Source organism: Christiangramia crocea (assembly GCF_022410465.1).
Taxonomy (GTDB): Bacteria; Bacteroidota; Bacteroidia; order Flavobacteriales; family Flavobacteriaceae; genus Christiangramia; species Christiangramia crocea.
Map to the genome: position 1 here is coordinate 1 of NZ_JAJSON010000001.1, position 57,671 is coordinate 57,671.

General features: G+C 38.9%; 34 protein-coding genes (1 of these 34 running past the window's edge). 24 read left to right on the forward strand and 10 right to left on the reverse strand.

The annotated features are described in order from the left end of the window. The 4 genes from LU635_RS00005 to LU635_RS00020 form a co-directional block, all read left to right on the forward strand. On the forward strand, window positions 1-2,051 hold a 2,051-nt coding region (locus LU635_RS00005), incomplete at its 5' end, for a thrombospondin type 3 repeat-containing protein (RefSeq protein ID WP_240095135.1). Further along, window positions 2,048-3,901 (forward strand): right-handed parallel beta-helix repeat-containing protein, encoded by a 1,854-nt coding sequence (locus LU635_RS00010; RefSeq protein WP_240095136.1) that lies wholly within the window; start codon window positions 2,048-2,050, stop codon window positions 3,899-3,901. The genes LU635_RS00005 and LU635_RS00010, both read left to right, overlap by 4 nt. 215 nt (window positions 3,902-4,116) lie before the next feature. Next, on the forward strand, window positions 4,117-4,761 hold the full coding sequence (locus LU635_RS00015; protein WP_341482101.1) for a pectinesterase family protein: 645 nt from the start codon (window positions 4,117-4,119) through the stop codon (window positions 4,759-4,761). A 124-nt stretch (window positions 4,762-4,885) separates the two neighbouring features. Continuing rightward, window positions 4,886-5,815 carry a DUF6807 family protein gene (locus tag LU635_RS00020; protein WP_240095137.1) on the forward strand — a complete coding sequence of 310 codons (930 nt, stop codon included), beginning with the start codon at window positions 4,886-4,888 and terminating at the stop codon, window positions 5,813-5,815. A gap of 8 nt (window positions 5,816-5,823) precedes the next feature. Here the strand turns inward: LU635_RS00020 and LU635_RS00025 are convergent, their stop codons facing one another. From LU635_RS00025 to LU635_RS00035, 3 genes are read right to left on the reverse strand one after another with little or no spacing between them, the layout of a single operon-like run. Then, window positions 5,824-7,605, reverse strand: a complete 1,782-nt coding sequence (locus tag LU635_RS00025) for a family 43 glycosylhydrolase (RefSeq protein WP_240095138.1) — start codon at window positions 7,603-7,605, stop codon at window positions 5,824-5,826. A 5-nt stretch (window positions 7,606-7,610) separates the two neighbouring features. Further along, complete coding sequence (locus LU635_RS00030; RefSeq protein WP_240095139.1) at window positions 7,611-8,750, reverse strand: glycoside hydrolase family 88/105 protein; 1,140 nt, start codon at window positions 8,748-8,750, stop codon at window positions 7,611-7,613. 9 nt (window positions 8,751-8,759) lie between these two features. Beyond that, window positions 8,760-11,510, reverse strand: a complete 2,751-nt coding sequence (locus LU635_RS00035; protein WP_240095140.1) for a glycosyl hydrolase — start codon at window positions 11,508-11,510, stop codon at window positions 8,760-8,762. A 353-nt stretch (window positions 11,511-11,863) separates the two neighbouring features. Here LU635_RS00035 and LU635_RS00040 point away from each other — a divergent pair, with 353 nt between their 5' ends. The 15 genes from LU635_RS00040 (at window position 11,864) to LU635_RS00110 (ending at window position 34,896) form a co-directional block, all read left to right on the forward strand. After that, complete coding sequence (locus LU635_RS00040) at window positions 11,864-13,255, forward strand: sulfatase-like hydrolase/transferase (protein WP_240095141.1); 1,392 nt, start codon at window positions 11,864-11,866, stop codon at window positions 13,253-13,255. 281 nt (window positions 13,256-13,536) lie between these two features. Then, window positions 13,537-16,518 carry a SusC/RagA family TonB-linked outer membrane protein gene (locus LU635_RS00045; RefSeq protein WP_240095142.1) on the forward strand — a complete coding sequence of 994 codons (2,982 nt, stop codon included), beginning with the start codon at window positions 13,537-13,539 and terminating at the stop codon, window positions 16,516-16,518. Between the two features lie 18 nt (window positions 16,519-16,536). Then, window positions 16,537-18,105, forward strand: coding sequence for a RagB/SusD family nutrient uptake outer membrane protein (locus LU635_RS00050; RefSeq protein WP_240095143.1), 1,569 nt, complete (start codon window positions 16,537-16,539; stop codon window positions 18,103-18,105). 158 nt (window positions 18,106-18,263) lie between these two features. Continuing rightward, window positions 18,264-19,499 carry a TolB-like translocation protein gene (locus tag LU635_RS00055; RefSeq protein WP_240095144.1) on the forward strand — a complete coding sequence of 412 codons (1,236 nt, stop codon included), beginning with the start codon at window positions 18,264-18,266 and terminating at the stop codon, window positions 19,497-19,499. A gap of 21 nt (window positions 19,500-19,520) precedes the next feature. Continuing rightward, the gene (locus LU635_RS00060) at window positions 19,521-22,226 is read left to right on the forward strand and encodes an exo-rhamnogalacturonan lyase family protein (protein ID WP_240095145.1); all 2,706 of its coding nucleotides are present in this window, start codon (window positions 19,521-19,523) and stop codon (window positions 22,224-22,226) included. A gap of 36 nt (window positions 22,227-22,262) precedes the next feature. Further along, complete coding sequence (locus tag LU635_RS00065) at window positions 22,263-23,558, forward strand: DUF4861 domain-containing protein (protein ID WP_240095146.1); 1,296 nt, start codon at window positions 22,263-22,265, stop codon at window positions 23,556-23,558. 10 nt (window positions 23,559-23,568) lie between these two features. Beyond that, the gene (locus tag LU635_RS00070) at window positions 23,569-24,288 is read left to right on the forward strand and encodes a DUF6250 domain-containing protein (protein ID WP_240095147.1); all 720 of its coding nucleotides are present in this window, start codon (window positions 23,569-23,571) and stop codon (window positions 24,286-24,288) included. Between the two features lie 10 nt (window positions 24,289-24,298). Continuing rightward, on the forward strand, window positions 24,299-25,405 hold the full coding sequence (locus LU635_RS00075) for a PKD domain-containing protein (protein WP_240095148.1): 1,107 nt from the start codon (window positions 24,299-24,301) through the stop codon (window positions 25,403-25,405). Window positions 25,406-25,480: 75 nt separating this feature from the next. Then, a complete protein-coding gene (locus LU635_RS00080) occupies window positions 25,481-26,821 on the forward strand; it encodes a glycoside hydrolase family 88/105 protein (RefSeq protein WP_240095149.1) in 1,341 nt (446 codons plus the stop codon). 130 nt (window positions 26,822-26,951) lie between these two features. Beyond that, window positions 26,952-28,334, forward strand: coding sequence for a TolB-like translocation protein (locus LU635_RS00085; protein ID WP_240095150.1), 1,383 nt, complete (start codon window positions 26,952-26,954; stop codon window positions 28,332-28,334). Window positions 28,335-28,343: 9 nt separating this feature from the next. Then, window positions 28,344-28,658, forward strand: a complete 315-nt coding sequence (gene rhaM, locus LU635_RS00090) for an L-rhamnose mutarotase (protein ID WP_240095151.1) — start codon at window positions 28,344-28,346, stop codon at window positions 28,656-28,658. Window positions 28,659-28,739: 81 nt separating this feature from the next. Next, window positions 28,740-30,314 carry a rhamnogalacturonidase gene (locus tag LU635_RS00095; RefSeq protein WP_279343840.1) on the forward strand — a complete coding sequence of 525 codons (1,575 nt, stop codon included), beginning with the start codon at window positions 28,740-28,742 and terminating at the stop codon, window positions 30,312-30,314. Beyond that, on the forward strand, window positions 30,304-31,365 hold the full coding sequence (locus LU635_RS00100) for a family 43 glycosylhydrolase (protein WP_240095152.1): 1,062 nt from the start codon (window positions 30,304-30,306) through the stop codon (window positions 31,363-31,365). Before LU635_RS00095 ends, LU635_RS00100 begins: the two co-directional genes overlap by 11 nt. 43 nt (window positions 31,366-31,408) lie before the next feature. Beyond that, the gene (locus tag LU635_RS00105) at window positions 31,409-34,099 is read left to right on the forward strand and encodes a hypothetical protein (protein ID WP_240095153.1); all 2,691 of its coding nucleotides are present in this window, start codon (window positions 31,409-31,411) and stop codon (window positions 34,097-34,099) included. 35 nt (window positions 34,100-34,134) lie between these two features. Next, on the forward strand, window positions 34,135-34,896 hold the full coding sequence (locus LU635_RS00110; protein ID WP_240095154.1) for a GDSL-type esterase/lipase family protein: 762 nt from the start codon (window positions 34,135-34,137) through the stop codon (window positions 34,894-34,896). Window positions 34,897-34,909: 13 nt separating this feature from the next. Here LU635_RS00110 and galB read toward each other — a convergent pair whose 3' ends face one another. From galB to LU635_RS00145, 7 genes are all read right to left on the reverse strand, one after another. Further along, window positions 34,910-37,348 (reverse strand): beta-galactosidase GalB, encoded by a 2,439-nt coding sequence (gene galB, locus LU635_RS00115; protein WP_240095155.1) that lies wholly within the window; start codon window positions 37,346-37,348, stop codon window positions 34,910-34,912. 13 nt (window positions 37,349-37,361) lie between these two features. Next, window positions 37,362-40,229, reverse strand: coding sequence for a glycosyl hydrolase 115 family protein (locus LU635_RS00120; RefSeq protein ID WP_240095156.1), 2,868 nt, complete (start codon window positions 40,227-40,229; stop codon window positions 37,362-37,364). Continuing rightward, window positions 40,222-43,206, reverse strand: coding sequence for a glycoside hydrolase family 2 protein (locus tag LU635_RS00125; RefSeq protein ID WP_240095157.1), 2,985 nt, complete (start codon window positions 43,204-43,206; stop codon window positions 40,222-40,224). Before LU635_RS00125 ends, LU635_RS00120 begins: the two co-directional genes overlap by 8 nt. After that, a complete protein-coding gene (locus LU635_RS00130) occupies window positions 43,206-44,750 on the reverse strand; it encodes a rhamnogalacturonan acetylesterase (protein WP_240095158.1) in 1,545 nt (514 codons plus the stop codon). The genes LU635_RS00125 and LU635_RS00130 overlap by 1 nt, the downstream gene beginning before the upstream one ends. 7 nt (window positions 44,751-44,757) lie before the next feature. Further along, a complete protein-coding gene (locus tag LU635_RS00135; protein WP_240095159.1) occupies window positions 44,758-47,628 on the reverse strand; it encodes a glycoside hydrolase family 2 TIM barrel-domain containing protein in 2,871 nt (956 codons plus the stop codon). 4 nt (window positions 47,629-47,632) lie between these two features. Beyond that, on the reverse strand, window positions 47,633-49,006 hold the full coding sequence (locus tag LU635_RS00140) for a rhamnogalacturonan acetylesterase (RefSeq protein WP_240095160.1): 1,374 nt from the start codon (window positions 49,004-49,006) through the stop codon (window positions 47,633-47,635). Between the two features lie 84 nt (window positions 49,007-49,090). After that, window positions 49,091-50,143 (reverse strand): GntR family transcriptional regulator, encoded by a 1,053-nt coding sequence (locus tag LU635_RS00145; protein WP_240095161.1) that lies wholly within the window; start codon window positions 50,141-50,143, stop codon window positions 49,091-49,093. 156 nt (window positions 50,144-50,299) lie between these two features. Between LU635_RS00145 and LU635_RS00150 the strand changes: the two genes are divergently transcribed. The 5 genes from LU635_RS00150 to LU635_RS00170 all read left to right on the forward strand — a co-directional run. After that, on the forward strand, window positions 50,300-52,396 hold the full coding sequence (locus tag LU635_RS00150; RefSeq protein WP_240095162.1) for a bifunctional aldolase/short-chain dehydrogenase: 2,097 nt from the start codon (window positions 50,300-50,302) through the stop codon (window positions 52,394-52,396). Window positions 52,397-52,470: 74 nt separating this feature from the next. Then, a complete protein-coding gene (locus LU635_RS00155; protein ID WP_240095163.1) occupies window positions 52,471-53,751 on the forward strand; it encodes a sugar isomerase in 1,281 nt (426 codons plus the stop codon). 10 nt (window positions 53,752-53,761) lie between these two features. Continuing rightward, window positions 53,762-55,138 carry an FGGY-family carbohydrate kinase gene (locus tag LU635_RS00160; protein WP_240095164.1) on the forward strand — a complete coding sequence of 459 codons (1,377 nt, stop codon included), beginning with the start codon at window positions 53,762-53,764 and terminating at the stop codon, window positions 55,136-55,138. Window positions 55,139-55,140: 2 nt separating this feature from the next. Continuing rightward, entirely contained in the window at window positions 55,141-56,286 is a 1,146-nt protein-coding gene (locus LU635_RS00165; protein ID WP_240095165.1) for an alpha-hydroxy acid oxidase, read from the forward strand. 12 nt (window positions 56,287-56,298) lie between these two features. Beyond that, window positions 56,299-57,671, forward strand: the 5' portion of a protein-coding gene (locus LU635_RS00170) for a purine-cytosine permease family protein (RefSeq protein WP_240095166.1). The gene runs 46 nt beyond the window's last position; the window shows 1,373 of its 1,419 coding nt (coding positions 1-1,373); it begins with the start codon at window positions 56,299-56,301; the stop codon falls past the right edge of the window.

Here is a 57,671-nt window from a genome sequence, read left to right on the forward strand (position 1 = left end):
ATACCGGGAAACCTAGTTATTTCAGAATTGTTCGCGAAAGTAAGCCAACGGAACCGGAGCCAACTGATAATCCCGGAGATGTATGGGATTTTGGTGCTGCACAGCTTGACAATTCCCAGTATAATAATCAATTAACTGTAGAAGTTATCAATTCCTGGTATGACGAATCTATTACTCCAGGAAGTTCCGGAAATGTTCTTCCAGATTTTACTGCCGGTGACCTAAGCTGGACAGGTGGTGGAAATGATCGGTTACGAACTGTAAACACCGACCTCACCCGTTATGATGATAATATCAATGATTATGAAGATTTTAAGGGAAGGATCTATGTGAATTCGAGAGGTGCTACAGACAGATACTTCAGCATCGAACTTAATGAAGATGATAGGGTTACCCTTTGGGCTTCTGGCCAGGATGGAAACGGCGAGATACATTTTGAGTACGCTGCAGATCCTGAACTACAGAATGATGTAGTTGAAACCAGTGGGGAACTAAAGGAATTGAACTTTGTGGCTAAGACCAGTGGTACTTATCATATCTATGATGGGGTTGATAAACCAAGTTACTTTAGGATCGTCCGTCAACCGGCATCTTATGTAACTCTTTCTGGAAATGTGGATATAACTGAAGCCCCCGGAATACCTGAAGATTATGCTATAGTATTTTCTATAGAGGAAGGCAAAACCTGGAGTGTGACGCCTACAGATGGGAGCTACTCGCTTGAGTTACCTACAGGTTTTGAATATAGCTTATCCCTGGAAGGAGCCGATGAGTATGTTATTTCCAACGGAACCTCATTAAGTTTAACTGAAAGTACAACCACTCGCGATATAACAATTGAAAAGGTTGAGCTTTATAATGTTACCGGCTCAATCCTTGGGCTTGATGATAAGATTTCTGAACTGGACCTGGATTTTACTTCCAATGCTGCTGAGGCAGTTTATGTGCCGGAAGCTGTTGTGGATACTGAAGCTGGAACATATACAGTTAAACTGGAGCCTAACGTCAATTATACTATAAGTGGAGGCGTTGAAGGTTATTACATTCCAGATAATCAAATTGAAATAACCGGTGAGACAAGCCAGGATATCGTATTTGAAGCCGTACCTGATGGACCATTTGGTGATCTTGACGAGGACGGAATTTTAAATGCTGATGATAATTGTGTGTATACACCTAATCCAGATCAGGCCGATTCAGATGAAAATGGAATTGGGGATGTTTGTGAGGATGATGATGGAGATGGAGTTATCAATTTTGATGATAATTGTCCTGATACTCCTGAAGGAGTGGTAGTTGATGTATTTGGTTGTGAGGTGTTTGATCTTGCAGCAAATAATTACAGTATTATCGCAAATGAAGTGAGCTGTAACGGTTCAGGCGATGGTTCCATAAGTATTACTGCAGCAGATACCAACTATACTTATAATGTAGTGGTTTCCGGACCTTCTGAAGCTTCCGCAAGCCTTTCATCATCTAACGGTTTCTCTTCAGATATTGAAGGTTTGGATGCAGGGACTTATGATGTTTGTATTACTGTTGATGGTCGAGAAGATTATGAACAATGCTTTAGGGTAACAATTGAAGGTCCTACCCCACTTGCAGCCTATTCATCTGTAGATTATGGAAATAATACCGTAGCCTTCACACTTTCAGGAGGAGATCAGTATACCATTGAACATAATGGAAAAATCACCACAACAACCCAATCCAGAATATTTTTGGATCTTGAAAAAGGGAAGAATAAAATAAGTATCAAAGGTGATTCTGAATGCCAGGGTACTGTTTATAAGGAAGTGTTACTTTCTGAAGAGGTAGTGGTATTCCCAAATCCAACCCAGGGTGATCTAAAGGTTTATATCAACGGGGAGGATAGAAATATAGATGTTTCACTTCATGGATTTAATGGTCAGACCTATATCTCAAAGGATATGGAAGTTCCTGAAGATCGAGTAATTAGACTGGATCTAACCACTTATCGAAACGGAGTTTATTTCCTCAATTTGAAATCGGCCCATGTAAGTAAATCTATTAAAGTTATTAAGTCATGAGAAAATACAATCATACATTTTATATAAAGCTACTCCTCATTTTCCTTATTGGAGGCATAACTTTATCATGTTCAGAAGACGATGATGCGGCTATTGCTGTACCGGAAGCACCTGGTGTTGCCAGTCTGGTTCTACCCGCAGACAATACACAATGTGAAGTAGGAGAAGTCGTGGCCAATATGGCTGAAGTCTTTTTCGAATGGGATGAGGCAGCCAATGCTGAAACATACGACCTGGTGATCACCAATTTGGAAACGCAGGAAGTGAAGCAAAGACCTAATCTCAATACCACGGAGATTATGGTTAGACTGGAACGAGGGAATGCTTATTCCTGGAAAGTAATTTCTAAAAATTCCGGTGAAGATGTTGCTGAGTCTGAAGCTTACAGGTTTTATGTGGCAGGACCACCGGGATCGAACAATGTTCCGTTTCCGGCAACCTTAACCACGCCATCTTCGGGAGCAGAGGTTTCACCTGTAGATGGGAAAATCACTCTTGAATGGGAGGCAACCCTGACCGATACAGATGGAGAACCGCTTACATTTACTTTATTTGCCGATACCGTTGACGGTGAACAGGAGCCGCTGGAAGAATGGAAAGGGCTTACCGTGAATTCCATGGAAATAGAAGTTGAGCCAAACAGTATTTATTACTGGCATGTAGAGACCAGTGACGGTCAAAACACTGCTATAAGTAATACTTACTCATTCAGAACCGGTGAAAATACCTCTTCAATTGATGGTAAGATCGTAAGTTCAGAACAGGAAATTCTGGATGCCATTGCTTCCGCCACTGCTGGGGAGAATATTTATATACGTGGAGGAGACTACGTTTTTGATTCAACTATAAAAATTAATGCCAATGGAAGTGATGGCAACATGATTTCCCTGCTGGCTCATCCCGGTGACGACACCAGGCCAAAATTTGATTTCTCATCTATGAGTGAGAATTCTTCAAACAGGGGAATTGAACTAAATGCAAGTTACTGGCATATTAAGGGGATCGATGTGTTCAAGGCCGGCGATAATGGGATGTATATAAGCGGTAATGGAAACCTGATTGAATTCTGTACTTTTTCTGAATGTTCAGATACAGGACTTCAGTTAGGAAGCGGGGCTTCAGAAAATACCATCCTTAACTGCGATTCTTATTTCAATGCCGATTCAACTTTAGAGAATGCTGATGGATTTGCAGCTAAACTGGATGTGGGAACCGGTAATAAGTTCGTAGGCTGTAGAGCCTGGAACAACCTTGATGATGGTTGGGACGGTTACCTGAGAAGTGCCGATAATGTTACTACTACTCATGAAGACTGCTGGTCCATTCAAAACGGATATTTACAGGATGGATCTGTAAGTGGCGGAGACGGAAATGGCTTTAAGACTGGAGGTAGTGATGATAAGGACCTGAAGCATAATGCTATCTATATCAGGTCTATTTCGGTTGGTAACAGGTATGATGGTTTTGATCATAACAGTAACAGAGGGGAAGTGACCCTGTACAATTGTTCTGCATATGATAATGGAACTAATTATGGTTTTGGAAGTACCAACCCGCTTGGCGCGTTGACCATTAAAAATTCTAATGTTCTTGGGGACGTGGGAAGTATCAATGCGACTACACTAGATGTTACCAACAATAGCTGGACCATGGAAGGAGTAGAAGCTACGGTAGATGATTTTGTAAGTATAGATTATTCCGAATTAACCGGACCACGGAAACCTGACGGAAGTCTTCCTGAAGTAAGTTTTTTACATCTGGAAGCAGACAGCGATTTAATAGACAAGGGAGTTGATGTTGGTCTGCCGTATAATGGGTCTGCACCAGACCTGGGGGCATTTGAATATTAATCCTGAAAAAAGAAATTAATCTTAACTAGTCATTTAAAAAAATGCACCATTGAGCTGATCTATAAACGTTTGATGGTGCATTTTGGCTATTTTCTAAAAAGGTATATAAATGCATTATAAACAGAGTCAAAACTGAATCCAGAAACCGGATGGGAATATGGTACTAGTGGATCCTCAGGCACTTATATTTATGGAGACGAATTCTACGCACATACATAACTTTTGAAAACTCGGCGGGACCGGTTGGTCAGGCTCTAGCTATCTATATAGGTGGTGACAAGGCTGTTTTTAATAAATGCCACTTTCTTGGCTGGCAGGATACCATGTATGGAGGTAGGAGTAGGCAATATTTTAAGGATTGCTATATAGAAGGCTCTACCGATTTCATATTTGGACCTTCTACGGCTTTTTTCGATAGTTGCGAACTATTTACTAAAGGCGGGAGTGCTATTACGGCCGCTTCTACCGAAGAATATGTGACCTATGGCTATGTGTTCAAAAATTGTAATATAACCGGGACAGGACCTAATATCACAACCCTTGGAAGACCCTGGAGACCCTATGCAGCGGTTGCTTTTATTAATACTGAAATGTCATCAAGCATAAAACCCGAAGGATGGAATAACTGGGGTAATCCGGACAATGAAGCTACAGCAAGGTATGCTGAATATAGATCTTCTGGTGAAGGAGGTGCCACTTCACAACGTGTGGAATGGGTTGATATACTAACAAAGGAGGAGGCCGATTTGTACACGATTCAGAATGTTTTAGGTACTAAATATAATAATCCCCCAGTTGCTGATGACTGGAATCCTCTTGAGGTTATAGAAGAAACCTCTCAATATGGTAATGATAATTAATCTTTCTATTTTATTTAAAACTGCTAATAGCTTTATTCCAGTGAAATTTTTTATTTAAGGAAATTATATCTTGCCTTCAGAAAATATATTGCTTAAAAAACCGTAGAATTAATAAAAAGGAAAAATGGGTATCATCAAACCAAAAATATTAGTTATAATTTTCCTCTTTTTATCTCATTTACTCGCTATGGCCCAGGAGATGGAATTTGAAGAAAACTCTGATGGAATTGTACTTCTGGAAAACGGGGAACCAAGATATTTTTATCGTACTTCTCCAGTAGATACTGTTAGTCCTTTTGCACGCACAAATTATATACATCCGCTATATGGTTTGGGCGGAGAAATTCTTACAGAAGACTTTCCTATGGACCATCCTCATCACCATGGAATTTTCTGGGCCTGGCACCAGCTTTACGCAAAGGGAAAAAGAATAGCCGATCCATGGCTAAATCAGGGTATTAAGTGGAAGATCCGGGAAACGGAAACTGAAGTAAATAATAGTGAAGCTATACTTTCTTCTCAGGTGCTCTGGCTTCTCGAAGCCACTTCAGAAGCGGTGATAAGAGAAGACCTGCAGATATCATTTGATCGAATCGGGGAAAATATTTTTAGTCTGAATTTCAGAATCAAATTAACCGCATTGGTTGAGGGGATTGCTATAGGAGGTTCTGAGGATGCCAAAGGCTATGGCGGATTTTCGGCCAGGCTTAAATTGCCCGAAGATGTGATGTTCAGTTCGGTAAAAGGTGAAGTTGAACCAATGAATTTACCAGTTCAGGCAGGACCCTGGGTAAATATTTCAGGCCATTTTGATCCGTCTTCCAATGAATCTTCAGCAATTGTAATTATGGGCGACCCCGAAAACTTACCTTCCTATCAGGGATGGATTTTAAGGAGCGCCAGTAGTATGCAAAATCTGGCTTTTCCAGGGAAAAATCCGGTCCCTATTGAAAAAGGTGAGAGCCTAAGCTTTAGAAATCAACTTTTAATCCATCGAAGCTTGTCCAAGACAGAAATAGCCCAATTCTACAGGCAATTCAAAAAAGTTCAATAGAAACCAAACTACTCATTAAGCCTGTCCAGGGTTTCTTCAGAAACTTTAAGAATGCTTCCATGCCTTATTCCGTTTGGAAAACTAATAGTTTTAGAAACATCTTCCCATGTTTTTAGATCTGATGACCTTACGGCTCCGTATTTTTTTTCAGTGTATTTATCAAAAAACACATACCAGTAGTCGCCTATTTTGGCTGCTGTAGGTCCTTCGGCCCAGTAATCCCCTGTAATAGGTTTGCTTACATTTTTATATGGGCCTGCAATTTTTTGTGCGGTCGCTGTGCGGATATTTTTTTGTTCCGGCTCTCTGGTTTCATCTTTCAGAAACATGTAATATTGCCCATTTGCCTTGATGAGACTAGCATCTATGATATTGAAGCCTGGATCGAAAAGAAGCTTTGTAGGACTAAAATTTTTAAAATCTTTTGTGGTTGTATAATACATCCTGTGGTTATAACCGTCATCAGCCTCAATTTGAGTTTCAGGAAATTCACCTCTAATGGTAGTGGCCCAGTAAATCATATATTCATCATTAACATGGTCATAAGTAAGTTCAGGTGCCCAGCAATTCCTTGCCTTTTCTTCATGTTCCATTACAGGGATATATTGTTGCTCAGACCAATTAATTAAATCTTCAGAGGACGCATAGCCAATGCCTTTTTCGGTCCAGCCTACGGTCCATACCATATGATACCTGCCATCACCGCCTTTAATGATGCATGGGTCCCGCATGAGTTTCTCGTTTCCAAGTTGAGGTTTAAGGTAAGATTTATCATTATTAAGGGCTTTCCAATTCAGACCATTTTTACTGTAGGCAAGGTGAAGCCCATCCTCTCCATTTCCTTTAAAATATGAAAAAACAAAGACAGAATCCTGTTCTACAAGCTTATGAACCTGCATCCAGCTTTTAAACGTTTGCGGCCACTCATCGTTTGGCGCCATGGTACCAAGACCGAAACCATGACCTCCTTTTTCATAAATATGTAATTCAGCAGGAACCTTATTATCTTTTGCCGAAAGGAAATATTGAATACTGTTTTCTACAGGCACGGCTTGGTCATCGGTTGCATGTGCCAGAAAAACAGGAGGAGTTTCAGATGAAACATTTAGCTCATTTGAGAATGTATTAATTTGCTCATCAGATGCTTTTTCTCCCAGGAGATTATTTCTGGAGCCCATATGAGTGATATCTTTATTCATAGAAATCACCGGGTAAATAAGAGCGGAAAAAGCCGGTCGGGCACTTATTTTATCAGCTTCATAAGTTTCCAGGTCGAATTTTGTAGAAAGCGTTGCAGCAAGATGGCCTCCTGCTGAGAACCCCATCACGCCAATTTTTTCCTTGTCGAGGTTCCATTTTTCGGCATTTCCCCGGATTATTCTCATAGCTTCCTGTGCATCTTGTAAAGGCCCGATCGCTTTATTTTCCATAATTTCATCACTGGGCATTCGATACTTTAAAACAAAGCCGGTTACTCCAAGAGACTTTAGCCACCTGGCCACTTTGAAACCTTCTTTTTCAATAGCCAAATGTCCATATCCGCCGCCAGGCAATATGAGAACAGCTGTTCCATTGGGATTTTCAGGAGAAAAAACACTTATTTCAGGTTGGGTCACCTTACTGGTGCCAGTAAGCACTCCGTTTCTCATCACCGGTTGCTCCTGGTAATTTTTAGCTGATATAGCACCCGGGATTTTATCTGGCCATACTGGAAGAACTTCCTCCTGGGAAAAAAACAAATTACATTGAAACAGAATAATTACTATAACTAGAAGTCTTTTATAATCCATATCTTTTAATAAAAGCCGTTTTCAAGTTTATAAACTTCACTTCCTGCTAACAGGAAACATCCTAAACCATAATCTTCAAAATCAGGTACTTTATCGTAAGATAGTGGCTGTCCATCTTTTGGCTCTTTTCCTGTTGATTGCAGATAGCCTAAAAAACCGTTGTCATGAAGACCCTTTTCTGTCATTGCCCTCCAGCCTTTTTCAATAACCGGTAAATATTTCCCTTTGTCCAGGAGATCATTATTAACACCGTAAGCCATAGCATAAACGAATAATGCGGTTCCTGATAACTCCGGTCCGCCAAAATGATTTTCATCGTGTAGACTAACATTCCAAAATCCATCTTCACGCTGAACTTCAGTAAGGGCCTCAGCCATTGTTCTCAGATCATCGATATACTGGTCTCTGTGAGGTGCATCTTCAGGGATGATTGAAAGTACTCTGGCCAGAGCGCCGGCTACCCAGCCATTTCCACGGCTCCAATAACTATCTTCACCATTAGGTTCGGTATAGGGAGGGTCAAAATCGGCATCACGCCACCATAATCCGTCTTCTTCATTGAACAATCCTTTTTCGCCTTCCTTATTACGAGTGTACATATACATTTCATACATCTTCTGGAAGTAACGAGGATCCTTTTCCAGAACTCCCATTTTAGAAAAAACTGGCATTCCCATCTGGATGGCATCTATCCAGTCCCAGTCGCCATTTTGTGGGGTATGCAGGAATTTCTGCATACAAGCCCTGGTATTTTTCAGCTTTTCTGAATCAGGTTCCAGATTATAAAGATCAATATAGGTTTGCGCCGCACAGTAGTCATCCGCATTTCTGGTTTCGTTACCACTGCGGAAGCCCCAGTCATGAAAATTTGCCCAATCTAATGCATACTGGTAATACTCCTTTTTGGGATAAATTTCATGAAGCGCCATTAAGCCTTCGTAGTAAACAGCGCGTGTCCAGATGTTGCTGGGACGCTCTTTATTGGTAATGATTGTTTTGCCTACATCAGGCCATTTTTGCATAAAGTAATTATTGGCCAGTTGCATTTGTTTTAAAACTTGTGTACGGTCAAAACTTTCCTGTGCAATAATAATGCTGGAAAAACTCAGTAAAAAGGTAAAAACTATAAATGATTTTGCTTTCATGTTTAAATATTAATTCTGTTTAATGAGAGGGGTTAAGGTTACTGGTCCTAATAATCCTGAAGGAGTAGGAGACCATTTAGTTGCATCAAATTTTTTATAATCCTTATCTACCATATTTATTTCATAAAAAATCTTCCATTCTTCACCTCTTTGCTCCAGGTTTCTGAGGCGGTTTGCAGCAAGATTAGTGACCTCAACGCGAATGCTGTTCTCTCCCGGTTTTAATTCATCTATTCTAAGCTGAAAGGGATTAGACCAGGCCGTTCCTATAAATTTTTCATTAATCCATACTTTAGCACTTTCCCGCACATCCCCAAGCTCAAGAAGCCATGCATCTGCATTTGAGTCCGGTTTTTCAAATTTTGAAGTGTAGGCTGCTGTTCCTGAAAAGGCTTCTGCTGTTTCGCTCATTTCAACCCAGGATTCAGGTTTCTCTATTGTAGTATTTTCTGGTAAATTTGGTCCGCCTTTTAAAAATTCTATATTCCAGGAATTATCAATCTCATATTTTACTGCCGATGTTTCATAATATGGCCATTCTACCAGATCTTCCGCAGGATCTGTTATAAAAAATATAGATTCGCCAGGCAAGATTTTTGCTTTTACACTAATTCCGTTTTTCAGGTCCTGTAATTCAGCCAGGCCCTTTTCGCCGGTTTCTGGATTAAAAATTGCAACCACTTCTGAATTTACATTTAGGGGAAGGTATCCGTTAAAGGCTTTTGAAGTATGATTAACAACAAAATAGATTGTCTGGCTGTCTTTTTTTCTTCTAATAAATTTTAAGCCGGTCTCTACAAGGGTTTCAGGATAAATATTTATTTTTTTCAGGGCTGAAACAACATCTGTATCAGGTCTCGTCAGGTTTTGATTGGAGTTGATAAGTTGTTTAAGTTCTTTGTTTTTTGATTCGAACTGAAAAAGTCCAGGCACAGACTCCGGAATGCCTTTAAAAATGATACTTCCTCCTTTTTTTTTTAACTGAAGCAGTTTTTGTAGAGTTTCCAGAGGCATCTTATCTGAGGCCGGAACTACAATACTTTTATAACTACCTCCCGGAAGTTGAATTTTACCATTTTGCACGGTGGCCTTTTCTATAAAATCATCAGAAATAAAATCCAGGCTATAACCCTTTTTCATCAGATCTGTGGCGGTGGTATAGAAGTCCCTTCCATGTAACCATTCATTTAGGGAATGGATTTTAAACTGGAAAAAGAGCGAACCGTCTAAATAATCATCCCAAACATCATAAATCGGCCAGTAAAGCAGTAAATCGTTATCCGGTTTTCCAGATTGAAGCAGGGTCTGGCAATTAGTTAGATAAGAAAACATTGCCGGTGCATCTTCCCATATGGTATTTATGGGAGAAAAATTAACGGAGGCATAAAACTTCCATCCCGGCCATTCGGCCCTTTCGGGAGAATAAGTGGTGCCGTGAAAGAAGATATGGTTTATCCCGTTTAATAGTAATTCTTCCGCTTCAGGTTTGGTTTGCGATAGGGCGGTTTTAAAATGGTCACGTAACCAGGTGAAACTCTCGGAGGATGTTAATGGTTTGCCTGATATATTTGCTGCAGAGGATGAGAATTTTAGCATTACCGGGTCGGCATCCCCCTCCCGGATATTGTTCGCTTCTCTCCGAAGTCCTGGAATATCAAAAGGCATGGATCCAAAAGTTTCACACTCGGGAATATCTGCCCCGGCATAAAGGTCAATGAGGTTGCCGGGTGAACCGTGAGCCTGCAGCCTGGTTTTTAGATTTTTTTTGTTTGCCCATTCTGTCCAATCTTCTTCAAAATTGTAAAGCAGCAATTCTGATATGGTCTGGCGGTAATCACTCCTTACCCGGCTTGCTTTTTCATTATTTTTTTCTTTACTAATTAGCAAAGGCAAGAATGGCTTAAGATCATATCCACGCCTATTTTTAAATTCCTCAAAGAATTGGGGCGTGAAATCTGTATCATATACTTCGTAACTGTCATTAAATACTGCCCTGGGCTTATTATCCAAATGCTTAAAAGCCTCATTATAAGGCTCAATATAATCCCGAAAAGCCTCGCTGGAATAGTGGTCTAATGTAAAACCCTGACCACCAGGAGCCGCTCTTTTTACTTTTTGTCCGGTTTTACCTGCAAACACGGCGTATATAACGTAATTATCTTTTTTTGCTTTCCAGTTAAGATGATTATCTTTAGTTAATATAGAAGAGAGGTCTTTATATGAGCCTTCATTGCCGTAGGCCAGTACATACAAAAGATCTGCAGGTTGTTTCTCTTTAGTGGTATCGGGAATAATTTTTTGTTTTAAACGCCTACCTTTTTGCAATTCATATTTTCTCACCACAAGTTTTGTAGCAGCATATTCTCTTTCTACCTGTGGCCCGCCATATGGCCAGCCAGTTCCAAGGACCATGTCCACTCCCATTTCAAGACTGTCTGCCACATGAATCGTATGGTCTACAATATCCAGCCATTCCGGGGATAAATGGTCTAAAAAATTTTCTTCTTCTCCTTTCACACCATAGATGGGTGTGATCTCAACCCCACCAATCCCTGCGCTATCTAGAGCAATAAGATTCGTTCTTATGTTTTCCTTATCTACGGCATTACCCATCCACCACCAGCGGGTCCAGGGCTTTTTTATATGGGTTATTTCAGAAAGTTTTTTATTAGGAGGTTCCTGACAATTATAATTTTGAAAACACAAAATACTTAAAGCTAAAAAGGAAATAAACTTTTTATGAAAAGTTCGAAGTTTCATACTGGCTTGAAATTTTTACGGGATTTAATCAAAAGGACTAATTTTGGCTTCTTAAAACTATAGCATTTTTCTAATCTTTTCAGAGATTCCTGATCTAAACATCTTGAATTAGGAGAGAAAATTATCAGAAATATGGATATTTTGTATCCTGTGCCGTCCTGTTAACCCTTCATATTTACATTCTTTTACGTAGCCGGCTAAACAGTTCTCACAGTAAAGTACAGGATGCTAACCAAAAGATGCCACTGTAAATTTAGATGTGAAAACTGAAATCCAGGATATTTCCTTAATGATATAGTAATTAAAATGCTTTTACCTTTTGAGAAAAGCATAAAGATGAAATTAAGAGACTCATGAAAAATTCACAATTTTACCTTAAGTTCATAATTTTCTTAATTCTCCTGGCAGGTGTGGGGTGTGAAGGTTCCAGTAAGGAGGAGAGTAAAGTTAGGAGTGATTCCAAGCCAAACGTAATTTTAATCATTGCCGATGACGCAGGCTGGAATGATGTCGGCTATCACGGTTCAGAGATTAAGACACCAAATATTGATAATCTTGCAAAAAACGGAGTTCAGCTTAACCGGTTTTATGTTTATCCCACCTGTTCTCCTACCAGGGCAAGTCTTATAACCGGTTTGCCAGCCAGCCGACTGGGAATTGTTGCGCCTATAAGTGGGAGAAGTGAAATGACTCTCCCTGATAGTATCAGGACGCTGCCCCAAATTTTACAAAGGGGAGGTTATTCTACAGCTCTATTAGGGAAATGGCATTTAGGTTTAAAAGCGAAGAGCGGTCCAAGTGCCTATGGTTTTGATTATTCCTATGGGTTTTTACATGGTCAGATTGATCAATACGAACATACTTATAAAAACGGTGATTCCAGTTGGCATAGGAATGGTAGTTTTATAACAGAAGAAGGCCATGTGACTGATTTATTAGGTGCGGAAGCAATTGAATGGATTGACCGGAAAAGTTCGGATTCCTCGCCTTTCTTTTTGCAATTGGCTTATAGTGCTCCTCATGTTCCATTGCAAGAACCTAAAAAGTGGAGAGAGATATATCGACAGATAGTTACAGATAGTTCACGTCTAGATTATGCGGCGGCAATGACCCATATGGATCAATCAATCGGCAATGTACTTCAAAAAATTCAGGAGGAAAATCTGGAAGATGATACCATCATAATTTTTATAAGTGATAATGGTGCTCAGAAAAACTGGTATCCGGATACACAGTATAATGGAAGGTTTGGTCCTAATCCAACTTTGGGAAGTAATTATCCATTTAGAGATTATAAAACTTCAAATTATGAAGGAGGCATAAGAGTACCTGCACTAATCTACTGGAAGAATCACTTATCCAGCGGGATTAACAATAACTATATCTCTGTAATTGATTTAATGCCTACAATATTATATATGACGGGTATTCAATCCTCGGTTCCATATGGAGAGGGTACAAATATGTGGAATTCTATTGCTGACAAAAAAAACATACCGAATACTATATACACTCGTGGCCATCTTCAGGAAAGTATAATAAAGAATCCCTGGAAACTTATCAGGACCAGACACCTTGAAGGACCTTCAGATTTTGAATTATACAATATTGAAAAAGATCCGGAAGAACAAAAAAACAGGATCAGTGAAAATCCTGAAATATTTAGTAAGCTTAAAGATCTGATGCAAAAGCAATTCACTTTGGATCCTCAAGAGGTAAATGTAGGATTGGGAATTACCAATTAACAAGTAGTTGCCGCCTTCACTTAAAAACTAAATTTATCTTAATTAAGGCGATCAAAATTAATCAAAAACTTAAAATATTAAGACTTATCCAGTACAGTACAGGATACTTAAAATGACATTCCTGAATATATTTGATTGAAATTCTTATTAGCGCAATCGATTGAAATTTCAGGGTTACAAACTTTCGATTAGAATAGACTTCACATCGTATATAAGGACCTGGCTAAAAAAGTGTTAATAGAGAATTAATAAAATTGGAAAGGCTAACTAAAAATTAAATTATGAATCAAAACAAGATTTCTTTTAAGACTTTGGCGTGTTTTCTCACCATGGTCTTTTTCTTAAGCGGATATGCTCAGGAGAGCACAGTGACTGGAACAGTCATTTCTGCTGATGGAGTTCCTTTACCTGGAGTGAACGTTATTCAAAAAGGGACTTCCAACGGTGTGGTTACCGATTTTGATGGAAATTATTCAATTAATCTCGAAGCAGATGCAACACAGGTTCTGGTTTTTTCTTTTATCGGATTTCAAACCCTTGAAGAACCTGTGAATAACCGATCAACTGTTAACGTGACCTTGCAAGATGGTAGTGAATTGGATGAAGTGGTGGTGATAGGTTATGGTACGCAAAGAAGGAGTGATGTAACGGGTGCTATATCTTCTATTGGTGCTGAAAGTATTCAGGATGCACCACCCGTTGCACCAGAACAAATTTTACAAGGTAAAGTAACAGGGGTCAATATCGTTCAGAATAGTGGGCAGCCTGGATCTGGTTCAACAGTGAGAATTAGAGGTATTAGTTCTATTTCTGCTGGTAATAATCCTTTATACGTAGTAGATGGGGTTCCTTTGCAGTTCGGGAGTGCCAATAACACGGTGCAATTGGGTCCTCAGGGCGGAACTACTGCATTCTCTAATGAAGTTGCAAACCCGTTAAATATTATAAACCCTGCAGATATTCAAAGTATAGATGTTTTGAAAGATGCTTCTGCAACTGCAATTTACGGTTCAAGGGGTGCAAATGGAGTTATTATTATAACTACAAAAAATAAGGAGGGACTTGATGAAACACTTTCCTATGATAACTATTTCGGGGTGGCAAATGTGAGGGAAACCTTACCATTCTTATCTGCAGAGCAGTATAGGAATTATGCCGAAAGTATTAATGAACCATATCCTGACCTTGGAGCTAATACAAACTGGCAGGAAGAAATATTCAGGTCGGCTTTTACGCAGAATCATAATCTTTCTTTCTCTGGCGGGTCGCAGACTACAAAATTCAGGGCTTCTTTTGGATATACTTCTCAAGAAGGTGTCATTCTTTCGAATGAACTGGAAAAATATACTGGAAGATTTAACGGTACTCATAGGGCTTTAGACGGAAGACTTCGAATAGGGGTTAACATGACTTATGCTAATCTTATTGATGATAAGGTTGCCATTTCATCAAGTATAAATAATGAAGGTGGGAATATTTTAAAAGATGCCTTAAGATGGGCGCCAACCCTACCGGTATACAATGACGACGGTAGTTTTTATCAGGTAGGGGAATTGAGGATTAACCCGGTTTCCTGGGTAGAAGTGGAAGACCTTAACAAGACTGATTATTTTATAGGTAATACAGATGTGAAATTTGATATAATCGAAGACCTGACATTTGGGTTAAATCTAGGATACTCTAATGAAAGAGTAGATAGATATACTCTTGCACCTGAAACTCATCCTTCTGCAGAATCTGAAGGAGGTCGGGCCTCAATCAGTAAATTTAAAAATACCACTGCATTAATTGAGACTACACTTAATTATGACAAACAAATCAATGAGGATAATTATCTAAGTATGTTGGTGGGTTATTCCTTTCAAAGGTTTCAGAATGAAAACACATTTACTCAGGCGAATCAGTTTGTTTCCACAGCAACAAAATGGAATTTAATTCAATCAGGAAACACACTGGCGAATACATCTTTTAAAGACGCAAACAGATTGGCATCTTATTATGGGAGGGTTAACTATAAACTAAAAGATAGATACCTTCTTACTTTTACTTTAAGGAGAGATGGTTCAAGCAGGTTTGGACCAAATAACCGTTGGGGTACATTTCCTTCTGGAGCCTTTGCATATAATATTTCAAATGAAGAATTTATGGAGGACAGTAAAGTTAGTAATCTTAAATTCAGATTGGGTTATGGTATAACTGGTAACCAGGAGATACCTAATAATTTATATAGAGAGCAACTTTCTATTGCTGGATCCAGCGTGTATGTTTTTGGAGGTCAAGCTATTCCTAGTGTATTGCCTACTAATTATGCAAACCCCAATTTACAATGGGAAGAAACCAGTCAATTAAATGTCGGTGTTGATTTCGGATTTTTCGATCAGAGGCTAACAGGTACTATGGATTATTATCAAAAGAAAACAGATAATTTATTACTGAACTTTTCTACAGCTGCTCCATCTGTGGTTTCTTCTCAATGGGCGAACGTTGGTGAAGTAGAAAATAAAGGTTTTGAATTTGGAGTAACCGGAGACATTGTTGAATCAGATAATTTTTCTTGGACTTCTAATTTGAACTTTTCAACCAACGAAAATGAGGTAATTAGTCTTTCTAATGAAAACTTTCAAAGAGATGAAATCAGAACAGTAGATGGTTCTGGTGTAGTTGGTTTTCAAACTGGGATCCAGATTATTAGACCAGGATTACCTATCGGATCATTTTACGGAAGAAAGTTTACTGGATTGGATAGTGAGGGAATGGAAACCTTTCTTGACGAAGACGGAGATGGTGAAGCAGATCTTCTTGTTATAGGAAATGCAAACCCCGATCTCGTTTATGGATTTAATAATAATTTCAGATATAAACAATTTGATGCCGCTGTAAATATTCGTGGGGTATTAGGAAATGATATTTATAATAATACGGCTGCAGAATTTTCATATCCAGTTTCAGCACCCGGCCTTAATGTACTTGAATCGGCCCTTACGAATGGATTAAGCAGAGACGAACAGGCAGAGTTTTCTTCCAGATGGTTAGAGGATGGAAGCTATCTAAGACTGGATAATCTGAGTGTGGGATATACTTTTAAAACTGAGAATATCTCTCTGTTGAAAAAAGCTAGAATTTATGTTACCGGTAAAAACCTTTTTGTGATAACCGATTATTCCGGGTATGATCCTGAGGTTAATACAAGAGCGGTTGGAGTAGATTATCTGGCTTATCCAAGACCTACCACATATTTAATTGGAGGTAGTGTAACATTTTAATAAAATATTGAAGAGATTATGAAAGCAATTAAAACTAAATTTAGAATAAAGGTGATCGCGGCCCTGAGTATGGCCATGCTCGTTCTAGGTTCTTGTTCTCTTGAGGAGGAAACCTATTCAATCTACACACCAGAAAGTTTTTACTCTAATGATTTTCAAGTATTATCATCTCTTTCTGGAATATATCGAAATTTTGCGGGTATTACCGGAATGGGAGTGGAATACCGTACCCTCGAATTGTCAGCAGATCAGGTTGTTGTGCAGGCAAAGATCCAAGGCTGGTGGGGAGGTGATAATTTCTGGCAGCTTATGGAACATGACTGGAACCCCGATCACGCATATATATCAGGTACCTGGGATACCTTTTTTGAAACAGTGGGGCAAACAAATGCGCTTCTAAGCTCTTTAGAGGATTCTTCTTTAGACGTTACAGGGCCTATAGGGGAACTAAGAGCTTTAAGAGCATATGCCTACTTTTTTCTAATGGATCTTTTTGGGAACGTACCAATATTTACAGAACCAAAAGTTGACCCTCTAAATTTACCAACACAAAACTCCCGTACTGAAGTTTTTGAATTCGTAACTTCAGAACTCAAGGCAGCTGCCGAAGCACTTCCTTCAAAATCTGAAGCCGGAAGTGATTATTATGGAAGATTAACTAAAGAAGCAGCCTGGTCTTTATTGGCGACAATTTACCTGAATGCTGAAGTATATACCGGTACTCCAATGTACGCCGAGGCAGAAGAATATGCCGATAAAGTTATAAACTCAGGTTCCTACAGTCTTTTACCTAACTTCTTTGATAATTTTGTACCTGATAATCAAAATAATGCTGAATTCATTTTCGGTGCAGTTTATACTCCGGAAGTGGCTGGAGGGATTGGACACCCGCTGGTTCAAAAAGTACTTCCGGGAATTTCTGGAGGTCTATTTGGATTGCCTTATACACCGCAAAACGGATTTGCTACAAGACCATCTATCTATAACGCCTATACAGATCAGGATGTAAGAAAAGATGTATTTATAGGCTATGGTCCCTTGATTGACCCTCGAAATGGAGAAACGGTAATGGTAGAAAGAATTGTTCCTGATAATAATTCTGCATTATATGTGCCAGGAGTTTCTACTGAAGGACCGGTGCCTTATGAGATAATTCCAGCTACCGGTATTAGAAGCCAGCCAATGAATGCTGGTATAAAATGGATTAAATGGCAGATAGACCCTAACACTCAGGGAGGAAACGCAGGTAATGATATTGCTTTTATCAGATATGCGGATATTCTTTTAATCAAAGCTGAAGCTATGGCGCGCCAGGGAGATCTTGAAGGTGCCAAAGCATATGTTAATATGGTTAGAGAACGAAGTAATGCTGAAGCTTTTACTTCAATTACCCTGGAAGATATTCTTGAAGAAAGAAATAGGGAATTAGCATTTGAGATGACCAGAAGAAGAGACCTGATAAGGTTTGGGGAATTCACTGAAGCCTGGGAATGGAAACCAGCTTCAGAGCCTTTTAGAACTTTATACCCAATACCACAAAGAGCTATAAATGCCAACCCTAACTTAGAACAGAATCCTGGCTACTAAATTTCTTGAATTAGTTTAATATAGTTTAGTTGAATTGTGAAAAGGGGCTGTGGATTATCATGGCCCTTTTTTATTGAAAAATAAGAATCATGATATCAAAAAAAATAATTAGTAAAATTTACAAGGCTTTTTTATCTAGAAGTAAAAATATATGTTTGGTGATCTTTATTTTTTCCTGCATTCAGCTTAGCTCTGCCCAAACGGTGGAAGGAAGGGATTATTCTTCGAGGGCTAATGTAGACCATACTTTTGATATGGCAGGTGAGGATATCTTTGGACAACGTTTTCCTTCAGAGAATTTCACTTATGAAGATAAGGCTACAGGAGTCAAAATAAATGCGCTTACTACCTCCAGGCATAGTAGTTCCAAAATGTATCAAACGCATCCACAATGGACGTCAGATGGAAGATATATTGTGTTTTCTTCAAATAGGACTGCCCGTGAAGGCAGGGGCCGTCAGTATTATGCCATATCTATGGATGATTATGAGATCGTCCAGATCACAACCGGTGATAGATCCAGGAGTTTCCATTTAGGCTGGAAAAGTGGGAATGCTTATTTCATTGATAATAATAATATTATAGAACTGGATCTGGATCGCTTGCTGGCGGATAGTGAAAAACAATCGGTGGGTCTGCCCGGAGAATATGAGAAAATTATTGCCAGTATACCGCTAGATATAGATCCCTCAGGAATAGGATTGGATGCTGAAGAAGATAGGGTCTTTTATTCTACCAGAATTGATGAAAATACTTCGGCCATTTACAGTACTGAGTTCAGTTCTGGAAAAACCATAAAATTAAAAGAAGTACCTTTTCGCATAGGTCACCTGCAGGCTAACCCTTATGTATCGGGTGAAATGATGTATTGCTGGGAAACAGGAGGTGATTCGCCACAAAGGATATGGTACTTAAGTGTAGGTGAAAACGGTGAGATTAATAACAGGCCACTTTTCGAGGAATCTGAATCCGATTGGGTTACTCATGAAGTTTTCATGGGACCAGATCATGTGGCTTTTAACGTGATGGGGCATCTGGACCGGCTTAAAAAAAACAGAACGGGTATTTTTTCCCTGAATTTACGAAATGGTGATTTAAAGTTTCACGGGCAAACTGATGGAGGTGGTTACTGGCATACCAGTGCTACTAAAGATGGTAAATGGATCGCTGGTGATACTTTTGATGGCAGATTATTCCGTATAAATGCAAATGACACTTCAGATGTTACTCTACTTACACAGGGTCACAGATTGTTAAGTAAAAGTCCCTTCTCCGAAGAAGCTCATATGCATCAGTCCGTAAGCCCAGATGGTAGATGGGTACTTATCAATTCAAGTTATTTTACAGATAATGATATCATGTTGGTGCCTTTACACCCTCAAGAAAAGAAATAGTCTTAACTCAATCTCTAACATATGAAAAATGATATCTCCATTCCTTTACTTCTAAAATTTGTTTTGGGTATACTTGTTTTTGGAGCTTTTCAAAATACCTATTCACAGGAAGCCCCTGTTGTAAAATTAGATTGGTTAGGGGAGGATACCTCGGCAATGGCTACAGGAGTAAGCTGGGGAGTTCCTTTTAATAAAGGAATTGTAAAAACCGGAGATTCTTTTAGTTTGAAAGATCCTAAAGGGAGTGAACTTCCAATACAATCTTGGGATCTGGCATACTGGCCAGATGGATCTTTAAAGTGGGTAGGCTTTGCTTCTGTTGTTCAGGCTGGGGACGATGATCTGAGACTGGAGTTGGCCAGTAAACATCATGGTACTGCTAAAAAGACATTGCAGGTTCAGGAGAATCCCACAAACTTTATAATTGATACAGGAGTTTCGGAATTTATGATTCAAAAAAAAGGCGACAGGATGATTGAATCTATTTTCGTAAAAAATAAAAAAATAAGTTCGGGAGGACGTTTAATCTGTATTAAGCAGGAAGGTCCTGATGTAGAAATTGGAACTCCACCAGTTCTAAAGAAATATATAGGAGAAATTTCAAAGGTCTCTGTTGAGCAAAGCGGACCTGTTCGTGCTGTCCTGAAAATTGAAGGAAATCATGAAGGTGAGAACGGGGAAAGTTGGCTGCCATTCGTTGTGAGGCTTTATTTTTATTCCGGTCTGGAATCGGTAAAAATGGTTCACACAATTATCTATGATGGAGACCAGTATAATGATTTTATTCGGGGTCTTGGTGTAAGCTTTGAATTACCTTTGGATGAAGAAATTCATAACAGGCACGTTCGATTTTCAGGTGATAATAAAGGTTTCTGGGATGAGCCAGCGCAACCTGTAAATGGTAGGGTCAAACTGTATCAGGATAGTACAAATCTCTATGAGAAGCAGCTTAAAGGGAAGCGATTGCCTAATAGGGATGAATTTTCAGAACGGAAACAAATCCTGCTAGATCATTGGGCATCTTGGAACGACTTCAAGCTGGTGCAGAACAACGCCGAAGGTTTTGTTATAAAAAAAAGAACTAATGATCAAAGTTCCTGGATAGATGCAGGTGCTGGTGAAAGATCCCGAGGACTCGTATTTGCAGGAGATGTTTCAGGAGGGCTTGCTGTTACTATTAGGAATTTCTGGCAATCTTACCCCAGTGCTCTTGAGGTAAGAAATCTCAAAACTGATAAAGCCGAAATTAGGGCCTGGCTTTGGTCTCCCGAAGGTCCGGCAATGGACTTAAGGCCATATGATACACTTGCGTGGGGGCATTCTCTAGAAGCCAGTTATGAAGATGTGCAACCCGGGCATAGCACTCCGGAAGGGATTGCAAGAACGAGTGAGCTTTTACTCTTTGCAACTCCGGAAGTACCTTCTTTGGAAAAATTAAATGCCATTGCCAAAATGGGGAATAATCCACCGTTGTTAACTGCCTCTCCCCAATATATTCATAGTATCCCTGTTTTTGGAGCATGGAGTTTGCCAGATCACTCATCAAAAGGCAAAATATGGCTTGAGAATCAGTTGAAAAAAGCTTTTGATTTTTACCAGGCCCAGGTGGAACAACGTAACTGGTACGGCTTCTGGGATTATGGGGATGTAATGCATGGTTATGATGAAGATCGTCATGAATGGAAATACGACATGGGTGGTTATGCCTGGGATAATACTGAATTAATGCCCAATATGTGGTTGTGGTATCAATACTTAAGAACAGGAAAGCAAGATGTCTTCCGCATGGCTGAGGCCATGACAAGACATACTGGCGAAGTAGATGTTTATCACGCCGGCCCATTTAAAGGATTAGGATCAAGACATAATGTACTGCACTGGGGAGGAGGAGCTAAGGAAGTTAGGATAGCTCAGGCCGCGCTTGGCAGGTTTTATTATTATCTCACCACAGATGAACGAACCGGAGATTTGATGAGGGAATCAGTAGAAGCTTCAAACAATGCTATAGGAGAACTTGATCCGCTACGGTTGATTTTGGACAAAAGTGAGTACCCTACACATGCAAGAGTGGGGCCCGATTGGCTGGCCCTTGTAGGTAATTGGATGACAGAATGGGAACGTACTGGAGATAATAAATACCGGGATAAGATTTTAACGGGAGTAGAGAGTTTTTCAAAAATGCCATATGGATTCTTTTCAGGAAAAGAAGGTGCGTTCGGTTATGACCCGGAAAGTGCAAAATTGTATCAATTGGAACCAGATCATATTGGAGAATCACATTTATCTGTTTTAATGGGTGGGCCAGAGATCGCTTATGAATTAACGCCGCTGCTTGAAAATAAGAAATGGAGCGAATTGTGGTTGCAATTTAGTAAATTGTACGGTGCACCAGTTGTAGAAGTAAAAAAGGAATTTAATCGTGAAGTTAAATTGGGAGACGTCGCACCATGGTACTCCAGACTTGCTGCCTATTATTATAGTAAAACTGGCAATGAAAAATATGCCCGAAGAGCATGGGAGACTTTTCTCGCGGACAATCCTTGGGGTGATTATACTACTTTTAATTCCACAATATACGATGAACCGGAAAGTCTTGAACCGGTTGATGAGGTGAAAGGTGTATCTACAAATAACACTGCACAATGGTCTTTGAATGCCATTCAACTTTTAGAGCTTGTGGGAGATCAGTTTCCAGAAGATCATCCCCGGTTCAAAGATTCTGAATAATAATATGTATTAAACTGAAAATAAAGATTATTAACAATGAAAAAAACAACAATAGTTGTAATTCTGCTTATTTGCATAATTTCAATTCAATGTAAAGATCAGGAGGGAAAAAATAGAGTAGCAGAATCTAAAGAGGTAATATTGAAAAACCTGTCTCCAGATACCTTATCCAGTAAGCCAGTTGTAATTCAACGATCTCAGCTAAAAATTGAAGATTCTTCCCGGTTTCCGGTTTTGAGCTTTCAGGGTAAAAGAATTCCGATTCAGTTATCTGATAATGATGGGGATAACAATTGGGATGAAATTTTCCTGGTTACCGACTTTGCTCCTGAAGAGACTAAAAATCTTCAATTGGAATGGGTTGATGAAGAGCCGGAATACGAGGTTAAAACCAGTGCTAGATTTGGAAAAAGAGATTCGAAAGATGAGAAAGTAATGCCAGCTACCGAAACCAGCCTTACTAAAGATGAAATGCCGGAAAAACAAGGATTTCAGAAGTATCAAACAGATGGTCCTACATGGGAAAATGATAAGGTTGGGTTCAGGCAATACCTTGATGGAAGATTTTCCAAGGATATTTTTGGAAAAAAAATATCCGATATTTCTCCAGAAGATGTAGGCATTAATGAGGAAGGCGCAGTTGAAGATAATTACCATGTGATGGAAGATTGGGGACGGGATATCCTGGCAGTAGGGAATTCAGTTGGTGTTGGCGGGTTTGGTTTATTCGTTAATGATACGGTTAGACGGCTGGGTGCATTAGTGACCGATACGGTTAGTAATGTCGAAAAAACAGATTTCAAAATCCAGGAAGAAGGACCTGTAAAATCAGTTCTTAAGTACAATTATGAGGACTGGTCTGCAGGTGGTAACTCCTATGATGTTGAAGAATTAACCACAATATGGCCGGGGATTTATGGCTTTAAAAACTCTGTAAGCGTTTCTGGTTTAAAAGGAGAGGAAAAGCTGGCTGTTGGAATGGTTAGTATTAATAATCAAAACCCCGTGAAAGAGGTTGAGATAAATGATGATTGGGTAGCCCTTTTAACTCATGACCATCAAACTTATGAGCGGGAGTGGATTTTAGGGCTCGCTCTAATTCTTCCGAAAGGAAATTATACTGGTTATACAGAAGCACCAAAAGAAGGTAAATTAACCGACTCTTATCTGGCAAAATTGAATATAGAGAATGGTAAACCCGTTGAATATTACGTCATAGCCGGCTGGGAATTAAGCCAGGAAGAACGATTTGCCGATTCTGAATTTTTTGAAGAATATGTCCTGAAAACCGTAAATCAGATTTCTTCGGAAATAGAAGTGGAGGTTAATTAGGATGAAAGGGATGAGAAGATATATCTGGATATTTTGTTTGAGTGTAGTTTGCTTTTTTGTTTCCTGTAAGTCCCAAAACCTTGTGAAGCTGGGAAGTTTTAACGTGGAAAAAAATAGTCTGCTTTACCAGGATTCTTTTGAAAATGGATTGGATAAATGGGTGGTGGAAAAGGAATCGGTCGGCAATTCTGAAGTTTTTACAGAAAATGACAGGTTGATTATTGATGTTGGCGGTGGAGCAACTGTTTGGTTTCATGAAAAAATTGATTCCCCGAATATTCTTATTCAATACGATAGAACAGTGATTATTAATAATGGGGAAAATGACAGGCTTTCAGATCTTAATCAGTTCTGGATGGCCAAAGATCTCGGCAATAAAAATCTATTTACCCGCTCCGGCTCGTTTAGAGAATATGATTCTTTAAGAATGTACTATGCCGGAATAGGAGGAAATAGAAATTCGACAACCAGGTTCAGGAAGTATCATGGTGACGGGGAACGTGAATTAATTCACGATTTGAAAACTGAGAAATATTTGCTTGAACCAAACAAGTCTTATTTTGTTCAGATTTTGGTGTTGGACGGTGTTACAAAAGTTTTTGTGAACGGCGAAGAATACCTCTCCTACCTTGATAAAGATCCCTTAACCGAAGGTTACTTTGGTTTTAGAACCGTACAGTCGCATCAGAAAATTGATGATTTCAAGGTATTTTCTATAAATCAAAAATAAATTTAAGCATATGATGATTAGCCTGCTAACACTAAAAGAGAAGATACTGTCAAATAAATCTTATTACCTGCTTTTATTCTTTCTCTACTCGTTAACCAGCTGGTCACAAGATAACAGAAGCTTCAAAATTTTCCAGTTTCCAGTCGATAAAATTCCAGCAATTAATGGAGATACAAAAGACTGGGATATAGTTCCTGCCAGTTATATAGTTGGTATGGATGAGCTTTGGGAAGATAGCGGAAAGCATAAAGAAGTTGATTCTTCTAATCTGGCTGTACAGGTAACCGTAGGTTGGGTTAAAGGATTGAACAGGTTATACTTTCTTTACGAAGCTTATGATGATTATTGGGATTTTTCGCTGCCAGGACTTCATAATGATACTTTTGAAGTAATTGTAGATGGCGACCAGTCCGGTGGACCATTTATTGATCGTTTTCATCCGAATAGAAACATGGATATCATGGATGCCTTTTATTCTTTCCACGGAGTACATGCTCAGAATTATCATATTTTCACCCCCGCAAAAGGAAAAGACTGGACAATGGTTTGGGGCAGTCAGCCATGGATAAAAGATTTACCCTATTCCAATGCGGCTTACTCTTATGATTTTGAGGCTGGTGGAAATGGGAAGCTAATTCTTGAATTTTGGATCACCCCTTTTGATTATGCCGGCAATGACCCTTCCCGTGCCGTAAAATCTATTCTGAAGGAAAATAAAAACATTGGTCTGTCCTGGGCAGTGATCGATTACGATGATGTGGAGAAAAAGTCTAACAATGGTTTCTGGAATCTTTCAAAAGAGCATACTATGTATGGCAATGCATCCTATGCTTTACCTTTTCAGTTAATGCCACTGGAAGCTCAATTTCAAGCTGATCTATTAGCAGACTGGTCTTTTAAGATTTTAAATATGAGCCGGCGACAGGTAGCCTTTTTTGACAAATCTCATGGAGAGATAACATCTTGGGAATGGGCTTTCGGTGATGGCCGGACTTCAACTGAAAAGAATCCTATTCATACCTATGAAAAAGGCGGAAAATATGTGGTAGTACTTATCGTAAAAGGTCCAGAAGGAGAGTCCCGAAAATCTAAAGTTTGGGATGTTGTAGTGAAATAACACAGGATAGAACGGGACAGATTTCTAATGTTAGACAAGTATCTTACTAAACTTTTATAATAACCTAAAATAAAAATGATGAAATATAAGCAGTTTCTGTTATTGTTTGCCGGGGTATTTTTTCTGGTATCATATAATGTTAATGGTCAGGTTACTGATGCAAATACCCCATTACATCTTTTAAAACCGGATTATCCTACACTCTATAGTGCACCGGAAATAGTAGAGGTCAAGGAGGTGCTGGACAGGGTTTACAAGTTTTTGGACAAAGCTACTCCTGCAGGTGTAATTAGTTTAAAAGATAGCTCTGAGGTTAAAGATTTTAAAAATCTGGATGGGAATATAGCATTTGCGCCAGCATCTTTCCGTTTAACAAGTTATGAATGGGGAGTCACTTATGCAGGAATGTTACTTGCTGGAGAGGCTACCGGCAAAGACTATTTTAAAGAGTATACATACGATAGAGTATCATTAATTGCAGAGATAGCTAACCAGCACAGAGGTAAATCCTTTAAAAGTTCTCCGGTCCATTCCGTTTTGCAGCCGGGAGCTTTGGATGATTCAGGTGCGATTTGTGCGGCTATGATTAAGGCGCAAATCCAGGGACTAAATGCAAATTTAGACCCGGTCATTGAGAATTTCATAGATTATATAAGTAACAAACAATTCCGTTTTGAAGATGGGACCCTGGCAAGAAACAGGCCGCAGGATAATACCTTATGGCTTGACGATTTGTTTATGAGTGTGCCTGCTCTTGCACAAATGGGAAAACGGACCGGAAATAAGAAATATTTTGATGATGCTGTAAAACAGGTTAAGCAATTCTCTGAAAGAATGTTTAATGAAGATAAAGGTTTATACATGCACGGATGGGTGCAGGCAATGGAAGAAAGACCTCAGTTTCACTGGGGAAGAGCCAATGGCTGGGCAATTATGGCTATTGTGGAATTACTGGAAGTGCTGCCAAAAGATCATTCGGGGTATGACTATGTATTGAGCCAGCTACAGGCTCACGTAAAAGGTTTGTCTAAATATCAGGACGGAACGGGATTCTGGCATCAACTTATCGACAGGAATGACACATACCTGGAAACTTCAGCTACCGCTATTTTCGCCTATTCCATACTCAGATCTATCAATCGTGGCTATATAGATAAAATGTCTTATTCACCTATGGCTATCTTAGCCTGGAATGCAGTTTCTACAAAGGTAAATGAACAAGGCCAGGTTGAAGGTACCTGTGTTGGAACAGGAATGGGGTTTGATCCGGCTTTTTACTACTATCGCCCAATAAATAAATATGCCGCTCACGGTTATGGTCCTGTTTTGCTTGCCGGAGCGGAGATGATAAACCTGTTAAAAGCAAACGATTTTGAAATAAACGACAGTTCACTTCAGCTTAAAGTAAATAAGTGAAAATTTTAAAGGCTTCACTTAATCCTTTTTTCGTCTGTATTGTTTTTGGAACATACCGGGCACTGGATCAGCATAACGAAGTTGATTAGATATTAATTAAAATTAGATTAATAACGGTAAAACTAGAGAAATGAAATTCAGCTTCGTCATAATTACTATAATTTCAGTATTTACAATTTTTCCGGTATCAGCACAAATTGGAAAAAGATTTCCTTCGGAAAGAAAAATAGTTAAAGATCCGGTCACCGGAACTGAATTAATTTTTTTGACCAGTACGCCGGCAGGTGATTCCAAAATATATCCAACACATCCACAATGGACAGCTGATGGCAATTGGCTTATTTTTCGCTCTAATAGAGTTAAAGGGGAAGCAATGGCAGTGAACGAAAAAACAGGGGATCTGGTACAGGTTACAGAAGGAGGATATTCCGGAATGCTGAATATTGCTCAAAATTCTATGAAATTATATTATATGCGGCCAGTTGGAGAGTGGGACGGAAATTGGCGCAGCAAACGTTCTCTTGAAATAATAGAAACCGATTTAGCCGGGCTTTTTGCCGATAGTGAGGCATGTAAAATGAAATCTGCCGAAACATACCAGAGAGTTTGCGGCATCACTCCTGAAGAGATGGGGGCAGGTGGAGATATGGCTCTGGATGCAGATGAAAACTGGGTCTATTTCAGGGTAGGTAAGGAAGAAGCGGAAAAACATCTGGATCCGGATGTTACCATAGAAGAAAATTTTGGTCCGCGTAATATGGGGGCAGGTCCTGGGGGAATTGCCAAAATGAACGTTAACACCGGCGAGATTCAACATGTAGTTTCAGTGCCTTTTCAGGTAGGACATATCCAGGCAAATCTATGGAACCCGGGAGAAATAGTATTTTCCTGGGAGACTGGTGGGAAATCACCACAAAGAACATGGAAGGTTATGGCAGATGGTACTGGCTTACGTCCCCTTTATCCTGAAGCCGATTATGAATGGGTAACTCATGAAGCGGTTATTTCTAAAGATGAAGTGGCCATGGCCATTATGGGGCACAGAGATGTTGATATTGAAGAACATCCTCTTGAAGAAGCAACTACCAGCACTGCAGTTAGAAATCCGGAAAATCCCGGACAGGAAACAAGCTGGGGACCCTCCGGAACCAGGGAAAAACCTACAGGTCTTGCAATTGTTAATCTGAGAACCAGGGAAATGGTCATTGCCGGGCAAACTTCCAAAGGGAGTGGATTGTGGCATGTACATGGTTCACCCGATGGCAGATGGGCAGTAGGTGACGATTTTTCCAGAAGTCTTTATCTTATAGACAGGAATAATAGGGAAATGAAAATGCTTACCACTGGTCATAAACAAACCGCAGCAGATCATCTTCATCCAACTTTTAAACCGGATGGTACAAAAATACAGATTCAGTCTGCCATGCTTTCTGAAGATGGGAGATCAATGAATATTGTAATAGTGCCTGTTCCTGAAGAATGGTTGCAAAGAACATATCCCAGTAAAATTTAAATTTAAAGAATGGAATCCAAAGCTTTTAAAATGAAACTCCTCCCGGGTTTTGAAAAAGAATATAAAAAAAGGCACGATGCAATCTGGCCGGAATTAAGCCGGCTTCTTGCGGAAAAAGGCATTTATGATTACAGTATTTTTCTTGATGAAGAGACTTTAACGCTTTTTGCAGTACAAAAAATTAAAGCAGATGCTGAAGTAGATAAACTTTTTGACGAACCGGTATTGAGAAAATGGTGGGATTATATGGCCGATATCATGGAAACCAATCCGGATAACTCCCCGGTTGAAAGACCCTTGAAAATGTTATTCCATATGGACTAAACAAGATTATGGTCTAAGTTTCCTAATAAATAAATATTTAAAAGATACTGAATGAATATAAGTAGAAGAATTCCTCAAAATATGAAACATTATTTCCTTTGTCTTTTTATTGTACTTACCTCAATGCTAAGTTTTGCTACAGAAAAACACAACATCAAGGATTATGGAGCTGCAGGAGATGGTAAAACGCTGGATACTGAAGCAATTAATAAAGCCATTATGGCAGCGGCAGAGGATGGTGGTGGTATGGTTTACTTTCCAGCAGGCACTTATCTTAGTTACTCCATTAGATTAAAAAGTAACATCCATCTTTACCTGGAAGCCGGAGCTGTTTTAAAGGCGGCAGGGAAGAATGATGGAGGAGTTTATGATGATCCAGGAACAGGTGCAGGGAATGAATATCAGGATTACGGGCATAGTTACTGGAGAAATAGTCTTATTTGGGGAGAAGACCTTAACAATATTACTATTTCCGGTCCCGGAACTATTCTTGGGGAAAATTTAAGCCGGGGGTTTTATGATTATCAGAGATGGGATGAAAAAGGAATTCCGGCGGGAAATCTGATGTGGGAAGGTGGAGGAAATAAAGCCATTGCCCTGAAGCTTTGTACAAATGTAGTTCTGAAGGATTTTACCATCATTAAAGGCGGCCATTTCGGAATACTCGCCACCGGGGTGGATAATTTTACAATTGATAATCTTAAAATTGACACGAACCGGGATGGGATAGATGTAGATGTGTGTAAAAATGTTAGAATTTCCAACTGTACGGTGAATTCTCCTAACGACGATGCAATTGTACTAAAAAGTTCCTTTGCGTTAGGCTACGCCAGAGCTACTGAAAATGTAACCATAACCAATTGCCAGGTTTCAGGGTATGATGTAGGAACATTAATTGACGGTACTTTTAAAACTGAAGAAGGGCACCTGGTACCGGATCAGGAGGGACCAACGGGTAGAATTAAATTTGGAACCGAATCCAACGGCGGGTTCAAAAATATCAGTATCAGCAATTGTGTTTTTGACCACTCACGGGGTCTAGCTCTGGAGACAGTGGATGGAGGTTTGCTTGAGGATGTTACCATAAATAATATTACCATGCGGGATCTTACAAATTCTCCGTTTTTCCTTCGTTTGGCTGGAAGAATGCGTGGGCCCGAGAATACAAGTATTGGAGAATTAAGAAGAGTAAATATTAGCAACATCAATGTTTATAATGCCGATTCGCATTTTTCCAGCATTGTGAGTGGAGTTCCTAACCATAAAATTAAGGATGTGCGTTTCAGTAATATTAATATCTGGTACAAACCACTTGATTCTGCAAAAACTCAAATACAGAAAGTGGTTCCTGAACATATTGAAACCTACCCCGAACCAGCAAAAATGGGAATTATGCCTTCTTATGGTTTTTTCATAAGACACGCACAAAATATTGAAATGCACAATATCAATATTTACCATTTAGGAGAAGAAACAAGGCCAGCGCTAATTTTTGATGATGTTGATGAAGTAGAATTATTTAATGTAGATGCTCAAAAAGCTAAAGGGGCACCAGTGCTTAGAATTAAAGATTCTGGAAATATGGAAATATTAGGTAGTAAAGGCCTGGAAGAGCAAACAATACGCAATATAACTACAGGAGATTATGGGACTTGATAAAATAAGTGTGGAAACAAATATAATATATTCGGGAAAAGGTCCTTATTTTCTGACTTTTTTCTTACTGGCCTTATTCTTTATGCCTGTTATGGCCCAGGAAAATAAATCTGGAAACCTGGCTGAAAAACCCTTATACCGCGATCCGGTTTTTGACGGTGCTGCAGATCCGGTTGTGATCTGGAACCCCGCAGAAGAAAAACATTTTATGTTCTATACAAATCGCCGCGCCACAGCTGACACCTTGCCGGGAGTGAGTTGGGTACATGGAACAAAAATAGGAATTGCAGAATCGGAAAATGGTGGAGCCACCTGGGATTATAGGGGAACGGCAAATATCAATTATCCCCTCCTGGAAGATTCTGAAGTTACTTACTGGGCGCCAGATGTAATTGAACACAACGGAAGGTATCATATGTATCTTACTATCGTGCCAGGGGTTTTTGAAGATTGGTATCATCCACGAAGCATAGCTCATTTTACAAGTGAAGATCTGCTTAATTGGAATTATGAATCGAGTTTGGAACTTTCTTCAGAAAGGGTTATTGATGCCAGTGTTTTTAGGTTGCCTGATGGGAGCTGGCGTATGTACTATAACAATGAGAATGATGGAAAGTCCATTTATTATGCGGATAGTGAAGACCTGTACCATTGGCAGGACAGTGGAAAAAAGGTAATTGGTGACAGGGGAGAAGGTGCGAAAATTTTTACATGGAAAGGAAAGAATTGGTTGATACTGGATAGTTGGGATGGTCTAAGTGTTTACCATTCAGAAGATTTTGAAAACTGGGAAAAGCAGCAGCGAAATATTCTAAAAGAACCAGGCTCCGGGAAAGATGATAAGGTGAAGGGAGGACATCCGGATGTGGTGGTGAAAGGAGATCGGGCGTTTGTGTTCTACTTCACCCATCCAGAGAGGACACGGGAAAATAAGGAAGTGGATAATTATAAAACAAGGAGAAGCTCAATCCAGGTGACCGAACTTCAATATAAAGATGGAGAAATTTTAGTAGACAGGAATAAAGAAATACGTATTAATTTAAAAAGGTGATTACTTTCCTCTACATATTTGGGAACATGAAACATTAAAGGTTATGAAAGTACTGATAAGTAATTTTATCTTCAAAAAGCAGTTTTATCCATTTTTCCTCCTTCTATGTTTGCAGAGCTGGGCGCAAGAAGAGAACCAGGCTCCCGTGAACGTTAATATTTCAGCAACTTTAGTAGAAAGGCAGCCTTCGTATAGATGGTTTGGCCATGAGGAACCTAATTATACATATACGAAAAACACGAAAAATTCTACTGATAAACCGGTAGATCATCCGCATGAAACAGGATGGCTTTTTAGTACAGCTGCTGTAGGAGAAAATCTTAAAGATACCCAGATCTGGAGAAATGATATTTATGATTTTACTGATTCAAAAACTGGGGATTTTAGTATTCATTACGCTGTGGATAAGCAAGATATTGGAGCGGTTGGTTTTACCCCGGGTATGTTTTTAAATAATTGGTCTCTAGATAAGGAATATCAATTAGAAATGTGGCTAAAATTTCAAAATGCCTCAAAAATAGACGGCCTTAGTCTTGCTCTTATAGATACTGAAGGACGAAGAGCTGTTATATCTATTGATAAGGATAAAGAGCTGACCTGGCTCAGATTAAAAATTCCAATAAATTCGCTTAGAACACAAGCTAATTTTAATTGGAAGGAAATTAAATCACTACAGCTGGAAGGGAATTTTGAAGAAGGCTTTGAAATATGGTTTGATGGAGTAAAATTTACTTCTTCAGATTCTGAAGAAATTGGTATTACTGACAAAAATATTGTTCAAAGAATGGCTGAAGCCAAGGCTACCCGGTCTTCAAGAGTAAATATGGCTTTTGAGAAAGCTAAAACAGATGGATCAGAAAAAGACCTGAATACTTATTTCGCTAAACTCTGGCTCGGAGAAGATTTGGATGAAGTTAATCAGACTCTTTTGGAAATTTTCACCACTGAAGATCGTGAACGGCAAAGGGCCTATTCTATACACGATGACTGGAGTCTGAATTTAAAACCGATGCTCCTACGAATGTATTTCAATTTTGGTTCGACAAGTAAAGTTCTTCCTGGTAGACTAGAGAAACAAACAGAAGAAGCTTTACTGGATTTGCTTTGGGAAAAGACAAAACTGATCAATGATATTCACCTGGCCCGCAAAAGTACGTGGTGGCTCATAGGGAGCGAAAATCATGATATAAATGCTAAGGTAGCCGCTCTGCTAACTTCGCAGATTTTCAAAAATAAACCTGAATTTTCCAGTCGTAATTATCCTGATAAAGGAAAGGGTGGAGGAAGTGGTTATTGGTTTCACCAGATGTATGCAAATTCTTCTAACAAAGGTCCTGAAGGAAATGCGAACTGGGCCGATGGGAAACAATATAATGCAGAAGACCATTATAAGGAATGGGTGAAATTTTGGGATGAATATATTTCGGAAAGAGCCAAAAAAGGTTTTTTTCTGGAGGTAGCTTCCCCAAAATACATGAAGCACACCATTCCTTTCCTTATGAATATTTATGATTTCTGCGAAGATCAAGCCCTGAAAAAAAAGATGGGGATGTTTCTGGATTTAATATGGGCGGAATGGGCACAGGATCAGTTAGCTTCAGTTAGAGGCGGTGCGAAAACGAGATGGGGTTATGAAGAGAGAACCCCAATGTGGGAAGCCTCACGTTTTTATTTAGGTGGTCCCGGGGATGCCAATCATAATTGGTATTCCCAGGCGCAAAGTTCTTACGAATGGCCGGAAGCGGTCTGGAGACTAGCTTTAAACCGAAAGGGAAAAGGGGAGTATGCTTACAGTTCCAGAAAGCCTGGTGAAGAACAGCCAGAATTGCAACCAAGACCAGATGGTCTGGAAAGAACCTTAGCAGTAGATACAGAGGCGAGATTGCATCGATATAGCTGGGTTACTCCAGATTATATTTTAGGAACTCAAATGGATCATCCTTTGGCTCTTCAAAGTCATTTAAGCGCACAAAACCGATGGCAGGGTATAAATTTTGTTTCTGATATCAGCGCTTTTATAGCCCCCGTAGGAATAGAAATTAAGGAAGATGGAGAATGGAAAAGGACGGATGCTTTTTACAGAAGTGTTCAACATGAAAATATTCTAATTACTCAGCAGAATAGGAGATGGATGCAACAGCAGCCATCATGGTATCCTTCCAAAAATATTTATGAAAGGGAATTTGGTATCTGGTTTCACGGTAATTTGGATACAATAATTGAGCGTGATGGATGGGTTTTTGTAAATGAAGGAAATGCTTACGTGGCATTGAGGCCATTGATGGGTGAATATGAATTTAATCCTGAAAATTGGGGAGGCACCGGGAGTAATGATTTATACTCTCTTATTAGAACTGATACTTACGATTGGAATGAAGACAAAACATTCCTGAAATTTAAAGACAAGTTTAGCCCTTTAATAATCGAAGCAGGCATAAAAGAAGATTTTAACGAATTTAAAGATTTTCAGAATTATATATTGCAGAAAAGCCTGAAATTGCAGAAAACAGTTGCTCCTGGGTGGTATATTCTAAGGTACGGTGATGGTACTGCTGAATCAGCAGAGATTTATTTCAATGCTTCCAACAATGAAATTCCCAAAGTGAATGGTAAGCATATAGATTACATTCCCAGAAATACTTTTAAAAGTCCGTTTATAAAAAGTGCATACAATAGCGGAATCATTGAAATTAATGTGGATGGTTTAAGAGAGGTTTGGGATTTTAATGAGTGATCGCAAAATAGATCCGGTTAATATAAATTATGAAAATGAAAAAAGCTCTGTTTATAACCCAATTATTTATTTGCACAATTCTACTTTCAAGGCCTTTAAGTATGGTTGCTCAGGGAAATGATGCTGAATTATATCCTACTGATTCCATAGTTTCAAAATACCATAATGACTGGACACAAAATCACTATCGAAAAAGAATAGAAATCTTCCGGAAGAATCCACTTCAATATAATGAAATCGTTTTTATAGGGAACAGTATAACAGAGCAGGGTAGAGATTGGGGTGATAAATTCGGAATGAGTAATATTCGAAACAGAGGTATATCGGGAGATCTAACAGACGGAGTTTTAAAAAGACTTGAAGAAATCGTTCATTTTGAGCCAAATGCTGTTTTTCTATTGATTGGCATCAATGATCTCTTTAATATGTATCATAAGATAGATAACGCTCGTAATTTGAAATATGACAAAATAGTTCCTTCAGTAGCTTTTATAGGTAAAAACATACTGGAGATTTCGAAAATAATTAAAAAGGAAAGTCCTTTAACTAAGGTTTTTGTACGTACAGTACTGCCTACCCAAAGAGAATTTTTGAAGGATGATATTATTAAGCTGAATAATATAATACGGGAAAATGAAAATAAAGGATATTATAAAGTTATTGATCTTTATAAGGGTTTTGTGGACCGAGATGGATTTCTGAACAAAAAATTAACTATAGATGGAGTGCATCTATCCCCTGAAGGTTATACCAAATGGGTGGCCCTGGAAAAACCTATTTTAAAAACGCTGAACTAAATATTACTTTTTATCATATTTCAGAATCTTTCGCTTCAGCTGTTAGAGTTATTTTTCCATCTTTCACTCCTTTTCCTTTTACCTTAAGGTCTATTTTACCAGTTTTTTCGTTTGATTTGACCAGCACCACTAATTTACCACTAAAAGCTTTCATGGTTGGTAAGTGGAACATTTCCAGAGAGGTAGGGTCTCCATTACAGGCCGCACGATATTCACCGGCTCCGCTTACCTCAAAATTTAATTGAATTGTAGCATTTGGGCATAAATTTCCGTCCTTGTCTACTACCGAAACCGTTACAAAACTGATATCTTCACCGTCAGCGATGATTGTATTTCTATCTGCTTCCAGCTTCAAATGATGAGGTTTTCCCGCGGTAACCACTTCTTTTTCTATCGCTGGTTCTCCGTTCTCATCATAAGCAATGACCTTTAATTTACCAGGTTCATAAACAATGTCTTTCCACATTAATCTATAACGTTCTAAGAGTGAATCCTTTTTCTTTTCCCTAATTCCCTGACTTTTTCCGTTGAAAAATAATTCAGCTTTATCATAATTCGTGTAAACAAAAACCGGCGTAACCTCACCTTCACGGCCTTCCCAGTTCCAATGGGGGAGTATGTGCAGGGTTTCATCTTCAGTATTCCATCTGCTTCGATATAAATAATACCGGTCTTTAGGTATCCCAGCCAGGTCAACCATTCCAAAATAGGAACTTCTGCTAGGCCAATAATTATCATAGGGAGTAGGCTCTCCTAGATAATCAAAACCTGTCCATACAAATTCACCTAAAACCCAGTCATGATCATCCTGTTCTACAAAATCCACTTCGGGAATATTAGACCAGCTGCAGTATTCCAGATCATAAGAAGAGGACTGCATATCGGGATAGGTCATATTATATCCTTTTTGAACGGGAAACTTGTATATTCCGCGTGAACTTACAGTAGATGCTGTTTCTGATCCCAGAATAAAGCCCTGCGGAAATTTTTCGTAAGCCTCATCATATAAGTGAACACGATAATTTAAGCCTGGAATGTCCAGAACTGAACCAAAGCCACTTTCCATTACTGCTTTAACCTGGTCCATTCCAACAGTTACCGGTCTGGTTGGGTCTTCCCGGTGAAATATATCCTGTAGCCAATGCAAACGCTTTACACCTTCGCTTCCATGCTGATCCGGCACCTCATTTCCTGCACTCCACATCACGATACTTGGATGATTTTTTGTCGCTCTAACCAGGTTTTCTACATCTCTTTCTGCCCATTTATCAAAATGTTTATTGTACCCATTTTGAACTTTTGGTCTTTTCCATTCATCAAAGCTTTCGGCAATTACCAGGAACCCCATTTCGTCACATAATTCCAGTTGTTCTAGCGAAGGCATATTATGGGCAGATCTTATGGCGTTACATCCCAAATCCTTCAAAATCGATAGTTGTCTTTTCAGGGCTGCCCTATTGATCGCTGTTCCCAGGGGTCCAAGATCATGGTGTAAACAAACCCCTTTAAATTTCGTGACTTCGCCATTAAGCTTAAATCCTTCAGTAGTATATTCAATTTCCCTTATTCCGAAGTTTATCTCCTGCTGATCTTTTAATTCTTCATTCTGAAACAATTTTACCTCAGCCGTATATAGATAAGGATTTGATGGAGACCATAACTCCGGGTTATTTACCTTAATATTTTGTTCAATTTCATCTCCAAATTGCTGGCAATTGGAATTAGTTGCAACTGTCTTTCCTTCAATATCTTTAATGATGGTTTCTACACAGATATTGTCGCCGTTAACCTTTGATTTAATTTGAACCTTAGCCATATCTTCATCGATAATTGGAGTGGTAATTGTATGTCCCCAATGCTGAAAGGATACCGGGTTTTTGGTTATTAATTGCACCTTCCGGTATAGCCCCGCACCCGGATACCATCTGGAAGATCTTGGTTCGTTTTCCAATCTTACAGCAATAATATTCTCTTCGTTTATTTTGAGTTTGTCGCTTACATCAAAATAAAAATAACTGTAACCGTAAGGTCGACCTCCAATTTTCTTACCATTTAGAAAAACCTCTGCATTACTCATTGCACCATCAAAAGTTAAAAGTAATTGCTTTCCCTGCGCTGATTCTGGAACCTTTAATTTTGTCCTATACCAGCCGGTACCAATAAAAGGAAGCGCTCCGGTTCTACCTGTTTTTTCGGTAGCTTTCTCTTCATTGTTCTGTTCAATTTTTACAACCTGTTTATCTACCTCTTTATCAAAAGGACCATAGATTGCCCAGTCGTGCGGGACGATGACTTCCTGCCATGAGGAATCATCGAAATTAGTTTGATAGGCATTTTGATTTTCTCCCTGATAAAACTTCCAGCTTTCCAATTCCTGAATTTCACGAGTTTGAGAAAATAAGTAGGTTTGTGCGATTAAAAATAAGAGGGAGATATAGAATTTCAGATTCATGCTAATAATTCATTCAGGGTTTAGTTTCAGGTAGAATACTATACGGTAAAGATTGATCTAATAAATTTAAATAAATAAAATCAATGGCGACTCCTTCATCAATCATATAAATCCTTAGCGTATGTTTTCCCTTTTTTCCAATGTTTACATTGATATTTTTTTTCGCAAGATTGCGAAGCACATTTTGTTTCCATTCTTCGCTTCGGCCGTATGTTTTAAAATCTATAATTTTAACAGGATTATCGTCCCATTGTACACCAATTCTGAGGCTGTGATTATTGGTAAGAGGATGAGTTGGGAGGGCATTGACGATTAATTCGGCGTCCTCAGCAAGAGTTTCAGTATAAATATCGTACTCTAGGTAAGGATTCTTTTCTGCAATCTGAAAAGTATCAAGTGGGTTTTCGTTTAGAGGTAAGCTCTGCATCAAATTTTTGCTGTAACTTAAGCCTGCCATTTTCTCCCAGCCAAACTCTCCGGAATCCCTTTTATCAGAGTAGTTTTCGGCATATATGGAAACTATTCCGTTTTTTTCAATAAAAGTATTCTTTGAATTTCCATTGATATTGTAAGAATGAATTTCTATAGTTAAACGAATAGTTTTTGATGAGTTAATGCTTAGTTCTGAATAGCGGGGAGCACCTGACTCTTTCCACTTTTCCCAGTCAATACTGACTTTTATTCTTTCAGAAGGATTAGCGGAATCCAAACTGCCTTGAGATTTGGTTAATAGTAACCAGTCAGGTTTATTTCCAATTTGCCAGTCAATTGATTTTGCAGCTTTTATAAATAGATCAAAAAAGTACGAATCTTTTGCTCCCTGGTAAAATATGGGCAATTGTGATTTTTTCGATTTTCCGCTATGTTCCACAGAAATACCAAGCTCATCATCCGAAACTTCCGAATTATTAAGTTTAATTTCGGGTTTTAGATAAACCGGTAAGCCTCTTGGTTGCATGTCCATCATATCTTGCCATTTTCCTTCAGCAATATCCTCATTATATCTTTCAGTTAAGGCAACAATACTATCATAATATTGTAAAGAGAGTTCTTTATAATTTTGAGCTTCCAGCCTTTTTTCCTGATTATATTTAATGGCGAGGTCCCTAAACAAAAACTTTTTATTCATAAAAGAAGCTCCTTTTACAGGATAATATACTAACTGGAAAAAGGCATCCTGATATTTTTCAGGTAGTTTTTGCTGAATTTCTTCAACTTTTTTCTCAAGAGTATCGTACTCGTTAATTCTCGCAGTTACTTCATCTCCCCATGAAAAAGGTGAGTAAGCAGTAGTGTCTATGGAAGTGGTTGGCTCGGTCTGGCTCCATCCCATAAATTCAGGTTTACGTTCAAAAGCCAATTGGTAGTAATTCGTTTTAAGATCAGCTATTTCTTTTGCAAAATTTCCATCAAAAACTGATTTATAGAATGACTCTAAGTGCTTATCTACATATTGAGGATCTTCAAATCTTGACACATCATAAGCCATATCCATAAAAAGCTGCATATTGTATTCTGCAGGTTTTATATCCCCCACATTCAGGATCCATATCTTTTTGTCCCCTGTTTTGTAAGCTTTCATCATTTCTTCCCGAATCAAACCAGGATGGGTAGAACTCAGCCACAAATAATCATGTGGTCTACCCCAGTAGGATGCATGATAGTAAACTCCGCCACCACCGGCTCTTTGACGCTCATTTTCGTCACTCAATCTCCTTATGTAGCCATAATTATCATCGGTCCAGATGATGGTAATGTCATCTGGAATATCCATTCCTGAATCGTAAAGATCTAAGACCTCCTTGTAAACCGTAAAGGCCTGGGGAATTTCAGAAATCGGTTCTGAACTATATTGTTCTAAGAGTTTACGTTGATCTTTGATAACGCCTGAAAGTACCTGAGCAGCCTGTTCAACACTTTTTACACCTTCCATACCGCTATCGTGAACACCGCGCATTCCAATAGTATATATCGCATCCAGTTGAGAGGATTCTTTTACTCGCTCTTCCCAATAATTATAGACATTTTCCTCATTAGAAACATAACTGAAGTCTCCCATGGTATTATGTTTCCATTCATCCACATTATTACGTAACATGGGCTCTGCGTGTGAACTTCCTAAAACTATATGATATTTTGAAGCCATATCGGGATTACCCGGATAATGAAAAAAAGCTCTTGTACTGGGGTGCATGGCAGGCCAGATGGTATTTGCCTTTAAACGGAGTAATAATTCAAAGATTTTTGAATAAGTTTTAGGTCCAATATCACCCACTTCAGGCTCAAAGGTATGTTCAGCCCAGGGCTGTAGTCCCCAGTCTTCATCGTTTAAAAATATCCCTCTGTATTCAACGGATGGTTCTTTAGAATAAAAATCTGTTGATTCAACAAAAATTTCTTGCTGCTTTTGAACCGGGACGTCAGCCCACCAGTTCCATGGCGATACACCTAGTTTTTCTGAAAGATTAAAGACCCCAAATGCCGTACCCCTGGGATCTGTACCTGCAATAATTAAAATTTTTTTATTACCCTGATTAATTACTTTGTAAAGAAAACTTTCTTTTTGATTTTTGAATTCTTCCGAAACGGCATTTGGATCCAGGAATTTAGTAATCATTGGTGATTCCAATTCGCCAATTAAGATGTAGTTTACCTGATCTTTTCCAATGCTCGTGCTAACTTCAGGCTTTTTATTGGTGATCTTTAATATGTCTTCAGCAAAAAGATAAGCCGATATGGAATCCAGGGAAGAACCATTTTCATCATAAATTATAGATGAGATTTCATCTTTTCCCGCTATCTCAAATTCCTTTTTCGATTCTTGCCCAATTCCTGAAAAACTGGAATAGAGCAGGATGAAAAAAATAACCTTTCTATTCATAAAATTCTATCTCTACAATACGCAGTTGTCCTTTTGCATTAGCAGCTTCTTTATCCTTGTACAAATCCAGTTCTTTTGTTGGATCTACTTCAACAATATCCCCAAAAGCATCCTCTTCAGTATTCGCACCAATAAGCTCAATTTTTACATTTTCCGTGATTCCGGTGTCTACGGGGATATGAAGATAACCTAAGTTTCTTCTTGTTTCACCTTTATAGATTTCTTGACCATCTGCAGTTATTCGAATCGGATAACTCTTGGTTCTCCATCCTGTAAGTTTTATGGATATTTCGGATATTTCCGAAGGCTTGGCTAGTTCATAATTAATCCATCCGGTATTAATTCTACCGTCATTCGTCCATTCGCTTAACTCATTATCATCAAAACTTTTATAAACTTCGTCTTCATTCGAACCTGCCGTAGCGCTGGAGATAAATACGGTATTTCTCTTTTTGGTATAAGACGGTGTAGATGGAGTAGGACCACGTTCCAGGTTAGAGGGAAGTCCCTGCCCGGGAAGGTGCTCAGCAAGACCGTTTTGGGTTTCAAATGGATTGGTTTGCAGATTAATCGAAGCAGACTCCAATCCATCAGACTTTGCTTTAACTATAATTTCGCCTGCTTTAACAAGAGATTGAATCATTACACGATTTATTCCGTTGGTCACGGCAAGATCTTTTGAAAGAATATCGTTTCCGGGTCCATAACCTATTCCTCCCAGCCACTTTCCGGGACCTTCAATTTCAAAATTTATTTCAGAATTATCTATCGGAACCCGATTACCATCTGCATCTACTACTTCCACATCTATCAAAGCGATATCTGCCCCATTGGCTTTAAAACCGGTTGGAGATACACGCGGAGTAAGTTTTATGGCGGTTGCTTCCCCAGCGGTCTTAAATTCAGCCTCGCTAAGGATGTTATCTTCAGTATCATAACTTACCGCTTTCAAAGTGCCCGGCTCAAAAGCTACATTTTCAAAAGTGAATAAAAAGCCATAACTCTTTTCACCAAAACCAAGTGACTTATCATTTAGGAAAAGTTCAACCTTATCTCCGGTAGAAATGACATATTCATTTTTAACGATGGTATCGTTATAGTTCCAGTGTCCCAGAATATGGCTGCCATGATCTTCAATGTCAACCCAACCATCCCACATTACCTGATGAGCGTAAAAACCATCTTTCGGGATTCTCATTGGATCAACCTCTCCGCTTCCGCGATAATTTCCCTCTCCGCGATAATGTGTATTAGAATCTGAAAATATGATATTTACCCCGCCAGAGCTTACTCGCTCACCAGTTCCTGGTCTTTCACGAAAATAATCATACCATCGCACCACATTTTCAATAGCATGGGCATCTTGGTTATGGTTATAAGCACGGGCTGGTTCCCCTTTATAAAGTGGCCCGTCCCCCTCTTCATGAAAAGGAGGAGTGTATTCGTCCCAGTATTTTCGTAATCCTTCATCCCTGGAATATTCTGTAGCCCACATAGGTATATGCGCACTTTTGTTGATATAAAGCATTTCCCCTCCGTATTCTGCTTCCCTGCTATCCAACATTTCGCGAGAACCGGCAGCACGTCCACCATAAGGATCGTATGTATCGCGTAAACTCTTCATTTCATGCATATGGGGTTCGCTAATAGCATCATTTCCGGACTCATAAAAAATGATGCTAGGATTATTTCTATTGTATATAATAGCATCCCGCATTAATCTGACTCGTTGTTTCCAATTATCGCCTTTAGAATCACCTTCAGCATCACCTGCAGGCATGGCTTGCATCAATCCAACGCGATCCAGACTTTCCACATCCTGTTTCCACGGAGTAATATGCATCCATCTAACAAGATTGGCATTGCTTTCCACCATTAACTGATTACTAAAATCACTCATCCAGGCTGGAACAGACATGCCCACAGCAGGCCATTCATTGCTGGTTCGCTGAGCGTATCCTTTTACCTGAATCACCCTATCGTTAAGCCAGATTTTTCCATCTTTAAAATTTGTTTTTCTGAAACCTGTTGTAGTCACAACTTCGTCTAAGGTGTTTCCATTTTCTTTAATTCGAGTGATAACGTCATAAAGGTATCCGTAACCCCAACTCCAGAAATTTAGATCTTCCATCATTTTATCGGCTTTCAGAATTTTAGTTTCTCCGGATGCTAAAGTTTCAGCTTCGCTTTGGAATTTCCCAACTGAATTTCCTTCCATGTCAAGAATTTCAACTTCCATCGAAATTTGCTTATCTGAAGGACTTTCATTTCGTATCTGGGATTCTACATTAACTTTTGCCGTTTTATTTTCGATATTAAAATCGGAAGGATAGACATAAATACCGGTAGTTTCTAAGTTAGAGTAGAGCGGTAAGGTTTGATAAACGTTATTGGTGATATGCAGCATTACGTTTTTTGTAATCCCACCGTAATTTGCATTGAAGTTTTTATCATTCCAGCGATATTTGGCATTGGTAGCTTTCTCCCTATAATCCCAACTATTGTCTATGCGAAGTGCGATGGTGTTCTCCTTATTCCCGGTGTTTATTATATCTGAAATATCCAGGCCAAAAGCCATAGCTCCATTTTCATGAATACCAATTTTTTGCCCGTTCAAAAATATTTCTCCACCCTGTCTAATCCCTTCAAATTCCAGGAATACTTTCTTGCCTTCCGCTTCTTCGGGCACTTTAAAATCTTTGCGATACCATACTATTCCGGTGGTATGCTCATAAATGGATTTTTCAAAAGCTTCTTCCTGATTATAGGCATGAGGGAGCGTAACTTTTATCCACTTACTATCATTAAAATTAGGTTTTTCTGCACCCTTGATGTCTCCCTGCTTTAGTTTCCAGTCTGAATTAAAGTTGTATTCTTTTCTTTCAAAATCCTGTGCATTAAGGTTTAAATAATTTAATATAAAAAGTAAAAACGTTAATGTTTTTATAGGCTTGAATGTTTTTTTCTTGAAATTCATTATTTTTTATTTTCCTGTCCTTTCTTTGATTGGTTCTTCGGGATAAAAATGTAATCTCTTATACCGCTTCCTTTTAATTGATTCAGGGACTTTGCAACAACCAGCGCATTTAATTCTGCACCCTCAAGGTTCGTATGCGTATGGTCTTTAGGGAAGAATTCTTTTACCTTCTGTCTGCCCATATCTTCATATCTACTAGCAATGGAATCATTAAGATCTACAAAATAGCCTCCTGCTTCTTCAACCGCTTCTTTAGCCCATTTGGCATAAGAATCATCGTTGCGTTCCACTTTGTCACCATGCCAGATGTTTCTGGGAATCATACTCAAAACAATTGGCGTGGCTCCTTTTTCTTCTGCTTCATCAATATATTTCTTCATATACCAGCCATAAGTATGAACTACTTCGGTACTGTCTTCGCTAAATTCAACAGTTTGAGTTTCATCTCCCATACCTTTCAGTGAACCTCTATATTTCGGCTTATCTATATGTCCGCCGTCATTGTGTCCAAACTGAATTAGTAAAAAATCACCTTCATCAAGACTATCCAAAACTGCCTGCCACAGACCTTCACCTCGGAATGTTCGGCTGCTTCTTCCGCCGCGCGCTTTGTTATAAACATTCACTCGAGTAGTATCAAAATATCTATCAATAGGTACACCCCACCCAACAAGCGTATCATTATTACTAGCTACGGTGGAATCCCCTATAATATAGACGTCTTTTTTAGCAGGAAGTTTAATCTGCGGATTTTCTAGTAGATAACTATTTAATGAATTTTCGCTTTCCTGAATTCCTTCAGCGACAAGAGTGGCGGCCAGCACGGCTCCTTTAGCAGAGGTATGCGTATGATCCCTTTCATAAAAAAATGTTCCGGTAACATTTTTTTCGCCAATTTCTTCCATTTCCGAAGCCATTTTTTCATTCAGGTCAATGAAGGTCACGTTTTCTTCTTCTGCAACTTTTTTTGCCCATCCTCCATAAGAATTCTTGTTTCTGGGGACGTTTCCATTATTCCAATCATTTCGTGGAATAGGAGACATGACCAGCGGAATAGCTCCTTTTTCCTTTGCGTCTTTGATCACTTTCCGAATATACCAGCCATAGGAATGCACCGTTTCATGTTTCCCTGTAAGCATATTATCAATTTCCTCGCTTTCATCACCGGTTCCTTTTATAGTTCCCCTTGCCCGAAAGTCATCATTAATAGGTCCCGAGTCATTATGCCCGAACTGTATAAGTACATAATCCCCTTTCTGAAGGCTGTTTTTTACCGGTTTCCAGAGCCCTTTGGTTTGAAATGTCCGGCTGCTAGTGCCTCCCAGGGCATGGTTTTCTACTTCTACTTTAGAGGTATCCAGGAACTGGCCAATATAGTCGCCCCACCCCCAGAGACCGCCGGAACCATCACCCCGACCGTTTTTTACGGTAGAATCTCCCACTAAATAAACGGTAGGTTTGTTTTCTTCAGATGTGTTCTGGTTACAACTAAGCAGTAAAATTGCAATAGAAAGCTGAAAAAAGATTTTTAATAATTTCATCATTGGATTTTTATTCTTGGTTTTTTCTAAAGTCGAACCATAAATTCATGGTGATACCATCATCGCCACTTTTTATCCGAATATTAGTCGGCTGGCTACTTGGTCCCTGGTGCGATAAAGGTTTAAATGCACGCATCGCAGGAATTTCATACATAAACGAAATATTGCCCTCGGGAAATTCAGGTTGAGGATGAGCATTCGAAATCATGTTTTTGGGTTCATCGGGTGTGAACAACCTTAAAAACATCTTATCATTTTCACTGAAAACCCTGAAGCTGTTGTTACCGGCATCCAGATAGCCACCCAGGAAGTTGGCATGATAACCTTTAAATTCAGGATAGATAAGGTTCTCAAAGCTTTCTCCGGTAATGGTCTGGTTATAGTCTTTTTGCCAGATAGAGTATTCGGTTCCTTTAAGCCTGTTTTTCCAAACCCTGTAAGGGCCTTTTCCGAACCATTTAAAACCATTAACTCCTTCTTCCGGAAAATCGAAAGTGATTCCGAATTTATCGATATTTCCTTCATAGAAGGCACCGTCAAATCCGTCACCACCACGGGCATTTTTCAGGGCAGTCATTTCCATATGAAGGCGACCATCAGGATACATGGTCCAGACAATATCTTCTATACCTCCGGCATACTTCATTGCAAAAATAGCTTTATCACCATCCTGTTTTATCTTTACCTCCTGGAATTCTACTTTCATACCTATAGGCCTTGGACCGTTAACCAGCGGAATTTCACTTTTTCCGTTTGAGACAGAAGTTATATGGCCTGAATTTTTATCAAAAGTTACTTTTACATCACCCCCTGAAAGAGTGATTTTATTCCCATTTTCTTCAGCAAAAGCAGCTTTTTTGTTCTCTTTTTTCAGAAGGAATTTATCAGCAAAGTAATCAGCGCGATGAATAGGCCAGGTCCATGTATAGATCTCTCTTCCGTGCTGATCTGCAGCGGTAATTTCGAGCCAGTCGCCTTCAAAGAAATTATCGCCTAATCCAAACTTGATTTTACGTCTTTCCCCAGGTTCTGCATCCGGTAAATCTATTGCTCCGGAAGCTATTTGGCTTGGCCCTGAATCACTGTAAAAGACCTCTTTTGGTGCTTTCATAACACGGTAATTCATAGTTGCGGAGTTAAGATTGCTGAAAAGAAAGTTGTTCGTTACTAAAAAAGTACCGTCAAAAGTTTCGGTAATTAGCCTGGGCTCAAACTGTATAGGAGCCCATACTTCTTTAATTGTAAAGAAACTACCTTCCTTTTCGCGGTGAGGTCCTAAGATGCCGTCAGGAGCTAAATTCCCTTTTGAATCATATTTTCGATCCCCTTCCCAGTCGGTTCGTAATACAGCGGCATCATTGAAAACCCACAGGAAGCCCCCGGCAAAAAGCGGACTTTCTTTATACCTGTTCCAGAAATCATCCAATCCGGCGCCGTGGCCATTATCATAGGTTCCGTGCATAAATTCAGTAGGAAAAAATACATTTTCTCCGGCTCCAAAGCGGTGTACTCCTGTTTGATATGTGGGATAGTGATGGGTATCCCATCCGTTAAAATCGGCCCAGGGATGAATTACAATTCGTTTTTGTAGGTCATACTCATGAAAAACAGCGTCCAGTTCATAATTCCAGCCTCCTTCATTCCCCTGGTCCCAAATGATTATTGAAGGGTGGTTTACATCACGTTTAACCGTTTCTTTTACCAGCTGCCTGCCGGTTTTAGTATCATATGGATTTTGCCAGCCCGCAACTTCATTTAAAACAAACAGGCCTAAGGAATCACAGGCTTCAAGAAAATGCTTGTCTGGCGGATAGTGAAACCGGACTGCATTCATGTTCATATCTTTGATGAGGTTCACATCCATGATACTTATCCTTTTGCTGGTACTTCTGCCAGATTCGGGATAGATGGTGTGTCGGTTGACACCTTTCATCAGTATTTTAGTCCCGTTCACATAGATGCCGTCCTTTTTGCGGAATTCCAGAGTTCTGAAACCTATGCGATCTGAAACTTCATGAATTGTTTTTCCGTTTTGGGTTAACTTAAATTGAAGCTCATATAAATTAGGTTGCTCAGGATTCCAGGGCTTTATATTTTCCCATTTAGCCTCAATAATCTTTTTTTCTGTATTAGTTGCTATTGGAAAACTATAAGTTTTATAATCACTATCTGTTTCGCCAACTGGAGAAATTGTAGCTTCTATTTGTGCATTTTCGGGAATATTTTTCAGGTCAAGTTCTGCGGTTAGAGAGCCATCCATTTTAGCGTCTACGGCAAAATGATCAATGTTGGTTCGCGGTTTTACCTCCAGCCATACGGGTCTATAAATCCCACCAAACAACCACCAGTCGGCATAACGTTCCGCACGATTTACATTGTGATTTTCAGAATGTTTCCATACGTGAACCTCCAGAAGATTTTTTTCTCCGAATTTCAGAAAGTCAGTTATATCATACTCAAACTGATAAAAACCTCCATGGTGTTTCGGGCCTACTTTTTCCCCGTTTATTTTAACCTCCGTATCGGTCATTACTCCCCCAAAGACTATTTTCACCGATTTATCTTTATACTCTTCAGGAACCTCAAATTCATATTTGTAAAATCCTTCTTCCTTGCTTGGCTCTTCCTGTTCCAACTCTTTATACCAGCGGCCGTAGGTGTAAGTGCCAAATCCTTCCAGTTCCCATTGATTTGGAACATCAATCTTAGACCATTCATTGCTGTTCATTCCATCGGTGACCATGAAATCCCATTCTACAGTATGTTCAAAATCCTTTCCAGAGAGATAAATTTCTTTTGTCTCCTGGGCCCTTAGTTGGGACGCAAGGAAAATCAGGATTAGAAAGTTTAAAAGTCTTAAATTCAAATGCTTTATTTTCATAAATTTAATTTCCATCAGGTTTAGTATTTTCAAATCGGGGACTAAGGGGAACTTTCCAGCTGGAAAGTTCGTTTGGTTTTTCAGGATCATATCCTGGGGTCTCCTTCTTCAAATATTCGGAAAGAGATGAATTTTGCTCACGTAAGCCTTGGATAAATGCCAGTGCAATTTCGTTCGCTCCAAAATTATTAAAATGGGTATTGTCTTCCAGCTTCTTATCCTGTCCGGGAAAAGTGTGAGCCGGATATTGAACAAAAGCTTTTTTTGATTCTTCCACCCCCCAGGCTTCGTACATTTTGGTAGTCATTTTGGTCAAATCGATAAGCGGCACATTCATATCTCTTGCAACCTTTCTTATCGCGGCCGGGTAATCTCCATGTGTGGGAATTAATTTTCCGTCTTTCTTAAAAAGTCTTCTTTGAGCAGGAGTAATTAGAATAGGTTCAGCTCCTTTACTCCTGGCGGTCAGTATAAATTCCTTTAAAAGATCGGTATAAGATTGCCAGGGGCCAATCCCTTCACCTTTTCTTTTCTCATCGTTATGAGCAAAGCCAATAACCAGGTAATCCCCGGGTTTTATTTGTTCCTCTATTTTTTCAAGGCGTTTTCTGCCTTTAAAAGAAGCAAGTGAAGCGCCTGAAAAAGCATGATTGGCAATCGCTATTTCCTTATTGAAATATTGTGTAACTGCCTGTCCCCAAGAGGCCCAGGGTTCAAGGTCCTGGTCGGTCATGGTGGAGTCCCCCGCCAGATAAAGGGTCTTGAAGTCATTTAAGGGAGTGATGCAAATTTTTTGAACAGCAACATCCCCAGAAAACTCCAGGGTAAGTTTATCATCCCAGTCTAAATCATCTAATTCCCGGTTTTTAAGGCTTGCAGTTCCTCCATCTTTCATTTCAGGTTTTCGTACATTCACTATAAAGCTTTCAGATCTTTGCCCGCCCTTTTTTACGGGAATCCTGTCGTAAAAAATTCTCTTGGATTCAGCTTTTATAGTTGTTTCTGAAGCCTTTTTATCTAAACCCAGTATTATTTCAATTTTATAATTTCCTTCCGGAACTTTAGTGGAGAAATAGACCGGTGCTTTGGAGGTGAAACCTGTGGGGCCAATCTCGACTTTTTGGGAGGTGCCAAAATCAAAACCATAAGCTTTTTCTGATTGAAATTCTACAGGATAATCAATAAGAATAGCCGAAGAATCAGGGCTCTTTCCGAAAGTGAATTTCAGTACCTTGGATGACTGAGCTAAAACCTCATTACAATGCAGGATTATGAAAACAAATATTAATTTTAATCCTGCCTTGGAAATAAATATTATCCTTGTTTTTAGAGGGTTATATTTTATCCAGTCGAAAAGAGCTTGGTTCTGATCTATCATTGGTGGTCTCAGGAATTGATAATAATATCTAAACTACCTAAGATCGCCAGAAAAGGTATCCTGTACTGTTATGGCTGTATAATACTATACCGAATTACGTTCAATATAATTGAAAACATTTTTTACTTTTTCCTTTTTATTTTTTAATACCATATAGGCGGCAGTTTCTCCCATAGTTTTAAAATCGGTACTAATTACTGAAATACCTAATAATTCCTTCAAAGGGGTTTCATTGTACGAAATGATACCAATATCCCTTCCTAGTACCAGGTTCTTCTTTCTGGTCTGCCGTACAAGATTCACCAGGTCCCGTTCCTGAATGGTAACATATACATCTTTACTTTGTAGTTCCATATCATCATAGATTTCGTGCAAAATTTCATAATCAAAATTATTTTCCGCACAAAACTTAATAAAACCAGTTCGAATTCTTCGGGGATATGGATTAGCCGATTTTTCTGGATATACCAGAATCACCTTGTCATACTTCTTTATTCTTTCTAATCCTTCAGTAAGAGCTTTGAAAATATCCTGTTCAAAGTCTTGATAAATAGAACCATAATTACCTTTTAGAACATCTTTTACATTATCGAGCATAATTAAACTGTCTGTAGGGATCTGCCTCAGGATTTTAAGTACTTCTGGCGTGAAGGTCACATGATGGGAATTATCATCTCTAAAGTGAGGCATGATCACATAATAATTATAGGCTCCGATATTGCGTTCTAAAGTTTTTATAAATAGAGATTCATCACAATGATATATATACATGTCTACATGACTGTTAACCCCAAGAGCGTTCACAAAGGAGTTATAGGTAATCATTTTATAAGTGCTGGGTTTGTTTACCATGAATAAAATGTTGACCCTTGAAATCAAATCGGTTTTGGACGTGTAGAAACCTTTGCCTTTTACGGAAACTATAATTTTCCTTTCTTTTAAAAGCCTATATGCTTTCTCTACCGTATCTCGTGAGAGAAGGAGATGCTCACTAAGTTCGTTGATTGAGGGGATTTTTTCTCCAACCTTGATCTTACCATGGGAAATACCGGAAATGATCGAATCTACAATCTGTTTATATTTAGGTATTCTGGAATCTTCTTTAATCTCTATTTCAATTGGCTGAATTATCTTCATTAGAATGAGCTCTTTTGTTAAAGAATTGTAAATTTAAATAATAAATATTTGGTTTTCCCCCTTAAAGGAAATCTTTTCCTAAGCAGCATACTACAGGATAGCCTCTACATCTTTTAAGACTAAATTTGGAGAAAATGCTAAGCTTTAACAATTATCATGGAAAAAACTTTTAAATACGTAGACTATCTCTGGGATGAGCAAAAAGCAGCTTCAATGGGTGATGACCAGGTAGCGCTTTTTCTTTACCGATCTAATATTTTAGGAGCAGATTTAAGAATCACCAATTATGGAGGAGGTAATACCAGTTGTAAAACTATTGAAAAAGACCCTCTAACCAATGAAGATGTAGAGGTAATGTGGGTAAAAGGATCAGGAGGCGACATTGGTACCCTAACCAGGGAAGGAATTGCTGGATTATATACAGAAAGACTGAGAAACCTCAAGAATGTTTATCAAGGAATTGAGGATGAAGATAGAATGGTAGGCTTGTTTAATCATTGTATCTACGATCTTAACAGTAAGGCTCCTTCAATAGACACTCCGTTACATGGTCTTTTGCCATTTAGCCATATAGATCATTTGCATCCCGATGCACTTATTGCCGTTGCAGCTGCCAAAGACAGTGAACAGGTTACCAAAGAAATTTGGGGTGATACAATGGGATGGGTTCCCTGGCAACGTCCGGGTTTTGATCTTGGTCTTCAACTGGAGAAGTGCCTGAAAGAGAATCCTGGCATCAGGGGTATTGTTCTTGGTAGTCATGGACTTTTTACCTGGGGTGATACTTCTTATGAATGTTATATGAATAGCCTTGAGGTAATTGAGCAGGCATCTGAATATATAGCTAAGAAAATTGAAGAAAAAGGAGAAGTTTTTGGAGGTAGGAAAATAGAAAGTTTATCTGCGGAAGAACGAAAAAATAAAGCTGCAGAATTAATGCCGTTATTGCGTGGTCTGGCCTCTTCTGAGAATCAAATGATTGGTCATTTTACTGATAGTGATACAGTATTACAATATATTAACAGTAATGATCTGGAAAGGCTGGCACCTATGGGAACTTCCTGCCCTGATCATTTTCTCCGTACAAAAATTCAACCATTGATTTTAAACCTGGAAACTTCTGAAGATATTTCAGATACAGAGAAAGTTTTAGAAAAATTAACTCCAGATTTTGATCAGTACCGTAAAGAATATAAGGAGTATTATGAGAACTGCAAGCATGATAACAGCCCCGCAATGCGTGATCCAAATCCGGTAATAATTATCTATCCGGGAGTTGGAATGTTCAGTTTTGCAAAAAATAAACAAACTGCCCGGGTGGCAAGTGAATTTTATGTAAATGCCATCAATGTGATGCGAGGTGCAGAGGCGATTAGTGAATATACCTCCTTGCCGCGACAGGAAGCATTTGATATTGAGTACTGGTTATTAGAAGAGGCTAAGCTTCAACGCATGCCTGCTGAAAAACCTCTTTCCCGGAGAGTAGCACTTGTGACCGGAGCCGGAGGTGGAATAGGGAAGGCCATAGCCGATAAATTAGTTGCTGAAGGTGCCAATGTTGTACTTACCGATATTAATGAGGATAATCTAAATGAGGCTGTATCTACTTACAAACGAGATCTGGTTGAAGGAGTACTTTGTGATGTAACTAAAGAGGAATCTATCGATGCGGCTTATAAAAAAGCTAATTTGTCTTTCGGTGGGGTGGATATAGTGATACATTCTGCAGGATTAGCAATTTCTAAGTCTTTAGAAGACACCACTCAAAAGGATTGGGATCTCTTACAGGATATTTTGGTTAAAGGTCAGTTCTTAATGGCTCAAAAAGGAGTGGAAATCATGAAAAAACAAGGGCTGGGAGGTGATATTGTAAATATTGCGAGTAAGAATGGATTGGTCGCCGGGCCAAATAATGTAGGTTATGGAACTGCCAAGGCAGCTCAGCAGCACATGACCCGTCTTCTGGCAGCGGAACTTGGGAGGGATCATATTAGGGTAAATACTGTAAACCCTGATGGTGTTATTGTAGGAAGTAAGATATGGGAAGGTGAGTGGGCCGAAGGCAGAGCCAAGGCACACGGGATTGAAGTAAAAGATCTTCCTAAACATTACGCCAAAAGAAATCTACTGCAGGAGATTATTCTTCCTGAAGATATTGCCAACGGTGTATTCGTTTGTGTGGGAATTCTGGAAAAAAGTACTGGAAATACTATTAATGTTGATGGTGGTATGGCCAATGCTTTTGTAAGATAATAGTTTGTGTTTAGCTTAATTAGGGATTTTCAATTATTGAAAATCCCTTTTTACTAACTAATTTTTGATGATGTATGAAAATTGATAAAAATAGTATTTCAGATTATAACAGTCAGTATAAAGATACATTTGAACAAGAATTCAGATTTGTTTCAGACAGCCTGGAACAGAAAGGATTGAATGTTGAAAGTGTTGTAAAGAAAATCAGCGATTTTCAGGTAGCTATCCCCAGTTGGGCTTTGGGCGCAGGAGGTACACGTTTCGGACGTTTTTCTTATGGTGGTGAGCCTTCTTCTCTTGAGCAAAAACTGAATGATATAGGGGTTTTAAATGCCTTAACAAAATCGGCAGGAGCAGTATCACTGCACATTCCTTGGGATATACCGGATGATACGCAGGCGATCAAGGAAATAGCTGAAAGTCACGGGATCGCTTTCGATGCGATGAACTCGAATACATTTCAGGATCAACCAGGAGCGGAGGAGACTTATAAATTCGGTTCATTGAATAATACAAGTAAAAATGTTAGGGACTATGCCATACAGCATAACCTGGATGTGATAAGGATAGGAGAGGAGCTCGGCTCTAAAAGCTTAACGGTTTGGCTTGCTGATGGGGCTAACTTTCCCGGTCAGTTAAATTTTCAAAATGCTTTGAAGTACACTGAAGATAGTTTGAAAAGCATATACCAATACCTGCCTGAAGATTGGAGAATGTTTATTGAATATAAACCTTACGAACCAAATTTTTACAGTACCACAATACAGGATTGGGGAACTTCTTTTATGTTAGCGAATGCGTGCGGAGAAAAGGCCTTTACACTGGTAGATCTTGGTCACCACCTGCCGAATACTAATATTGAACAAATAGTGGCTACTTTGTTGTTGAAGGGAAAGCTGGGTGGTTTTCATTTTAATGATAGTAAATATGGTGATGATGATGTTACTGTAGGGTCAATAAAACCTTATGCTTTGTTCCTTATATTTAATGAGCTGGTTTACGGGATGGAAAATAATCCTCAAAACCCTTCTTTGGCCTGGATGATAGATGCTAGTCACAACATAAAAGATCCTCTTGAAGATTTATTGCAATCGATAGAAGCTATTCTTATCGCCTATGCCCAGGCCCTTCTAATTGATCAAAAAGATCTGAGGGAAGCACAGTTACAAAATGATGTAGTGAAATGTCAGGAAATTCTTCAGGATGCTTACCGTACAGATGTTAGACCACTGGTAAAAGCTGCAAGATTAAAGGCTAATGCAGCCTTAAATCCTCTGGATGCTTACCGCAGTTTTGAAGTTCGGAAAGAGCTGATAAAAGAAAGAGGAAATAAAACGATAGCTACAGGGCTATAAAGAAAAAAGAATGAGTCAGAATAAAGTAACGGCTGTTTTCGATATAGGGAAGACTAACAAAAAATTCTTTTTATTCGATGAAGAGTTTCAGGAAGTCCATAGGGAATACATCCGTATTGATGAAATTAAGGACGAAGATGGGTTTCCAACAGAAAATCTTGAGGCTTTAAAGAACTGGATGAAAAAAGTTTTTAATGATATCCTGAAGACCGATAGATTTGATATTACTGCTATAAATTTCTCAACCTATGGAGCAAGTTTGGTGCATTTGGATGAAAATGGCAACGTACTGACTCCTTTATATAATTACACAAAACAGATAGATGAATCGGTAATTGATTCTTTTTACCAAAAATATGGTCCTGAAGAAGATTTTGAGCAAATTACCGGATCACCAAAATCTGGCATGCTGAATTCAGGCATGCAGTTATACTGGATTAAAAAGAATAAGCCAGAGGTTTTTAAAAGGATAAAATATTCCCTTCACCTGCCACAATATCTTAGTTATATTTTCACCGGCATTCCAATAAGTGAATATACCAGTATTGGCTGCCATACGGCTCTCTGGGATTATAATAAAAGAGATTATCATAGATGGGTATATGATGAGAAAATCCATCTAATTCTACCGCCAATTGTTTCTACAGAAACCAGTTTTAATATGAATTACAATGGGAAACGTATTAAAATTGGGGTAGGGATACATGATAGTTCAGCTGCTCTTCTCCCTTACGTAAGGAGTGTAAAGGAAGATTTTATTCTCGTTTCTACTGGAACCTGGAGTATATCTTTCAATCCCTTTTCTGATTCAAAGCTTTCAAAAGAGGAAGTTGAGAACGGATGCATAAACTATATGCGTATTAACGGAAAAGCTGTGAAGGCCTCAAGAATATTTTTAGGTAATGAATATAAAAGACAAATAGAGTTTCTTTCAGAATACTATAAGGTTCCAAGGGATTTCCATAAAAACATCATCTTCGATTATGACATTTACTATGAAATTACCAAGGACTTTGAACCTATGTTTAGATGGGAAAGTTTAGAAACAGAGACTATGCCCCGTAAAACCATCCTTAAATATCCTAATATAGAAGAGGCCTATCATCAGTTAATGATAGAGCTTGTTACTATTCAGGCTGAAAGCATCAAAATAGTGGCTGGAAATACAAAGAGTTATAAACTATTTGTAGACGGGGGCTTTACCGATAATAACGTATACATCCAGTTATTATCCCATTACCTCCGCAATATGTCGCTAAGAACAACTAAGGCATCTCTGGGCTCTGCACTGGGTGCGGCTATTGCTATTTCTGATAAAAAATTAAATTCAAAATTTTTAAAGAAGAATTACTCTTTAAAAAAGCATGTCCCATTTATAATTAAATAACAATGGCTATTAATTCCAAATACCCTTCTGTAGAAGATCTACGTAAAAAAGCTAAAAAAAGAGTTCCTGAATTTGCTTTTGAATATTTGGATGGAGGTTGTAATGAAGATGTAAATATTAGCAGGAATACCAGTGAAATAAGAGAGGTACAACTGCAACCACGGTATTTAAGAAATTATGGTAATAGCTCAATGAAAACCAAAATTTTAGGAATGGAGTTCGATGCTCCCTTCGGGATTGCTCCTGTAGGCTTACAGGGACTTATGTGGCCAAATTCGCCTCAAATCCTTGCAGCTTCAGCTTACAAGCACAATATTCCATTTGTTTTGAGTACAGTAACTACTATGGATATTGAACAGGCGAGCCGACTTACTGATGGACAGGCCTGGTTTCAGTTATATAATCCCGTGGAAGATTCCGTAAGAAATGATATTTTAAACAGGGCAAAAGATGCCGGATGTCCTGTACTCGTATTGCTATGCGATGTTCCTACTTTTGGTTACCGGCCCAGAGATATCCGAAATGGTCTGGCCCTACCTCCAAAAATGTCAGTTAAAAATATCTTACAAATTTTAGGAAAACCTAGATGGGCTTTGAATACCTTGAAATATGGTCAGCCTACTTTTGAAAATCTGAAGCCTTATACACCAGAAGGTTTAAACCTGAAGCAACTTGGACAATTTATGGATAAAACATTTTCAGGTCGTTTGAATGAAGAATTGATAAAGCCTATCAGGGATAAATGGAAAGGTAAGCTGGTATTAAAGGGAGTGGCATCTGAACAGGATACTGAAGATGCTATAAAAATGGGCTTTGATGGTATTATAATCTCAAATCACGGAGGGCGACAGTTGGATGCAGGTGAATCAACCATCCATTCCCTTCAGAATATTGCAAAAAAATATAGTGACAAGATTGAAATAATGATGGATAGCGGATTAAGGTCAGGTCCCGATATTGCGCGTACAATTGCCTCTGGAGCAAAATTCACTTTTATGGGCAGATCTTTTATGTATGGCGCCGCCGCATTAGGAAAATATGGAGGAGATCATACCATTAGTATGCTGAAAACTCAATTTCAGCAGGTAATGGATCAGTTATGCTGTGAAAAAGTAGAAGATTTGCCTAAACATTTAATTAAGAATTAAACTGAAAATAGTATGACTATATATAATCAGGAGGAAGTTGTCATAGAAGAAATATCCGGAGGTGAATTTGAGCGTGAGCCTGTTCCTTATTCTAATTGGAAAAGCTGGAAAAGCTTTCTTGGTATGTATGCGGGGGAACATGCAGCTGGAACAGAATTCGTGATAGGACCACTATTTCTTACCACAGGAGTTAGTGCATTTGATCTAATTTTTGGACTTCTGCTTGGAAACCTGATGGCAGTTTTAAGCTGGCGATTTTTGACTGCTGAAATAGGAACTAAATTTAGATTCACTTTATACTATCATTTAGAAAAAATATGTGGGAAACGCTTAGTAACCCTATATAACTTGGCAAATGGGATGCTATTTTGTTTTCTGGCCGGTGCAATGATAACTATTTCAGCTACAGCGGTAGGAATTCCATTCGATATGGAAATGCCACAACTTACAGATACAATGCCAAACGGGGTGACATGGATAGTAATTGTACTTTGCATAGGGACGGTTATATCAGTAATTGCTGCAAGAGGATATTCAACAGTGGCCAAAGCTGCTAACTGGATGTCCCCAGTAATTGTTTTGGCCTTTGTGGTTTGTGGGATAGTTGCATTATTTCAATTAAATGTGAATAGCTTCTCCGACTTCTGGAATATTTGGGGAAATGGAAGTGAACCTTTTCCAGGACAGATCAAATATACTTTCTGGCATGTATTTTTATGGTCGTGGTTTGCAAATGCCGCAATGCATATAGGCATGTCTGATCTTTCAGTTTTTAGGTTTGCCAAAAAGGCAAGCACTGGATGGACAACAGCTGCCGGAATGTACATAGGTCATTTTATTGCCTGGATTGCTGCATGTCTCTTATATGCCGTTTATTTAAAATCTCCGGAAGCCCAGGTTTTCTTAAGTAATGGTCAGGCTCCGCCTGTTGCTCCAGGTCCATTGGCATATAATGCCATTGGTGTTTTTGGTATTATAGCTGTAATCCTTGCAGGATGGACAACGGCAAATCCAACGATCTACAGAGCTGGCCTGGCATTTCAGGCTATACTTCCAAAGACCTCTACATTCTGGGTGACCCTTATTGCCGGAGGAATAGCAACTGTGGCGGGCTTATTCCCCGCTTTTGCAATGCGCTTATTAGATTTTGTAGCTTTATATGGTTTTATACTCGCACCTGTGGGAGCAGTGATCGTTTTTGAATATTTCTTTGGGGCGAAAATAGGGATTCAATCCTTTTATGCTCAAAAGACTGGTGGGCGATTTAATTTAGCAGTATTTTGGGCATGGTTAATTAGCTTTGGTATATTTTACTTTATATCTGTTCATTACAATGTATTTCTTTCTTTTCTTACGTTGCCAGCCTGGTTGCTCTGTGGATTGCT

Coding starts and splice junctions, on each gene's coding strand:
- LU635_RS00010 (WP_240095136.1), top strand. CDS start 2,048: ATGAGAAAATACAATCATACATTTTATATAAAGCTACTCCTCATTTTC.
- LU635_RS00020 (WP_240095137.1), top strand. CDS start 4,886: ATGGGTATCATCAAACCAAAAATATTAGTTATAATTTTCCTCTTTTTA.
- LU635_RS00025 (WP_240095138.1), bottom strand. CDS start 7,605: ATGGATTATAAAAGACTTCTAGTTATAGTAATTATTCTGTTTCAATGT.
- LU635_RS00030 (WP_240095139.1), bottom strand. CDS start 8,750: ATGAAAGCAAAATCATTTATAGTTTTTACCTTTTTACTGAGTTTTTCC.
- LU635_RS00035 (WP_240095140.1), bottom strand. CDS start 11,510: ATGAAACTTCGAACTTTTCATAAAAAGTTTATTTCCTTTTTAGCTTTA.
- LU635_RS00040 (WP_240095141.1), top strand. CDS start 11,864: ATGAAAAATTCACAATTTTACCTTAAGTTCATAATTTTCTTAATTCTC.
- LU635_RS00045 (WP_240095142.1), top strand. CDS start 13,537: ATGAATCAAAACAAGATTTCTTTTAAGACTTTGGCGTGTTTTCTCACC.
- LU635_RS00050 (WP_240095143.1), top strand. CDS start 16,537: ATGAAAGCAATTAAAACTAAATTTAGAATAAAGGTGATCGCGGCCCTG.
- LU635_RS00060 (WP_240095145.1), top strand. CDS start 19,521: ATGAAAAATGATATCTCCATTCCTTTACTTCTAAAATTTGTTTTGGGT.
- LU635_RS00065 (WP_240095146.1), top strand. CDS start 22,263: ATGAAAAAAACAACAATAGTTGTAATTCTGCTTATTTGCATAATTTCA.
- LU635_RS00070 (WP_240095147.1), top strand. CDS start 23,569: ATGAGAAGATATATCTGGATATTTTGTTTGAGTGTAGTTTGCTTTTTT.
- LU635_RS00075 (WP_240095148.1), top strand. CDS start 24,299: ATGATGATTAGCCTGCTAACACTAAAAGAGAAGATACTGTCAAATAAA.
- LU635_RS00080 (WP_240095149.1), top strand. CDS start 25,481: ATGATGAAATATAAGCAGTTTCTGTTATTGTTTGCCGGGGTATTTTTT.
- LU635_RS00085 (WP_240095150.1), top strand. CDS start 26,952: ATGAAATTCAGCTTCGTCATAATTACTATAATTTCAGTATTTACAATT.
- rhaM (WP_240095151.1), top strand. CDS start 28,344: ATGGAATCCAAAGCTTTTAAAATGAAACTCCTCCCGGGTTTTGAAAAA.
- LU635_RS00095 (WP_279343840.1), top strand. CDS start 28,740: ATGAAACATTATTTCCTTTGTCTTTTTATTGTACTTACCTCAATGCTA.
- LU635_RS00100 (WP_240095152.1), top strand. CDS start 30,304: ATGGGACTTGATAAAATAAGTGTGGAAACAAATATAATATATTCGGGA.
- LU635_RS00105 (WP_240095153.1), top strand. CDS start 31,409: ATGAAAGTACTGATAAGTAATTTTATCTTCAAAAAGCAGTTTTATCCA.
- LU635_RS00110 (WP_240095154.1), top strand. CDS start 34,135: ATGAAAAAAGCTCTGTTTATAACCCAATTATTTATTTGCACAATTCTA.
- galB (WP_240095155.1), bottom strand. CDS start 37,348: ATGAATCTGAAATTCTATATCTCCCTCTTATTTTTAATCGCACAAACC.
- LU635_RS00120 (WP_240095156.1), bottom strand. CDS start 40,229: ATGAATAGAAAGGTTATTTTTTTCATCCTGCTCTATTCCAGTTTTTCA.
- LU635_RS00125 (WP_240095157.1), bottom strand. CDS start 43,206: ATGAATTTCAAGAAAAAAACATTCAAGCCTATAAAAACATTAACGTTT.
- LU635_RS00130 (WP_240095158.1), bottom strand. CDS start 44,750: ATGATGAAATTATTAAAAATCTTTTTTCAGCTTTCTATTGCAATTTTA.
- LU635_RS00135 (WP_240095159.1), bottom strand. CDS start 47,628: ATGAAAATAAAGCATTTGAATTTAAGACTTTTAAACTTTCTAATCCTG.
- LU635_RS00140 (WP_240095160.1), bottom strand. CDS start 49,006: ATGATAGATCAGAACCAAGCTCTTTTCGACTGGATAAAATATAACCCT.
- LU635_RS00145 (WP_240095161.1), bottom strand. CDS start 50,143: ATGAAGATAATTCAGCCAATTGAAATAGAGATTAAAGAAGATTCCAGA.
- LU635_RS00150 (WP_240095162.1), top strand. CDS start 50,300: ATGGAAAAAACTTTTAAATACGTAGACTATCTCTGGGATGAGCAAAAA.
- LU635_RS00155 (WP_240095163.1), top strand. CDS start 52,471: ATGAAAATTGATAAAAATAGTATTTCAGATTATAACAGTCAGTATAAA.
- LU635_RS00160 (WP_240095164.1), top strand. CDS start 53,762: ATGAGTCAGAATAAAGTAACGGCTGTTTTCGATATAGGGAAGACTAAC.
- LU635_RS00165 (WP_240095165.1), top strand. CDS start 55,141: ATGGCTATTAATTCCAAATACCCTTCTGTAGAAGATCTACGTAAAAAA.